The organism is Geopseudomonas aromaticivorans, assembly GCF_019097855.1.
Taxonomy (GTDB): Bacteria; Pseudomonadota; Gammaproteobacteria; order Pseudomonadales; family Pseudomonadaceae; genus Geopseudomonas; species Geopseudomonas aromaticivorans.
This window is the reverse complement of the sequence record NZ_JAHRGL010000057.1, coordinates 54,679-109,615: the sequence shown is the minus strand read 5'-3', so window position 1 is coordinate 109,615 and position 54,937 is coordinate 54,679. Positions and strand designations below refer to the sequence as shown.

The following is a 54,937-nucleotide window of genomic DNA, read 5'->3' as shown; positions in this document are numbered from 1 at the left end:
CACGGTGGTGACGGTGCACGTGGTCGAGAAGCGCTTGCTGTCCGCCGAGCTCGGCCGCGATCTCGACCGCCTGCTGCGGATGGAGAACATGGATGAGTGGCGCCTGCAGCCGCAGCCGGATCAGCTGTTCTATGTCAGCGACGGCCCCGTCGAGTTGGCCATGACCGAGGATGTGGCCGGGCTGGACGAGGGGTTTCACGAGGTGTTCCGCGGGCCGCAGTCCTTCCACGCCATGGTGCGCGAGGTGAGCGGACGCCACTATGTGCTGCTGCAGGATCAGAGCGATTTCGAGGCGCGCGAGGATCTGATGTATGTCGTGGTGGCGGTGGGCTTCATCTTCAGCCTGCTGCTGGCCGCCGCGCTCGGCTGGCTGCTGGCGCGCCAGGTGATGGCGCCGGTGACGCGCTTGGCGCACCAGGTTCGTCACCGCGACCAGCTGCTGGCCCTGGCGCCGCCGTTGGCCCCGGATTACGCCCCCGACGAGGTGGGCCAACTGGCCGGGGCCTTCGACGAGACCCTCAACCAGCTGCGCGAGGTGCTCAATCGCGAACAGATGTTCACCAGCGACGTCAGCCATGAGCTGCGCACGCCGCTGATGGTGCTGGCCAGCTCCTGCGAGCTGCTGCTGGAGAATCCGGCGCTGGACGAGCGCGCACGCCGCCAGGTGCAGCGTATTGCCCGCGCCAGCAGCGACATGCGCGAACTGGTGCAGACCTTTCTGTTGCTGGCGCGTGCCCAGTCCGGCCAGGCCAGTCTGGCGCAGCAGGCCACGCTGGCGCAGGTCGCCGACGAGCTGGTGGCGCAGTGGCGCGCGCCGATCGAGACCAAGGGGCTGCGTCTCGACTACCTGTCCGATCATTCGTTGTCGACGCTGTTCAACGCGCCGTTCCTGCGTGCGGTACTCGGCAACCTGTTGCGCAACGCCTGGCACTACACCGACAGCGGCCATATCCGTCTGAGCTTGGGCGCCGATGGCTTCGTCGTCGAGGACAGCGGCGAGGGTATTCCCGAAGCCCTGCGCGAGTCGGTATTCGAGCCATTCGTGCGCGTCAACCGCGAACGCGGCGACGGTCTGGGGCTCGGGCTGTCGCTGGTCAAGCGGATCTGCGAGCACGAGGGCTGGCAGATCCGCCTGCAGTCGGCACAGCCCCATGGCTGTCGTTTCGAGGTGCGCCTGACGTCCGTTTGACGAAATTTTCACATTTGGTTGACTCGAATATCACGTCCGCGCAGCTAGTCTGGCCAATCAACAACCGTTGGAAGTCCTTCAATGACCAAGCCTGTCGAGCTCGAGTTTTCCCGCAAATACGATGCCGAGCACGCCCAGCAGTATTTCGAGAAGCATCAGGATGGCCTGTCGCGGCGTGCGTCGCACTGGCGCGACGTGCAGCTGGCGCGTCGGGCCCTGCAGCGCGCCGGTGATCCGGGGCTGGTGCTCGACCTGCCCTGCGGTGCCGGGCGCTTCTGGCCGCTGCTGGCGGAAAAGGCCAACCGGGTGATCATCGGCGCCGACAACTCCGAGCACATGCTCAACATCGCCCTTGGCTCGCAGCCTGCCGATGTGGTCAAGCGGGTCAAGCCGCTGCAGACTTCCGCATTCGCCATCGATCTGCCGGACAATGCCGTCGACAGCATCTTCTCCATGCGCCTGCTGCACCACATCGGCGAAGCCAAGGACCGCGCGGTCCTGCTGCGCGAATTCCATCGGGTGACCCGCGATAGCGTGATCCTCTCGCTGTGGGTGGATGGCAACTTCAAGTCCTGGCGTCGCCGCCGTCTGGAGCAGCGTCGTCTGGCCCGTGGCAAGGTTGGCACCTACCAGAACCGCTTCGTTGCCGAGCGCGAGCAGATCGAGCGCGAGTTCAAGGCCGCCGGTTTCCGCATCGACACCCATTACGACTTCGTTCCGGGTTACGCCATGTGGCGGGTCTACGTGCTGCGCAAGGCCTGAGCCATGAGCAGTGCATTGGCTAGCCTGCTGGAACTGCCGTCGGCCGAGGCTTTCGACCGTTGGCTGGCGGAGCCGGGTGAGTGGGTCGAGGAGCCCAACGAGCGACGTGGCGGCATGAGCGGCGTGCAGCGCATGCGCACCAGCGATGGTCGCCTGCTGTACCGCAAGCAACAGATCGATCACTGCTACCGCGACTGGCAACACCCGCTCGGCGAGCCGACCGTGCTGCGCGAGCAGCGTGCCCTGGAGGCTTTTGCCGCGCTCGGCGTGGGGGTGCCGCAGGTGATGTTCTGCGCGACCCGGCGCCGGCAGGGGCGCTGGCAGGCGTTGCTGGTGACGGCGGCGCTGGACGGCTTCGACAGCCTGGAAGCGATCTATGCCCGCGGTGAACCGCTGGCTTGGAGCGAGTCGCTGCGCCAGCGCATCTTCCAGCAGCTGGGCAACCTCCTGGCGCGTCTGCACCAGGCTCGCTGGCAGCATGGCTGCCTGTATCCCAAGCACATCTTCCTGCGCATCGGTGCCGGGGAGCAGGTCGAACTGGCCCTGCTCGATCTGGAAAAGAGCCGCCGCCGGTTCAGCGTCCGCGGCGCGGCGCGCCATGACGTGCGCCAGCTGCGGCGCCACTCGTCATGGGGCGAGCAGGAGTGGAGTGCCCTCAACTACGGTTACCTCGAGGTCTCCGGCCACGGTATCGAGGAGTAATCGACATGGCACCGTATCTCATCCGCGGCCTGTTCCTGGCCGCGGCTTTCGGGGTGGCCGCGCAGGCCGCCGTCAGTTGGTGGCAGCCCGGGCTGACGGTCATCCGCAGCAGCGGCCTGACCGAGCAGCCGCTGGCCCAGAGCCCCATTGGGGCGACGGCGCAGTCGTCGGGCCAGTCCGACCCGCAGGGCTTGCTGATGCTGTTTGGCCTGGTGCAAGGCATGAGCAGCTGAGTCGACGCGGACCCTGAACAGCACAACGGCCGCCCCGCAGTCATTGCCGGGCGGCCGTTGTGTTTTCCGCTGACGGGGTTCGGCGCGATGCCGTGGGCGCGTCGGCCGTCAGGCCAGACGCAGGTGGTTGTCCCACAGCCCGGCCGGCAGCTGCAGCGCCTGCAGGCGGATCTCGCCCTGGCGGCAGTCGAACAGGCGGCAGCGGCCCTGCCCGGAGCTGACCACGAAGCCCTCGGCGCAGGCGGCGACGCCGGCGCAGTCGGGTAGCGGGGCATCGAGGCGCAGTGCGGCGCTGTCCAGGTCCCAGATGAATACCCGGTTGCCGCGCGGGGCGGTGATCGCCAGCAAGCGCAGCTCGCTGTGGATCGCCACGCTGGCAGTGTACTGGTGCATCGCCTGGCGCTGTGCCTCGCCCAGCGGGAAGGCTTGGAACGGCTGGCCGGGGCGCTTGATCGCCACCAGCGGCGCCGCGTCGGCGGGATCGCCCTCGTACTGCTGGCCGCTGACCACGGTGCCGTCGCGGGCTACCGCCAGATGACGCACGCTGTTCATCCGCTCCGGCAGCTGCTCCTTGCTGATCAGCGTGCCGTCGCGGCGCAGCAGCACCAGGCTCGGTTCCATGGCGTCGAGGTTCATCTTCTCGCGGCTATCGGCCTCGGTGCGGATGCCGCCGTTGGCTACCACCAAGGTCTCGCCATCGGGCAGCCACAGCAGTTGGTGCGGGCCGACGCCGTGGCTGGCCAGCTCGTCGCTGCGTAGCAGGCGGCTGCCGTCCAGACGCCAGACGCCGAGCACCCCGCGGCCGGGCTCGCGGGTGTCGTTCTCGGTGCTGTACAGCCATTCGCCGCCATGGTGGAAGACGGCGTGACCCTGGAAATGGCGTTCCGCGGGGCTGGCGAGAGTCTGCAGCAGGCGGCCGTCGCGGGTGTCGATCAGGTAGCTTTCGCGACTGGGGCGGCGGCCGACGAACAGCGCCAGCGGCCGCGTCGGGTGCGGCACCACGTCGTGGCAGCGTTCGGCGACGGCGGTGGCGAACCGCAGCCGGCCGTCGAGGCCATAGCCGACCGCGTAGTGACGGCCGTCGGCGTCGTTGCGGGCGGACAGCAGCAGCGGCGCCTGGCCGGCGCTGCGGCCGAGGGTCCAGCCGCCAAGGGCGGAGGCGGCGAGCAGGGCGCCGCCGAGGCCGAGGAAGAAGCGTCGTTGCATGGGGGCTCCGTCACGGGAAGGCGAGGCCGCAGCCGGTCGGGCTGCGGCGCTCGGCAGGAGGACTCAGTCGCCGTCGTGGGCGTTGAAGCCCAGCTGGATGCCCAGCGCCTTGGCCAGATCGTTGCCGTGCAGGCGATGCAGGGTGTCGAGGCTGTCGTACAACTGGTTCAGGCTGGTACGCCCGGCTTCGTCGGCGAGCAAGGCGGTCAGCGGCTGGCCTAGGGCGGCAATGCGCTGACGGCTTTCCGCATAGGCGGCATCGATGCGCGTGGCGAGGTCGGCCTGATCCTTGCCCAGCAGGCTGCGCACGCCGGCACCGTCGCCATTGGCCTGGCCGCGCCACAGCGTCTCGGCAGTGGCCAGGCTGGCGTCGAGACTGGCCAGCGAAGCGCCGCTGCGCCAGGCCTCGGCCTGGTAGGGTTGCGGGATCGCCTTGGTGCCACGGGCCAGCGGGGTGCCGAGCTTTTTCTTCAGCCCTTCGAGGGCATTGACCTGGGCGCGCAGCAGCTCGCCCAGCGCCTCGCGGCCTTCGGCGTAGCGCGAGTTGGGGATGTTCTTCAGCTGGTTGGCCAGGCCCTGCTCACCCAGCCACGCGCCCAGCACCTTGGCCGACAGGGCCTGCTGGTGGGTGCCGATGGCCAGCAGCAGCGGACAGTAGCGGCGTTTCTGTTTGAGATCGGCGAGATCGATGCCCTGGTCGAACAGCAGGTATTCGTAGGCGGTCAGGCCCTGCACCACCACGCTGGCGCTTTCCAGGTCGGCCTGCTTGAGCTGCGGCTTGCTGGCGAGTAGGGCGTCGACCTGGCGTGCCACCAGGTTCTTCTTGTCCGGCCAGAACTGCACCTGCCAGGACAGGTTGCCTTCACCCAGCGGGCCGATGGCCAGCGGCTGCAGCGCGGCCCAGGCGCCGAAGGCGTTCAGGTAGGCCTGGCGCGCCTGGGGCAGCGCCTGCTCGCCGCTGCAGAAGGCGCGGGCGCTGTCGGCCAGCTGGCGGTCGCTGTCGGTCCAGCGGGTATAGGCCGGCAGCAGCACGGCGTCGGTCAGTGCGGCGCTGGCGGCGGCGAAAGGCTCTTTCTTCGGCTGCGGCGGCTCGCTCTTCGAGCAGCCGGCGAGGGCGGTCAGCAGGGCCAGGGACAGCAGGGCGGGGCGCAGCATGAATAGCTCCTTTACAGGGAATCGAGGAAGGCCAGCAGGGCGGTGCGTTGGTCGGCGTCGAAGGCCATCACCGCCTGGCGCGCGGCTTCGGCCTCGCCGCCATGCCAGAGGATGGCCTCCAGCAGATTGCGCGCGCGGCCGTCGTGGAGAAAGCGAGTATGGCCGTTGACGGTCTCCGTCAGGCCGATGCCCCACAGCGGTGGCGTGCGCCATTCGCGGCCGCTGGCCTGGAATTCGGGGCGATTGTCCGCCAGTCCGGCGCCCATGTCATGCAGCAGCAGGTCGCTGTAGGGACGGATGGTCTGGCTGGCCAGTTCCGGCTCGGCGGCGTCGGCCGCCGTGCTGAAGCGCGGCGTGTGACAGCCCGCACAGCCGGCCTGGTGGAACAGGCCCTTGCCACGCAGCACCTGCGGCTCGTCCACCTGGCGGCGGGCCGGCACAGCGAGGTTGCGGGTGTAGAACAGCACCTGGGCGAGCAGGTGGTCGCTGACCTCCGGCACGCCGCCGTGCGCTGCCTGGCGGCAGTCGCCTTGCGCCGGGCTGCAGCTGCTGCCGGCGATCACTGGGGTGGACAGACCCATGTCATTGAAGAAGGCATCGGCGTTCTGCTGGTTCAGCGACGGCTGGCCGGCCTTCCAGCCGAAGCGGCCGAGACGGGTGCTCTGGCTGGCGCGATCCCAGACCTGGTTGGGCCGTCCGGAGATGCCGTCGCCATCGCGATCGTCCGGGTCGGCGTGGGCGAGGATGGCAGCCTCGGGAATCGCCTCGAGCAGGCCGAGGCCGATCATCGGCGGCGCCACGCGCAGGGAGAACAGGGTGTCCGGGTGCATTTCGCCGTAGCCGAGCTGGCTGATCTGCAGCTCGGGCTTCTGCAGCTCGACCCGTGTGCCGTCCCTGAGGGTGACCACTTCGCTGGTATAGGTGACCCGCACCTTGCCTTCCGGGGCTGCGCCGGGAATCGCCATGTCCTGCAGCTGGCCGCCGTAGGCCGGCTCGGGAATCAGGCCCTGGCTTTCGAGGATGGCTTCCTGGCCGGGCCGGGCGGGGATCGACAGGCGTACCAAGCTGGACACCGCGTTGTCCGCCGCGTTGCCCGGCGGATGGCCGCGGCCGTCCTTGATGTGGCAGTTCTGGCAGGCGTTGGTGTTGAACAGCGGGCCGAGGCCGTCGCGTGCGGTGGTGGTCGACGGAGCGATCACCCAGGGATTGCGGAAGAAGCTGTTGCCGACGCTGAAGTCCAGGCGGCGCGTGGGCGAGAGGTTGGCCGACGGCAGCGAGAAGGCATTGCGGTCGCTCTGGCTGACCGTGGTGGCCCCGCCGGAGAGCTGCTCGCCGGGTTCGGCGCCGGTGAAGCGCGGTGCCTGGTCGCAGGCTCCCAGCAGCAGGCCGAGGGTGAGCGGTGCAAGCAGGCGCAGCGCAGGCAGGACGGGCATCGCAATGGACTCCATGGCGGCCAGGGACGGCTGAGTGTCACGCGGGCGGGTTGGCACTGCTGCCCAGGGGCGTGAAGACTGGCCCGGCGGCAGCGCTGCGCTGCCGCCGGCCGGGTACTCAGAACTGGTGGTTGGCGGTATCCGGGTTGAGGTCGCCGAGGCCCAGCTTGCTGGCGGCCTGCTCGATGGCGCCGGTCTGCTTGACCAGCGCGGCGATGGCGTCGCGCACCAGTTGCTGGCCGGCAGGGTTGTCGGCAGCGATCAACTGGTCGAAGTGCACCCCATCCTTCTCGGCGCTGTCGACCAGCTTCTGCAGGGCCGCCTGGCTGGCGTCCAGGTCGGCGCGCAGGGTGCCGGCGGTCTGCGCGTCGGCCTTGGCCAGCAGGTCCGCCAGGCTCGGACCGCCCAGCACGCTGCCATCGGCGCGGCGGTATTCGCCGAGGAAGACGTTGCGGATGCCCAGTGCGTCGTAGAAGTGCGAGTGGTGGGTGTTGTCGCTGAAGCAGTCCTGCTCGTCCTCGGTGGAGTTGGCTTCCAGCGCCACCTTCATGCGCTCGCCGGCCAGCTCGCCGAGCGACAGGCTGCCCATGCCGAACAGCATCTTGCGCAGGCCGTTCTCGGCCGGCTCGGCTTCCAGGCTGGCGCGGTAGTTGCCGGCGACCCCGGCCTGCCACTGCCCGGCCATGTATTCGAGGTCGTGGACCAGCAGGGCGGTGACGGCCTTGAGGTATTCGCGGCGCCGCTCGTTGTGGCCGCCGGTGGCGCCGTCACCGATCAGGTAATCGCTGGCCGGGCGGTTGCCGGCACCGGGATTGCTGCCATTGAGGTCCTGGCCCCAGAGCAGGAATTCGATGGTGTGGTAGCCGGTGGCGACGTTGGCTTCCGAGCCGCCCAGCTCGTTCAGGCTGGCCAGCAGCTCGCCGGTAATCTGGCTGACGTCGACCTTGTCCTCGCCGATCTGGATCGATGGGTTGGCGATGATGTTGGCGGTGGCGCCGGGGTTGCCGAGGGCCGCCTGGTAGTCGGCGGCGACGTAGTCGATCAGCCCCTCGTCCAGCGGCCAGGCATTGAGCTGTCCTTCCCATTCGTCGACCACCGGGTTGCCGAAGCGGAACACCTCGCTCTGCATGTAGGGCACGCGTGCCGCCAGCCAGGCTTCGCGCGCCGCCTGGAGGGTGGTCGCGCTGGGTGCGGCGAGCAGGGCGTCGACCGCCTGCTGCAGATGCTGTCCGCTGCTCAGGGCGTCGGCGAACACCGCGCCAGCCAGCTCGGCGTAGTGGCCGACCACGGCCTTGGCGGCCGCCGGATCGAGGTGGGCCGCCGCAGCAACCGCCGGCGCGCTGGTCTGGGCCGCTGGCGTGGCGCTCTGCGCAGGGGCGGCGGGCTGCTTGTCCTCGCCGCATCCGGCGAGCGCGATGGAGAGAGCCAGAAGGCTGGCGGCAGCCAGGGGCAGACGGGGCATGAGGCAATCCTTGTGGAGTCGATGGAGGGTAGCTGGGAAGCGCTGTCAGAACATAATGCGAAATATTCGCATCAATGGGAAGGGCTGTCGCGCACTATCGGTCGGGCCGAGCGGCTTGTGCACGATGACCTGTGCAGCATGGCTCGGCGCTGCCGCCATGCCGTCGCTACAATGGTGGCCATTTCACAGGGAGTTCTGCGCATGAGTCTGAGTACTGTCGCCATTCTGGTGGTCATCGTCCTGCTGGCCGGCTATGCCGTGCTGATCTACAACGCCCTGGTGCGCCTCAAGCACGGGGTGGGCAAGGCGTGGTCGAACATCGACGTGCTGCTGCGCCAGCGCCATGAGGAGCTGCCCAAGCTGGTGGAAACCTGCAAGCAGTACATGCAGCACGAGCGCACCACCCTCGAGGCGGTGATCGCCGCGCGCAGTGCGGTGGCCAGCGCCCGCGAGCAGGGCGACGTCGGTGCCCTCGGTCGCGCCGAGAGTGGCTTGCGCGCCGGCCTCGGCCAGCTGTTCGCGGTGGCGGAGAACTACCCGCAGCTCAAGGCCAACGAGAGCTTCCAGCACCTGCAGCAGCGCATCACCGGGCTGGAGAACGGCATTGCCGACCGCCGCGAGCTGTACAACGAGTCGGTCAACCTCAACAACGTGCGCATCGAGCAGTTCCCCGATGTGCTGATTGCCCGGATGTTCGCCTTCCAGGCCGCCGACCTGCTGCAGTTCAGCGAGGCGGAGAAGGCCGACGTCGACCTCAAGCCGCTGTTCGGCTGATGGCCGCGCTGGAACCGGGCCTGCTGGTCGGCCTCGGCATGGCCGCGGCGGCCTGCCTCGGCGGCGGCTGGTGGTGCCTGCAGCGCCTGGCGCAGGCTCGCCTGCTGGAAGACATGCCGACCTCCAGGGTCCGCTCGGCGGCGCAGGGCTATGTCGAGTTGTACGGCGTGCTGCTGGCCGGGCCGGGCGAGCCGTTGACTGCGCCGCTGACCGGCAAGCCGTGCCTGTGGTGGCGCTACCGCATCGAGGAGTACCGCGAGAGCGGCAAGAGCAAGTCCTGGCGGGTGCTGGAGTCGGCCAGCAGCGAGGGCTGGCTGGGCTTCGAGGACGGTTCCGGGCAGTGCCTGATCAATCCGGTCGGCGCCGAGGTGCGTCCGGCCAGGCGCGAAGTCTGGCACGGCGAACGGCGTCATCCGCAGCGCGAGGACCATCACGGCCTGCTCGGGCAGCTGCTGGGCATGGGCAAGCGCTACCGCTACGTCGAGGAGCGCCTGCACGCCGGCGAGCCGTTGTATGCCTTGGGCGAGTTCCGCACCAGCGGCGGCGGCCGCCAGGGACTGGATCTGGCGGCGGCGCAGGCCGCGGTGGTCCGCGAGTGGAAGCAGGACTTCCGCGGCCTGCTGGCGCGCTTCGACCGCGACGGCAGCGGCGATCTCAATGACCAGGAGTGGCGCCTGGTCCGCCTGGCCGCGCAGCTGGAGGCCGAGGACCGGCACCGGGCGGCGAGCGGCGCGCCAGAGCTCAACCACCTGCGCCAGCCGCAGGAAGCGCTGCCGTTTCTGCTGTCCTGCAAGGGCGAGGACGAGCTGGCGCGGGCCTTCCGCTGGCAGGCGGCGGGCGGGGCGCTGCTCTGTCTGGGCGGGGCGCTGGCCGGGACCTGGCTGTTGACCCAGGGCTGGTAGGGCTTCAGTCGCCGCGTGCCGCGGCCGCTACGGCTGGCGGGCCGCCGCGCTACTGCGCCGCGTGGCGTTGAACAGGTACTGGGTCACTTCCAGGGCGGGCAGCGGACGGCAGTACAGGTAGCCCTGGCCTTCGCTGCAGCCGTGGGCGAGCAGGTAGGCCTCCTGCTCGGCGGTTTCCACGCCTTCGGCGATCACCTTCATGTTCAGGTTGTGGGCCAGCTGGATGATGCTGCGCACGAGGGTGGCGTCGTCCTCGTCACGAGTGAGGTCGCGCACGAAGCTCTTGTCGATCTTGATCTTGTCCAGCGGCAGGGTTTTCAGGTAGCTCAGCGACGAATAGCCGGTGCCGAAGTCGTCGATCGCCAGGAGCACCTTGGCCAGACGCAGGCTGAGCAGTCGTTGCGCGGCGCTGGCGACATCCGCCATCAGCCCGGTCTCGGTCACCTCCAGTTCGAGACTGTAGGGCGGCAGCCTGTAGCGTTGGGTCAGATTGGCGATCTGGCGCGGCAGCTTCTCGTTGCGCAGTTGCGCGGTGGACAGGTTGACCGCCATGCGCAGCCCGGCAAGACCCTGCGCGTGCCAGTCGTGCAGCTGGCGGCAGGCGCGCTCCAGCACCCAGTCGCCGATCTCCAGGATCAGGCCGTTCTGCTCGGCCAGCGGGATGAACTGGTCGGGTGGAATGAAGCCCTGTTGCGGATGACGCCAGCGCAGCAGGGCCTCGACCGCCACTGCCTGCTGGCCGGGATTGCTCACCTGCGGCTGGTAGTACAGCTCCAGCTGGCCGTTGTGCAGCGCCTGGCGCAGGTCGTGCTCCAGCGCGCGTTGGCGGCGAATTTCGCGGTCGAGGCTGGCGATGTAGAACTGGTAGTGGTTGCTTGCACCCTGCTTGGCCAGGGTCATGGTCTGCTCGGCACGCAGCAGCAGGCGCTCGGTGCTTTCGCCATCCTCGGGGTACAGGGTGATGCCGAGGGTGGCCTGCAGGCTGATCGCGTGCCGGTCGATGTGCAGCGGCCGGGCCAGATCGTCGAGTATCTGCTGGGCCAGTTCGGCGACCTCGTAGGTCTGCTCGAAGGCGATCTGGATCAGGGCGAACTGGTCGCCGCCCAGTCGCGCCAGACTGCCGAGGCGACGGTCGAGGGCGCGCAGGCGCTCGGCCACCGCCACCAGCAGACGGTCGCCGGTCTGATAGCCGTACTTCTCGTTGACCGTGTTGAAATCATCGAGGCCCAGGCAGAACACCGCTACCCGGCTCTGCGTGTGGCTGGCATCACGCAGGAGCTGCTCCAGCTGTTGCTGCAGCAGCTGCCGATTGGGCAGTCCGGTGAGCAGGTCGAACTGGGTCATGCGCAGCAGGTTGCTCTCCGTCTCGCGGCGCTGGCGGTTGTGACCGGCGATGGTGGCGAGCAGTCGATTGATGCTGTCGGCCCAGCGGCCCAGTTCGTCGTGCTCGTGGCCCTTGGGCGGTGCCAGTGGATTGTGGTCGGGGCGCTCCGGGTCGATGTGGGCGAGGTGCTCGAGCAGGCGAGCCAGCGGGCGGCTCAGCTGCCAGCGGTAAAGCAGGAGCAGCGCCAGGCCCAGCAGCAGCACGCGGGTCATCGCGGTGACGAGAATGAAGCGGCTGTTGGCGAAGAATTCGTCGCGCCGCTCGCTGCTGTCGAGGGTGAGCGCCAGCTCGCCGTAGTGCTCGTGGCGTGGCGCCGGGCCGATCAGGCGCAGGCCGAAGCGCTGCTCGCGGCCGAACAGCTGGTCGCTCAGCCAGGTCTGCGCCGCTGCGCCTGCCACGCGCTCGCGGAGCGCCAGCGGGGCGTCGTTGTCGTCGTCGATGCGCGCCTGGTGGACCCCAGGATGGTCGAGCAGGCCTTGCACCACCCGCAGGGCCAGGGACTGATCGCGACGGTAGGCCGCCTTGATCGAGGCGTCGCGGAACATGTCGAGCAGCTGCGCAGCGTCGCGATCGATGGCCTGGCGTGTTTGCCGCAGGTCGTAGGCGATCTGCGCGCCGCTGAACAGCAGGTCGAGCGCGATGGCGACCAGCAGAGCCAGGCCGAGTAGGCGGTGCGAAAGAGTTTGCCTGGCGTCAGACGACAAGTGGACATTTCCTTGTAGGGCGCTTTCTGCTCGGAGAAGCCGCGCGAAGTATTGGGGAATTGTTCAGGAGGCGTCAAAGGCGAATGGTCAGGGTGCGAAATGGCGCCGCGGGCGGGACGCGAGCTGGGGCAATGGCGTGCAAACGAAGAAGCCCGGCAAGGGCCGGGCTTCTTCAGGTCGTGCAGGCGACTCAGGCGGCGTAGTTGGCAGCCACGAAGTCCCAGTTGACCAGGTTCCAGAACGCCTCGACGTACTTCGGACGCAGGTTGCGGTAGTCGATGTAGTAGGCGTGTTCCCATACGTCGCAGGTCAGCAGCGGAGTGTCGCCGCTGGTCAGCGGGTTGCCGGCGCCGATGGTGCTGGCCAGGGCCAGGGAGCCGTCGGCCTTCTTCACCAGCCAGCCCCAGCCGGAGCCGAAGGTGCCGATGGAAACCTTGGTGAACTCTTCCTTGAACTTGTCGAAGGAACCGAAGGCGGCGTTGATGGCGTCAGCCAGGGCACCGGTCGGCTGGCCGCCGCCGTTGGGCTTCATGCAGTTCCAGTAGAAGGTGTGGTTCCACACCTGGGCGGCGTTGTTGAAGATGCCGCCGGAGGAGGCCAGAACGATCTCTTCCAGGGTCTTGCCTTCGAACTCGGTGCCCGGGACCAGGTTGTTCAGGTTGACCACGTAGGCGTTGTGGTGCTTGCCGTGGTGGTACTCCAGAGTCTCGGCGGAAATGTGCGGCTCGAGGGCGTTCTTCTCGTAAGGCAGCGGCGGCAGTTCGAAAGCCATGGTGATTCTCCGTATCGTCAACAGATGTGAGCATGCAAGGTGCGCGAAGCCGGTTCACGCGACCGGTGTGACGGGGTCGTTGCAACGGCCCTGTCCAGGCCCGTGGGGCGCTGTGAACTCCGGATCATAGCACTGGCCCCAGGGCTTATCCACGCGCCATCTGTGGGGGCAAGGCGGCTGTGCAGCACGGTCGCGGCGGCCGCTGCGCCTGCTCGCCAGATGTGTGCGGTGCCCGCGGCCAGGGGGCGGATCAGCGCTGGCCGCTGCACCGGCGGATCAGCTGTAGACGCGCTGGCCGCGGTAGATGCGCACCTGCCGCTCTTCGGGGGCGGCTGGCGGGGCGGCGGGCTCCGCGGCGGCGGGCAGTTGGCCGCGATACAGCGGCTGCGCCCGTTCCTCCGCGGCTGCCGGCGCGGGTTGCGGCGCGCACAGGCGCGCCAGTTCTTCGCCGAGTTCGCGGGTGCGCACCGAGTCGCTGCGCTCGCAGGCGCTGAGCAGGGCGCTGACGGCATCGCTCTGGTTGAGGTGGATGTCCGCGCCCAATTCATCGCGCAGGCGGCGGCGCAGTGTCTGCATGCAATCGAGCACGGCCTTGTTCAGTTCCATGGGGTCTCTCCCTTGAGCAGCCTCGCAGTAGTGAAGGAAGGGGAGCAATCTTCGTACCAGCTTTGCCGGCTGGCGCCGTGCGGTTTGTGCCCGGTCGGCGCTGCGCGGCGCCTCGCGCCGGCGTCGTTACGGTGCGTTGTTGCACCGCGGCGAGGCAGCCTGAAGTCGCGCTGGCCAGGCGGTATACTGACCGCCATTCCCGTTGCACTCACAGGTTGGGTTGGCATGCGTAACGATTCCCTGGACGAACTGGACGATCTGCCCAGCCTGAAGACCGATGACCGCGAGCCGGCGTTTTCGGCCGACGCACCGCCGCCGCGCAGCCGCGCCATGCCAGCTCCCGCCGCCGCGCGCACGGCTTCGGCCCGGCCGCTGTGGGCGCTGGTCGGCGTGCTGCTGCTGGCCCTGGCCGGTCTGGGCTGGTGGAGTCAGCAGCGCCTTGAACAGATGGCGCAGCAGTTGGTGGCGACCCAAGAAAGCTTCGCGCGCATCAGCGAGGATGCGGCGGGCCGGCTTAAGGACATTTCCGGCAAGGTGGTGGCCACCGAGTCCAGCGTCACCAGCGAGAGCGAGGCGCTCAAGTTGCGCATCAAGCAGCTGGAGACCAAGCTGGCCCAGCTCGGCAAGCAGCAGCAGGCCGCCGCCGCCCAGCAGGAAACCCAGGTCCAGCAGCTCGCGCAGCTGCGCGCCGAACTGAAGACCCAGCAGGCGGGCACCCTCCAGCTGGCGGCGGCGCTGAAGGAGCAGCAGGCCGGCGTCGCGGTCGTGGAGGGGCGCCTGAAGGACCTGGGCGACGAACAGGCAGCGCTGAAGACCGCGCAAGGCGCGCTGGGCAAGCTGGAAAGCCGGCTGGAGAGCCTGGGCAGCGAGGTCGTCGCGCTGAAGAAGCAGGGCAATCCGGCGCAGGCCATCGGCCGTCTCGAATCCGACATGCTGGTGCTGCGCAGCCAGCTGGACAACCGCCCGGCGGCCGCGGCCGGCAGTGCCGAGCTGGATGCCTTCCGCGCGCAGATGACCCGCAACATCACCACCCTGCAGGCGCAGGTGCAGAACCTGCAGCAGCAGCTCGACGCCCGCTGAGTTCCGGCGCGGCAAGGCAAAGCCCCGGCTGCCAATGGCAACCGGGGCTTTTTCATCGCTGCGAGTATTACCGGGTCGGGTAGTCCAGATAGCCGACCGGACCCGAGCCATAGAAGGTGCTGCTGTCCGGCTCGTTCAGCGGCGCATCGGCGGCCAGGCGAGCCGGCAGGTCGGGGTTGGCGATGAACGGGATGCCGAAGGCCACCGCGTCGGCCTTGCCATCGGCCAGCCAGCGGTTGGCCTGCTCCTTGGTGAAGCGCTCGTTGGCGATGTACACGCCGCCGAATAGCTGCTTGAGCTGCGGGCCGAGGCTGTCCTCGCCTTCCTTCTCGCGGGCGCAGATGAAGGCGATGCCGCGCTGGCCCAGTTCGCGGGCGACGTAGCCGAAGGTCGCGGCGCGGTCGGAGTCGCCCATGTCGTGGGTGTCGGCGCGCGGCGCCAGGTGCATGCCGACGCGGCCGGCGCCCCACACCGACACCACCGCGTCGGTGACTTCCAGCATCAGCCGCGCGCGGTTTTCCAGCGAGCCGCCGTACTGGTCGCTGCGCTGGTTGGTGCTGTCCTGGAGGAACTGGTCGAGCAGGTAGCCGTTGGCGCCGTGGATCTCCACGCCGTCGAAGCCGGCGGCCTTGGCGTTCTCGGCGCCCTGGCGGTAGGCCTCGACGATGCCGGCGATCTCCGCGGTGTCCAGGGCGCGCGGGGTGGCGAACTCGCGCTGCGGACGGATCAGGCTGACGTGGCCCTTGGGCTGGACCGCGCTGGGCGCCACCGGCAGCTGGCCGTCCAGGTAGCTCGGGTCGGAGATGCGGCCGACGTGCCACAGCTGCAGGACGATGCGCCCGCCGGCGGCGTGCACGGCCTGGGTGACGTTCTTCCAGCCCTGCACCTGCTCGGCGGACCAGATGCCGGGGGTGTCGGGATAGCCGACGCCCATCGGCGTGACCGAGGTGGCTTCGCTGATGATCAGGCCGGCGCTGGCGCGCTGCACGTAGTACTCGGCCATCAGCGCGCCGGGCACGCGGCCGGGCTCGGCGCGGCAGCGGGTCAGCGGGGCCATGATGATGCGGTTGGGCAGCTCGAGATCGCCTACCTGGATGGGGTCGAAAAGTGTCGGCATGTTCGGTTTCCTTGCTGAGAGAAGTCAGAGTTCGTCATCGAGCCGGCGCAGGAAGGCCTGGATGGTTTCCTCGTTGCGCTTGAAGAAGTTCCACTGGCCGACCTTGCGACTGCTCACCAGGCCGGCGCGCTGCAGGGTGGCCAGGTGCGCCGACACGGTGGACTGCGACAGGCCGGTGCGGCGGTCGATCATCCCGGCGCACACGCCGATCTCCAGCGAGTGCTCCTGATCGGCAAAGTACTGCTCCGGGGCCTTCAGCCAGTGGAGGATCTGGCGACGCACGGGGTGGGCGAGGGCCTTGATGATTTCGTCGGTATCGAATGACATGGCGGTTGCTGTAATGGTTTATCGCGATGGAACGAAATGTATATCGTAATTTCGCGATTAACAAATATTGATTCGTCCCCAGCGATGGGCGGCTCATTCCTTCTGCGGCTTTCGACGGGGATGGCCGCGGCGTTAAGCTGAGCCCATGAACTATCTAGCCCACCTGCACCTCGGCGGCCCGCAGCCGGGGCAACTGCTCGGCAGCCTGTACGGCGACTTCGTCAAGGGGCCACTGGCCGGGTGCTATCCGCCCGACGTCGAGGCGGCCATCCGCCTGCACCGGCGCATCGATGCCTACACCGACAGGCACCCGCTGGTGCGGACGGCCGTGGCGCGCTTTCCCGCCGCGCGGCGGCGCTATGCCGGTATCCTCCTCGACCTGTTCTTCGACCACTGTCTGGCCTGTTGCTGGGACGACTACGCCAGCGAGCCGCTGCCGCAGTTCACCGCCCGGGTGTACCAAGCGCTGGCAGCGGAGGCGCAGCTGCCCGGCCGCCTGGCGCTGATCGCGCCGCGCATGGCCGCGCAGGACTGGCTGGGCAGCTACCGCGAGTTCGCCGTGCTGGAGCGGGTGCTGTTGAACATGCAGCGACGCCTGTCGCGGCCCGAGGGGCTGGACGGCGCGCTGCCCGAGCTGGAGCGCCTGTACCCCGCGCTGCGGGAGGACTTCCGCGCCTTCTATCCGCAGCTAATGACCTTCGCCCGGGAGGGGCGGACGGACTGACGCCGTCCGCCTGGCTGGTGCTCAGGCGGCTTGCGCCTCGTCGGCGGCGACCTGCTCATCGGCGCAGACCACCCCGGCAATCGCGGCATGGGCGCGACGCGCCAGCTCGCTGCGCGACAGGCCGACGCTGGCAATCGGTTCCAGCAGGGTGATCTCCACCGTGGCGCGCTCGGCGGCGAACAGGCGCAGCAGGTGCGTCGGCAGCTCGTCATCGCCGATGAAGGGGGCCAGCGGATCGCGCTGGCCGGCGCGCCGGTAGCGAATCGCCACCGGCTGCAGTGCCGCGCCGCTGTCCACCGCCGCCGCCAGCAGGCGCGGATGGAAGCGCAGTACCGCACTGCCGTCGGAGCTGGTGCCCTCGGGGAAGATCGCCAGGTGGCGCTGCTCGGCCAACTGTTCGGCCAGCTGGCGGCCCAGCTGCAGGCTGTCGCCGGCACCGCGGCGGATGAACAGGGTGCCGGCCTGGCGGGCCAGCCAGCCAGCCAGCGGCCAGTCGCCGACCTCGGCCTTGGCGAGGAACGACAGCGGGCGCAGGGCGCCGAGCACGGCGATGTCGACCCAGGAAACGTGGTTGGCCAGCCACAGCACCGGGGTGTCCGGCAGCCGGCCGTGGATCCGCACCGCGAAGGGCAGGGCAGCGCGCAGGTGGCGCATGAAGCGCCAGGTCAGGCGCTGGCGCAGCGCCATCGGCACGCCGCCGAGGCGCTCGCGCAGCGCGACCCAGGCGGCGAACAGGGCGCCTTCGCCGAGCACCACGAACAGCCGCAGCAGGCGCGCATACAGGCGCAGTCGGCGCATCAGCCGACCGCCTTGAAGTGCCGGGCGTAGCGCGGGCAGAGCTCGTCGCGCTTGAGCAGGATGAATACGTCGGCGACCTGGAAGTCCGGATCCCAGCACGGCTCGCCGCAGATCTTCGCCCCCAGGCGCATGTAGGCCTTGAGCAGCGGTGGCAGTTCGGCGGTCAGGTTGTCCGGCACGTCGAGGAGCGGCAGCGGCTGGCGCGGTTCGGCGCGCAGGTGGTCGTGGCAGAGGTGGCGGGCGCGCAGGCGTTGCATCACCGCGCGAGCCTGGATGCCGCCGTCCTGCATGGGAATGCTGGCGCAGCCCATCAGGTAGCGATAGTTGCCCTCGTTGAGGGCTTCCGCCAGCGCGCCCCACAGCACGGCAATGGTGGCGCCGTTGCGGTACGCGGCAGCGACGCAGGTGCGGCCAATCTCCAGGATCGGCCCCTGCAGCTTGCTCAGGCCATGCAGGCGGAACTCGTCTTCGCTGTAGAAGCGGCCCAGCTGGCGGGCGGTGTGGTGGTCGAGCAGGCGGGTGGTGGCGACCAGTTCGCCGCTGGCCAGATCGCGCACGCCAAGATGGCTGCAGTGGGCGTCGAAACCGTCGCAGTCGAGGCCTTGCTCGGCGCCTTGCAGACGGGCGCCGAACTCCTCGCCGAACACGCGGTAGCGCAGGGCCTGGGCTTCGAGCAGGGCTTCGGTGCCCTGCAGGCGTTCGGCCTGCAGGCGGCGGCTGGGGCTGGACTCGCAGGATAGTGCAATGGCGGACATGCATAACCTCCGGGCAGCCACTGGGGCCGCTTCCTTGTTGTGTGCATGGCCATGCTGGCAAGCCGGGATGTCTGGCTGGTGACGTGGCGGTGATGCTTCTGTGACTGCGGGCGCAACGTCGAGGCGAGCGCTCGGCGTACAGTGCCGTACTGGCGATGAGGCCGGCGTGGCTCTGGCGCGCTTGATGCAGGTCAGTGAACTTGTAACCCGGCCTCGTTAAGCTGGTGCAAACGTAGAATATGAGGTAGCCATGCGTCGCGAGCCGATAGTCCTGTTTGATAACGGCACCCACCAGTGCCTGTGTTTCGATGATCTGGTCACCGGTGAAGGTGTGCAGACCAACCAGTTCCTGATTACCGACAACGAGCAATACATGCTGCTCGATCCGGGCGGCGACCTGACTTACACCCCCCTGTCGCTGGAGCTGTCCAAGCACATCCCGGTGCAGGACCTGACCTACATCTTCGCTTCGCACCAGGACCCGGACATCATCGCCGCACTGGACAAGTGGCTGCTGCACACCAAGGCCAAGGTCATCTGCTCGCGCCTGTGGGCCCGCTTCCTGCCGCACCTGACCGCCAACTACCTGGCCGTCAGCCACGGCATCTCCACCTACGACCGCATCATCGCGCTGCCTGACCGTGGCCAGAGCCTGCCGCTGGGCAACTGCCAGCTCAAGGCGGTGCCGGCGCACTTCCTGCACTCGGTCGGCAACTTCCAGCTCTACGATCCGATCAGCAAGATCCTGTTCTCCGGCGACATGGGCGCCTCGATGGTTGACGATGCCCAGCCGGTCAGCGATTTCGCCGCCCACCTGCAGAGCATGGAAGGCTTCCACCGCCGCTACATGGCCAGCAACAAGGTCTGCCGCCTGTGGGCCGACATGGTGCGCAAGATGGACGTCGAGATGATCGTGCCGCAGCATGGTCGTCCCTTCGTCGGCAAGGCGATGATCACCGCCTTCCTCGACTGGATCAGCCAGCTGGAATGCGGCATGGACCTGATGGGGCCGGCGGACTACACCCTGCCGCGCTAAGCCCACCGGCCTGCTGCGCAACGCCGGCGCCACCTTCGGGGGCGCCGGCGTTTTGCTTTGTGCCGGCTGCGTCCTTGAGCCCCGACCGACGGCCGGCTATGGTGCACGGAGTTCATTGCCGCACGAGGACTCGATGCCCAGCCCGGCCACTTCCCTCCCATGCATGGCGTCTGCGCCATGACCCAGGCGGTCTTTCCCTGGCGCGCAGGCAACCGTTTCCAGTTGCTGATCGATGGCGAACAGTTCTTTCCGCGGATGATCGCCGCCATCGACGCCGCACACCGGCAGGTCGAGCTGGAGCTGTATCTGGTCGAGGCTGGCAGCTGCGCCAACCGTCTGGTCGATTGCCTCTGTCGTGCCGCGCAGCGCGGGGTCGAGGTGCGCTGCCTGTTCGACGCCTTCGGCAGCCAGCGCTTCGGCGCGCGGCTGAGCGGGCAACTGCGCCGCGCCGGCGTGCAGTTGCGCCTGTACAACCTGATCGACTGGCGTCACGGGGTGCGCAACCTGTACCGCGACCATCGCAAGCTGCTGCTGGTCGATCAGGCGCTGGCCTGGGTCGGCGGCGCCGGCGCCACCGATGACTTCTGGTTGCCGGAGCAGGCCGCCAGTCGCTGGCACGAGCTGATGGTGGAACTGGCCGGCCCCGCGGTAGCCGACTGGCAGACCCTCTTCGAGCGCCAGTGGCAGGCCTGCGTCGAGGCGCATGACTGGCGCCCGTACATCCGCCCGCTGGAACACCTGCCGCCGCGGCCACTGCCGGGCGCAGGACTGGGCCGGGTGGCCTATGCCGATTCACGCCAGCACCGCGACATCCTGCGTTCGCTGCTGCGCACCCTGGGGCATGCCCGTGGCCGAATCTGGCTGGCCACGCCGTATTTCCTGCCCAGCTGGCGGGTGCGCAAGGCGCTGCGCAAGGCGGCCCGGCGTGGCGTGGATGTGCGCCTGCTGCTCAGCGGCCGGCTCACCGACCACGGCCCGGTGCGCTTCGCCGGCCAGCGCTATTATCCGCGGCTGCTCAAGAGCGGCGTGCGCATCTTCGAGTACCAGCCGCGCTTCCTGCATCTCAAGGCCGTGCTGGTGGATGACTGGGTCAGCATCGGCTCGTGCAACTTCGACCACTGGACCCTGCGCTTCAACCTGGAGGCCAATCTCGAGGCCCTCGACCCCGGCCTGACCGCGGCGCTGGCGAGCAGCTTCGAGAGCGATTTCGCCGCCAGCCGCGAGATCACCCACGACGACTGGCTGGCGAGGCCGCTGGGGATGCGCCTGTCGCAGCGCCTGTGGGGCTGGCTGGATCGGCTAGTGGTCAACCTGCTGGATCGCTGGCGCTAAAAAAGCAAACCCCGGAGCGGCGGGGCCGGTCCGGGGTTTTCCTGTGGCTTGGGAAGCTTACTTCACTTCCACTGCCAGGCTGTCGGCGATCTTCTGCTTCCAGATCGCCGGGCCGGTGATGTGCACCGACTCGCCCTTGGTGTCGACGGCCACGGTGACCGGCATGTCCTTGACCTCGAACTCGTAGATCGCTTCCATGCCCAGTTCGGGGAAGGCCAGCACCTTGGACTTTTTGATCGCCTGGGCGACCAGGTAGGCGGCGCCGCCGACGGCCATCAGGTAGACGGCCTTGTTGTCGCGGATCGCGTCGATGGCGATCGGGCCGCGCTCGGACTTGCCGATCATGCCCAGCAGACCGGTGCTTTCCAGGATCTGGCGGGTGAACTTGTCCATGCGGGTTGCGGTGGTCGGGCCGGCCGGGCCAACTACCTCGTCACGCACCGGATCGACCGGGCCGACGTAGTAGATGAAGCGGCCCTTGAGGTCCACCGGCAGCTCTTCGCCGGCGTTGAGCATGTCGACCATGCGCTTGTGCGCGGCGTCGCGGCCGGTGAGCATCTTGCCGTTGAGCAGGATGGTCTCGCCCGGCTGCCAGCTCTGCACTTCTTCCGCAGTGATGGTGTCCAGGTTCACGCGACGGGCGCTCGGGCCGGCTTCCCAGACGATTTCCGGGTAGGCGTCCAGGCTCGGCGCTTCCAGCTCGGCCGGGCCGGAGCCGTCGAGCACGAAGTGGGCGTGACGGGTGGCGGCGCAGTTGGGGATCATGCACACCGGCAGCGAGGCGGCGTGGGTCGGGTAGTCCATGATCTTGACGTCGAGCACGGTGGTCAGGCCACCGAGGCCCTGGGCGCCGATGCCCAGCTGGTTGACCTTGTCGAACAGCTCGAGACGCAGTTCCTCGATCTTGTTCTGCGGACCGCGGGCCTTCAGCTCATGGATGTCGATGGATTCCATCAACACTTCCTTGGCCATCAGCGCGGCCTTCTCGGCGGTACCGCCGATGCCGATGCCGAGCATGCCCGGCGGGCACCAGCCAGCGCCCATTTCCGGGACGGTCTTCAGCACCCAGTCGACGATCGAGTCGGACGGGTTGAGCATGGCCATCTTCGACTTGTTCTCGGAGCCGCCGCCCTTGGCCGCGACGTCCACTTCCACCTTGTCGCCGGGAACGATGGAGTAGTGGATGACCGCCGGGGTGTTGTCCTTGGTGTTCTTGCGGGCACCGGCCGGGTCGGCCAGGATCGAGGCGCGCAGGACGTTGTCCGGGTTGTTGTAGGCGCGGCGTACGCCCTCGTTGATCATGTCGTCGAGGCTCATGGTCGCGCCGGTCCACTGCACGTCCATGCCGACGCGGACGAACACGGTGACGATGCCGGTGTCCTGGCAGATCGGGCGGTGGCCGGTGGCGCACATGCGCGAGTTGATCAGGATCTGGGCGATGGAGTCGCGCGCGGCCGGCGATTCCTCGCGCAGGTAGGCCTCGTGCATCGCCTGGATGAAGTCGACGGGGTGGTAGTAGGAGATGAACTGCAGGGCGTCGGCGACGCTCTGGATCAGGTCGTCTTGCTTGATCACGGCCATGGAACGCGGTCCTCTAAACAGGCGGAACTTCACGGCGCGCCACCGCAGGCGGCGCAAAAAAACGGCGCCGCAGTATAGCGCGCGGGCGGCGGTGCGGACACCTGCCTGCCGTCGACCTTGGTCGATGGGCGAACAGCCGGACTCAATGCGCCAAGGGAGAAGAGCGCCGAAAAAGTCGTCATTCCCGCGCAGGCGGGAATCCAGAAGGCACGTGGCGCCTGGGCTCCCGCCTGCGCGGGAGCGACGGTGTGTGGTGGTTGCGCTTCTGCAGTCACAAGGCCGCCTGCGGGCGGCCACTCTGCTAGTGGGGTGGCGGTCAGGCCAGCGGTTCGCCGACGTGGAGGATCTTCAGGGTGTTGGTGCCGCCGATGGTGTCGAAGCTGTCGCCCTTGGTCATGATCACCCAGTCGCCCGGCTGCACCACGCCACGCTTGAGCAGTTCGTCGACCGCCGCCTGGCTGACCTTCTCCGGCGCCAGGGCGGCGGCATCGAAGGGGATGGTCTGCACGCCGCGGAACATCGCCACGCGCGCCTGGGTGGCGCGATGCGGCGAGTAGGCGAAGATTGGCACCGCGGAGCGGATGCGCGACATGATCAGCGGGGTGTAGCCGCTCTCAGTGAGGGCGATGATCGCCGTGACCTTGGGGAAGTGGTTGGCGGTGTACATGGCGGCGAGGGCGATGCTCTCGTCGCAGCGCTCGAAGGTCTCGCCCATGCGGTGGCGGGACTTCTGGCTGGTCGGATGCTTCTCGGCGCCGACGCAGACGCGCGCCATGGCCTTGACCGCTTCCACCGGGTAGTCGCCGGCGGCGCTTTCCGCCGACAGCATCACCGCATCGGTGTAGTCCAGCGCGGCGTTGGCCACGTCGGAGACTTCCGCGCGGGTCGGCATCGGGCTGTGGATCATCGACTCCATCATCTGGGTGGCGGTGATCACCACCTTGTTGAGGGTGCGCGCGTGGGCAATGATCTTCTTCTGGATGCCGACCAGCTCGGCATCGCCGATCTCCACGCCGAGGTCGCCGCGAGCGACCATCACGCCGTCGCTGGCGCGGATCAGGCCGTCCAGCGCCTCGTCGTTGGCCACCGCCTCGGCACGCTCGATCTTGGCGATCAGCCAGGCATCGCTGCCGGCCTCGTCGCGCAGGCGGCGGGCGTATTCCATGTCGGCGGCGTCGCGCGGGAAGGACACCGCGAGGTAGTCCAGGTCCATCTCGGCGGCCAGCTTGATGTCGGCCTTGTCCTTCTCGGTCAGCGCCGGGGCGGTGAGGCCGCCGCCGCGACGGTTGATGCCCTTGTGGTCGGACAGCGGGCCGCCGACGGTCACCGAGCAGAGCAGTTCGCTGGCGGTGACCTGGTCGACGACCATGATCACCCGGCCGTCGTCGAGCAGCAGCTCGTCGCCGACCTTGCAGTCCTTGACCAGATCCGGGTAGTCGATGCCGACCACTTCCTGGTTGCCGGCATCGCGCGGGTGGCTGATCGAGAAGCGGAAGGCATCGCCCTGTTGCAGCTCGATGCGCTTGTTGGCGAACTTGGCGATGCGGATTTTCGGGCCTTGCAGGTCGCCGAGCAGGGCGACGTGGCGATCGTGCTTGGCCGCCAGCTCGCGGACCAGCTTGGCGCGCGCCTTGTGCTCGTCCGGGCTGCCGTGGGAGAAGTTCAGGCGGGCGACGTTCATCCCGGCGAGGATCAGCTGCTCGAGCACCTGCGGCGAGCTGCTGGACGGGCCGAGGGTGGCGACGATCTTGGTACGGCGAAACGGCATCAGGGTACTCCTGGGTAAGGTGGTGAAGCGCTGGCGCTCCCGCTTGTGGCGGCGCACGCCAGGGGTAGTCGGCTTGCCTGGGCAGGCCGGGGTCGTTCGTGGCCGGAAGTCGGCTCAGTGGGCAGGTACGCCCTGCGGCTTGAGCACCAGCAGGTCGCAGTCCACGCCCTCGAGCACCCGCTCGGCGGTATGGCCGATCAGCGCGGTATCGAGGTGGCCGCGGGCGATGGCGCCCATCACCAGCAGGTCGACGGCATTGTCCTCGACGAAGCGCGGCAGGGTTTCCTCGGCGAAGCCCTGCAGCAGGTGGGTGCGAGGCTTGGCGATGGCGTGCTGGCCGAGCAACTGCTCGAAGGCCTCGCGATGGCGTTCGCCGGTGTGCTCCACATAGTACTCGTAATCGGCCACCAGCTCGGCATCGAACACCAAGGTGCGCGGCAGCGGCGCGTAGCTGTGCAGGTAATGGTCTTCCAGGCCGAGGGCCTGGCCCAGCGTCTGCGTGGCCTCGATCAGCAGGTGGTCGAGGGCGGCCGGCTTGTCGGCGCTGTGGGTCGGGTCGAGCGCCACGGCGATGCGCTTGCCCAGCCATTTGCCCTCGGGCTTGACCAGCCACAGCGGTGCCGGGCAGTAGCGGATCAGCTGCCAGCAGCTGTTGCTCAGCAGCAAGCGGCGCAGCAGGCCGTGGCTGTGGGCGGTCTTCAGCACCAGGTCGGGCTTGAGCTCCAGGACGCGGCTGATGATCATCTTGTGCAGCGGCTTGCCCCAGCGCGCCTCGCAGGTGACCGTCAGGCCCTCCTCGCGCAGCGGTGCGGCCAGCTGTTCCAGCCACTCGCGGCGGTGGGCGAGCAGGGACTGGCGCGCCTTGTCCACCTTGGCGCTGTCGAACAGCACGCCGGCATCCAGGGCGGTGTTGAATTCGCACAGCAGCAACTCCAGGGCCGCCCCGCTGTGGCGGGCGATCCAGGCCGCGCGCTCGAGCGACGGTTGCGAAGGTTGGGTGGGGTCGATGACCACCAGCAGCTGCTTGAGTTGCATGTCGGATTCCTTGGCCGGTCAGTTGGCTTCCCATTGGCGCGCAGGCGCGGGGAAGGGCGGCTTGAATTCACTCAGCCTAGCGCCTGTGCCACTACACATGCAAACCGGTGACAGTGGCGTGACAGGCGGTGTAGAGCGGCTGATCGTCTCTGCCGCAGCGCCCCCGGCAGAGCCGGCAGCGCAACGGTGCAAGGGGGTTGTCGGCCCCACTCAGAGGGTGCCGGCGGCCTTCCACTGCAGATAGCGGCTGATCAGCTGCGGGCCGAGTTCGCCGGGGCGCACGTCGAGCACCGGCAGGCCCTGGGCGGCCAGGCGCTCGTGCAGGGCGACGCGGGCGCCGGCGTAGTCGACGGTGCCGCAGTAGTTCAGGGCGTCGGCGTAGCTCTGCACCGGGTGCTGGCGCTGGCGGTCGAGCACCTCCTCGCGCAGGCTGGCGATCAGCAGGCGGTGACGCTGGGCGATACGCGCGGCAGCGGCGGGCAGCTGCTGGTCGTCCTCGTCGCGCAGGTTGCTGAGCAGCACCACCAGCGCGCGGCGCGGCTGGCGGGCGAGCAGCTCGCTGGCGGCGCTCTGGTAGTCGCCCGGCAGCTGGCCGGGTTGCAGGTCGTAGACGGTGTTGAGCAGGGCGTTGAGCTGCGGCTGGCCCTTGGCCGGCGGCAGATAGCGCGGCGTCGCGCCGGCAAAGCTCAACAGACCGACCGCATCGCCCTGGCGCAGGGCGACATGGGCAAGCAGCAGGCAGGCATTGAGGGCGTGGTCGAAGTGGCTGAGGTCACTGTCCTGGCTGCGCATGCGCCGGCCGCTGTCGAGCAGGAAGATGATCTGCTGGTCGCGCTCGTCCTGGTATTCGCGGGCGATCGGCTGGTGCTTGCGCGCGGTGGCCTTCCAGTCGATCTGGCGCAGGCTGTCGCCGCTGCGAAACTCGCGCAGCTGATGGAATTCCTGGCCGCTGCCGCGGCGCGGCTGCTGGCGTACGCCGAGGCGGCCGAGCCAGCTGTCCACTGCCATTAGCCGCGCCCCGTGCAGGCGGGCGAAGTCGGGGTAGATGCGCGCGCGGCCCGGCAGTTCCAGGTAGCGGCGCGCCTGCCACAGGCCGAAGCGGCTGGGCAGGCCGATCTCGCAGCGCGTGAACAGGCTGTCGCCGCGCACGCGCGGGCGGATGCGGTAGCGCAGCTCGACGCCCTGCCCGGCACTCAGCGCAACGCGCTGCGGCAGGCCGTGGAACTCCAGCTCGACCGGCACATGGTCGAACACCTCCAGCCAGCGCGGCGGCTGCGCGCCGGGGGTGATGCGCAGCAGCACCTCGCTGCCGTGGTCCAGCGCCAGGTGGCCGGGCAGCTGGCGCTCAAGTTGCGGCGAGGGCAGGCGGCGCAGCCACAGCGCATCGAACAGCGCCACGCCGGCCAGGGCCAGCAGCGCGCCCCACCACAGACCGTGGCTCCAGGCCGGCAGGGCGAGGCCGAGCAGCGGTAGGGCGCCGAGCAGGATGGCCGCCAGCAGCAGGGCAGCGCTCAGGCCGAGCAGGCGCGGCGAGGGCTTCATGCGCGCGGTGCGGCCACCTGGCCGAGCAACTGGGCGAGCACCTGGTCGACGTCGCGGCCTTCGATCTCCAGCTCGGGGGCCAGGCGCACGCGGTGGCGCAGCACCGCCGGGGCGCAGGCCTTGATGTCGTCGGGGGTGACGAACTCGCCGCCGCGCAGCAGGGCGCGCGCGCGGGCGCCGCGCACCAGGGCGATGGAGGCGCGCGGCCCGGCACCGAACAGCAGGCCCGGCCAGTCGCGGGTGCTGCGCACCAGGCGCACCGCGTAGTCGAGCACCTGGGCGTCGATCGGCAGCTCGGCGCAGATCTTCTGCAGCACCGGCACGTCGCGCTCGCGCAGCAGCGGGCGCAGGGCGGCGACTTCGAGCATGTCGCTGCGCGCCGAGCGGGTCACCTGGCGGACCAGCTCCAGCTCTTCGTCGTGCTGCGGATAGTCCATGCGCAGCTTGAGCATGAAGCGGTCCAGCTCGGCCTCCGGCAGCGGGTAGGTGCCTTCCTGCTCGATCGGGTTCTGCGTGGCCAGCACCATGAACGGCCGCGGCACCGCCAGGGCGTTGCCCTCGAGGGTGACCTGGCGTTCCTGCATCACCTCGAGCAGCGCCGCCTGGGTCTTGGCCGGGGCGCGGTTGATCTCGTCGGCCAGCAGCAGGTTGGTGAACACCGGGCCGCGGCGCAGCTTGAACTGCTCGCTGGCCAGATCGTAGACGGCATGCCCGGTGACGTCGCTGGGCATCAGGTCGGGGGTGAACTGGATGCGCGCGAACTGGCCGCCGAAGCAGCGCGCCAGGGCGCGCACCAGCAGGGTCTTGCCGAGGCCGGGCACGCCCTCGATCAGCACGTGGCCGCCGGCGAGCAGGGCGCAGAGCACGTCGTCGATCACCGCCTGCTGGCCGATCAGCGCGCGGCCCAGCTCCTCGCGCACGGCTTGCAGCAGCTGGGTGGCGCGTTGCAGCTGGCTGGCTGCCTGCTCGGTAGTGGCTGGGGTGCTTTCGGCGGGTTGTTCGCCTGCCAGGGGCAGGCTGGATTCTTCGCTCATCAAAGGGCATTCCTGAGTCGTTGCAGGTGGGCGACCTGGCGGGTGAACGGGGCTGGCCCGAGACGCTGCTCGGCGAGCGGGCGCATGGCCTGGCTGATATGCGAGGGCGACAGGCGGCTGAAGCGGCTGAGCAGCTGCCACTGTTCGGTGACCGGTAGGCGCTCGAAACCGGGATGGCGCTGGCGGGCGCGCTGGCGCACCTCGGCCTGCAGGCGGGTGAGCAGGGCGGCGTGGCCCTGCTGGCGGCAGAGGAACTCGGCGCAGGCGCGCAGGTGCTCGCCGAGCTGGCGGCGTGGCGGGGCGGCATCGTCCTGCCGCGGGCCGTGGCGCAGGCCGAAGTGCCAGAGCAGCAGGGCCAGCAGCACGCCGAGGGCCAGCAGCGCCTCGGGGAAGTGGCGCAGCAGCAGGCGGGGCAGCGCTTCGCCGTCGAGGCGCTGCAGCAGGGTGACCTGACTGTCCTGGGTCAGGTACCAGAGCAACCAGGCATGGTCATGTTCACCGATGCGCTCGTTACGCCACAGGCCGCCGTCGCTGAGCACGGTGACCAGGCCGTCGCCGTGGGCCAGCTGCAGCAGGTGGGTGGCCTTGGCGCTGTTGGCCCAGGCGTGGGCGCGGTCGCCGACGTCCTCGAGGTGGTAGCGGGTATCGAAGGCAAAGTAGGCCGGGGCTTCCTCGTTCTCCAGGTACAGCTTGGTCAGCTGCGGCCAGGGATCGGCGGGGAGGTCGGCGGGCTCCTCCTCGTCGGCCAGGCTGCTGCTGGGCAGGCGGCGGATCTGCAGCAGATCGAGCAGCAGGTCGTCGCTGCGCTGGCGCTGCTCGCTCCAGTTGGCCTGCGCCACCACCACCAGCTGGCCGCCGGCAGCGGCCCAGTCGAGCAGGCGCTGGCTCTGCGCGGCGCTGAGCTGCTTGCGCGAGCCGAGCAGCACCAGGCTGTGACCGACGGCCGGGGTGTCGTCGAGGAAGCGGCTCAGGCCGTCGGCGCGGTCGACCGCGATCTGCCGCTGGCGCAGGAAGTGTTCGGCGGCCAGCCAGGGGTTGGACCTGGCCTCCGGCGCCGGACCGAGATCGACGCTGCGCCGCTGCGGGTCGAGCCGGCCGAGCAGCAGGGCGGCCAGCGCCGCCAGCAGCGCCAGCGCGGCCAGGCTCAGCCACAGGCGTTGGCGGGCGTTCATGCGGCCACCTCGGTGTGCGTGCGGCTGTTCAGGCCCAGTTGGCGCCAGGCGGCGCACAACGCGGGGCCAAGCTCGGTCGGCGGCGGGCGACTGCCATAGGCCAGCGCCTGCCAGGCGTCGAGCAGCTGGCGGGCGAAGGCACTGAGCGCCGGATCATCCAGCTCCTGTAGCAGCACCAGCACCTCGCCCTCGGTGTGGGCCGCCTTGAGCGGCAGGCGGCGCTGGTGCAGCAGGTGGCTGAGCAGGCCGCGATAGAGCAGGGCGAGGGCAGCGCGCGGATCGGCCGGCCACAGCTGTTCGACGCTGGCGGGCAGGTCGTCCGGCAGGCTGCGCGGGTCGACGGCCAGGCCGAACAGGTGGCTCGGCGGCACGACGTCGCTGACGGCGGCGGTCTGGCCGCGCTGGGCGAACAAGCGCAGCCAGTCGCGGTAGCGCCAGGCGAGCAGGCCGACGGCGCCGAGCAGCAGGGTCCACAGCAGCGTCTCGAGCAGGCCGGCGAGGGTCTGCGTCCAGACCGGCGGTGCCTCCGGCTGCGCTGAGACGGGGCGCTCGGCCGCCGACCAGCCCCAGTCGAGGCGTTCTTCCACCCGGTGGAACGGCGGCGCCGCCAGCAGGCTGCGGATTTCCTGTTGCGCCCGTGTGCTGTCGAGCGGCTGGCGGGTCAGGCGCGCAGCCTCGGGGCCGGGGTTCTCCTCGCTGGGCAGCGGACAAACGCGGATGGCGGCGGCAGTCGGGGGGCTCGGCTCGGTATCAGCGGCCAGCGCCGCCGCGTTCGGCATCAGCAGGCCGACGCCCAGCAGCAGGACCAGGCTGGCTTGGCCGAGGCGCTCGAGCAGGCGGCGAAAGGCCAGTTCCAGATCCCAGGCTTCCAGCTCGCTGCGCCGGTTGAGATACAGACTGAAGCCGCAGGCGACATACACCGGCTCCCATAGCACCAACACCAGGGCGTAGCAGGCGTTGCTCAGGTGCTCCAGCCACAGCCAGTCCTCCGGCGGGCGCAGCAGAACGGCCAGCCAGTTGCGCGGCTCGCCGAAGTGGGTTGGTAGCAGCAGATAGATCAGCACCAGCAGGCCGGACCACAGGACCATTTCGATGTGCATGCCGAGCAGGGTCAGCCAGCGCGCGACCCCGCTGCGCCGGCCCAGCGCCTCGAGGCGCTGGCGGCGGGCCGGGCCGCGCAGGTTTTCCAGCTGCAGCAGCGGCAGGGTGAAGCTGCGGCTCAGGCTGAAGCGCCGCCAGGTCAGGCAGGCCAGCAGCTCGCCGCGCAGCAGCGCGGGCCAGGCGCGCAGGGCCTGGCTGAGGGTCGGCGTGGCGCCGAACAGGGCGCGCGAGAGGATGTGCAGCGGCAGGCGCTCGAAGGCCGGCTTCAGCCACCAGAACAGCAGCAGGACGACGCTCGGGTAGCGCCACAGCAGCAGGCTGAGTACGGCCAGCAGCGGCAGGGTGAGCAGCGCCCAGCTGCCCAGTAGCAGGCCGGCGTGGTGCTGCACCAGGCGCACGCCGAGGTCGACGGCCTCCCACGGGCTGCGCGGGCGCAGGGCCGCTTCGGCGGCGCTCAGCGGCATGCGCGGCTCCGGCGGCGGCCGGCAAACTGGCGGCGGAAAAAAACGGCGGTCACGACGACTCCCTGTGTTGTGTATCTGTCCTGCACGGCCCGCTTCCCGACCGCGACGGCCGGCACGTGGCGACTGTTCCTAGCCAGCCTGGTGCCGGCGTCCGCCGAGCAGGAAATAGAGGCCGAGCAGCAGCCAGAGCGCGGCGCCGACGGCGTACTTCACGCCGGTGGAAAACTGCGTGACCGACGACCAGTAGGCCTCGACGAAGGCGGCGATCAGCAGCAGGACGATCACGCCGCAGACCAGGCCGATGCAGCCCTGGGCCGCCGCGCGCAGGGCGGCCCGCCGGCTGCGCGCTCCGGGCATCAGCAGGGCGCCGCCGAGTTGCAGGCCGGCGGCGCCGGCGAAGGTTATGGCAGTCAGCTCGAAAGCGCCATGGCCGACGACGAAACTGAGGAAGGTTTCATCGTAACCGATGCGCAGCAGGTGGCCGGCGATGGCGCCGATGTTGAGGCCGTTGAACAGCAGGAAGAACAGCGAGCCGACGCCCAGCAGCAGGCCGCCGGCGAAGGTCTGAAAGGCGATGCCGATGTTGTTCATGATGTAGTAGCCGAACATCAGCCAGTCGCCGCTGCTGCCGCGTTCGCCGAGCGGGCCGAGGCGGCTGGCATCGGGGTCGTACATCAGTTCCATCTTCGCCACCTGCTGCGGCGACAGCAGGCTGTAGATCAGGTCGGGAAACAGGTAGACCAGCAGCCCCATGCCCAGTAGGCTGCCATAGAACAGCAAGCTGGCCAGCAGGATGCTGCGCCAGGCGCTGCGCACCTGCTGCGGGAAGCCGGCGAGCAGGAAACCGAGCAGGCGCGGCCCGAAACTCTGCCGCGGCCGGTACAGCTGCTGGTGGGCACGCAGATTGAGCAACTGCAGGCGCTCGACCAGGCTGGTGGCGTAGGCGCGGCTTTCCGCCAGGGCCAGCTGCTGGCACAGGCGCCGATAGGCGGCGGCGAATTCGCCGGCCTGGGTACCGAGCGACTTGCCCTGCTCCATGAGCTGGAGCTGGCCCTCCAGGGCCTGCCACTCGGCCCGGTGCAGGGCTTCGAACTGGGCCTGCTTCATGCGCTACCCCGCAGGCCGGCGGCGATCCGTTGCAGGCGCAGCGGCGCTTCGCTGGCCGGCACGCCGAGCAGCGGGGCGAGCAGCCCGGCGAGTTCCTCGCGGCGCGCTGGCGACAGCTTGTGCTGGCGCTCGTCGAAGGCGAGCAGGGCGCGCTGCTCGTCGGCGGTGAGGGCGAAGGGCGCCGCCAGCGCGGCCAGCGGGGTGGCCGGCGGCACCGCCGGCTGACGCTGCTGATGGATCACCAGGGTGCCGGCGGCGAGGTCGCCGAGGCGCTGAAAGCGCGGGCTGGCCAGGCTAGCGAGCAGGCCGCAGCCGTAGCCCAGCGGCAGCATGTCGACGGCGCGCAGCAGGTTGCGCAGCAGCGAGGCGCCCCAGCCCACCGGCGTGCCGTCCTCGTGCACCACGCGCAGGCCGAGCAGCTGCTTGCCGGGCGTGCAGCCCTGGTTGAGCACCTCGAACAGCACCATGTACCACCAGTTGAGCAGGAACAGCAGGATCAGGCCGAGTCCCAGGCCCAGTCCGCCCAGGCGGCCGAGCAGGCCGAGCGCCGCCAGGGCCAGCGCGCCGCGCAGGGCGAGGTCCACGGCAAAGGCCCGCGAGCGCACCAGCGGACCGGCCGGGGACAGCAGCAGGTCGACCCCTTCCGGGGTTTCCTCGCGCAGGCGGGTGTCCAGCGGCGGGCTGGCGAGTGAGGTTGGCGACATGGCGATGGCTGCTTGGCGGAAAAGCCCGATGCTAGCGAGGGCGGGGCGGGCGCGGCAACCATCGGCGGCCTGTTAGACTGCCGCGGTCCCGACCCTGGAGCCTTTTCCGTGACCGCGAGCATCTTCTGGTACGACTACGAAACCACTGGCATCGATCCGCGCCGCGACCGGCCGCTGCAGGTGGCGGGCATCCGTACCGACGAGGCGCTCAACGAGATCGGCGAGCCGCTCAACCTGTATTGCCGGCCGAGCGACGACATCCTGCCGCACCCGATGTCCTGCCTGATCACCGGCATCGCGCCGCAGCGTCTGGAGCAGCAGGGGCTGGGCGAGGCCGAGTTCATGACCCGCCTGCATGCCGAGCTGGTGCGTCCCGGCACCTGCACGGCCGGCTACAACAGTCTGCGCTTCGACGACGAGGTGACCCGCTACAGCCTGTACCGCAACTTCTTCGACCCCTACGCCCGCGAGTGGCAGGGCGGCAACAGCCGCTGGGACCTGATCGATTTGCTGCGCACCGCCTACGCCCTGCGCCCGCAAGGCATCGAGTGGCCGCAGGAAGACGGGCGGGTGACGCTCAAGCTGGAACGCCTGACCGCCGCCAACGGCATCGACCACGGCCAGGCCCACGATGCGCTGGCCGACGTGCGCGCCACCATCGCGCTGGCGCGGCTGGTCCGCGAGCGCCAGCCGCGGTTGTACGACTGGTGTTATCAATTGCGCAGCAAACAGCGGGTGCAGGAACAGATCCGCTTGTTGCAGCCGCTGGTGCATATATCCGGGCGCTTTTCCGCGCAGCGGCACTTTCTCGCCGTGGTATTGCCGCTGGCCTGGCATCCGCGCAATCGCAATGCCCTGATTGTCTGCGATCTGCAGGCCGATATTGCACCGCTGCTGGAGTTGCCGGCGGAAACGCTGGCGCAGCGCCTGTATACCCGTCGCGAAGAGCTGGGTGAAGGCGAACTGCCGGTGCCGCTGAAACTGGTGCAGATCAATCGCTGTCCGGTGCTGGCGCCGCTCTCGGTATTGCGCGAGGAGGATCGCCAGCGTCTCGGCGTGGATATGGCGGCCTGCCAGCAGCAGGCGCTGTTGCTGGAACAGCAGCAGGCGTTGTGGAAGGACAAGCTGTCGCGAGTTTATGCGGACAACGGTTTTGCCGTCAGCGAAGATCCGGAACAGCGCCTTTATGACGGTTTTATTGGCGACCGCGACCGCGGCCTGTGTGTGCAGGTGCGTGAGACTGATCCGCTGCAACTGGCCGGGCGGCACGGACTGTTTGGCGACGAGCGCCTCGAGGAGTTGCTGTTCCGTTATCGGGCGCGCAACTTTCCGCAGACTTTGGCGCCTGCCGAACAGCAGCGCTGGCAGGAGTTCTGCCGCCTGCGCCTGAGCGATAGTCGTGCCGGTGCGCCGAATACCCTGGCCGAGTTCGATAGCGCACTGGCCGAACTGTTGCCGGGCTGCGACAGCCGCCAGCAGGCGCTGCTCGGCCAGTGGCAAGCCCATGCGCAGCGCCTGCGCCAGCACTACGGGCTGGGCTGACGGGGCCATGAGCTCGCGGGCTTGCGCGCAGGGCGCCGGCTGCGGGTAATTGGTTTTTTGCGCTGCGGTATGGGGCTTCGCCGGTACTTGCCGGACACTTGACCCGTAGGCAAATAAAAAACGCCAGCAGGGCTGGCGTTTTTTATTGCGGCGCAAAAATGATTGCGACGAACTTAGCCGAGCAGGGTGACCCAGCTTTCGACGGTATCGCCACCCCAAGTGGCTTTCCACTCTTTCAGGGTCTTGTGATTGCCGCCCTTGGTTTCGATCACTTCACCGGTGTGCGGGTTCTTGTACTGCTTGACCTTGCGGGTGCGCTTGGCCGGAGCTTCAACTTTGGCGGCGCGTGCCGGACGGCCAGCCTTGGATACTTTGCCTTCGGCATCCAGCAGGGCGAGGATGTCCGGCAGGGACTTGCCGTACTCGGCCATCAGTTCGCGGAGTTTGGCTTCGAAGTCCAGTTCCTTCTGGAGGTTGCCGTCCTGCTTAAGGGCCTGCAGGCGTTCCTGCAGTTGCTTGATGGCGGCTTCGGTCGAGCGGAATTCGTTGATCAGAGACATTTTCTTTACCTTGGTAAAACGGTCTGCAGGAAATACTGGCGTGAACGAATAATAGGCACACGATAATGCCGAGTAAATAGCTGGAAACGCTTTATGGAATATTTGGCAAAATAATTCGGCATTGTCGGTCGGTGTTTTTCCCGGCCTGCTGCGCAGTATGTTGGCGGTTTACCGGCTGTTTCCTGTGACGGCGCTGCTGTAGTTTTTCGTCCGGCTGGCTAGAATGGCGCTTTCGATGTTTGCGGAGTTACCCCATGCGCACTTTCCGCCTGGTCATCGCCTGCCCCGACCGCGTCGGTATCGTGGCCAAGGTCAGCAACCTGCTGGCGACCTACAACGGCTGGATCACCGAGGCGAATCACCATTCGGATCTGGATAACGGCTGGTTCTTCATGCGCCACGAGGTCCGCGCCGACTCGCTGCCCTTCGATCTCGAAGGTTTCCGTCATGCCTTCGCGCCGATTGCCCGCGAGTTCGGCATGCACTGGCAGGTCTACGACTCGGCGGTGAAGAAGCGCGTGGTGCTGATGGCCAGCCGCGAATCGCACTGCCTGGCCGACCTGCTGCACCGCTGGCACAGTGGCGAGCTGCACTGCGAGATTCCCTGTGTGATCTCCAATCACGACGACCTGCGCAGCATGGTCGAGTGGCATGGCATTCCCTTCCACCACGTACCGGTCGACCCGCAGGACAAGACTCCCGCCTTCGCCGAGGTCAGCCGCCTGATCGCCGAGTACCGGGCCGACTGCGTGGTGCTGGCGCGCTACATGCAGATCCTGCCGCCGACCCTGTGCCAGGACTACGCCGGCCGGGTGATCAACATCCACCACAGCTTCCTGCCGTCGTTCGCCGGGGCCAAGCCCTACCACCAGGCGGCCAAGCGCGGGGTCAAGCTGATCGGCGCCACCTGCCACTACGTCACCGAGGAGCTGGACGCCGGTCCGATCATCGAGCAGGACGTGGCGCGCGTCACCCACCGCCAGCAGGCCGAGGACATGGTGCGCATCGGCAAGGACGTGGAGCGGAGGGTGCTGGCCCGTGGGCTACGCTACCATCTGGAAGACCGGGTGCTGGTGCACGACAACAAGACGGTGGTATTCGAGTGATTCGCCGCGGGCGGGCCGCAATCGCGTGATTGCGACGCTTGCCCCGCGGACCAGGACAGACGACAGATGACAGAGGAGAGCGGCCATGCTCAAGTCAATCAAGGTACGTAGCTACATGACCCGCCGGCTGCTGACCTTCAAGCCGGAGATGGACCTGTTCACCGCCATCAACCGCCTGCTCGAGCATGGCCTGGCCGCCGCGCCAGTGGTCGACTCGGAGGGCCACCTGATTGGCGTGCTGTCCGAGGGCGACTGCCTGCGCGCGATCCTCTCCGGCGCCTACTTCGAGGAGGCCCACGGCACGGTCGGCAACTACATGGCCAGCACACCGGATACCATCGACGCCGATGCTGACATCATCGAGGCCGCCGAATGCTTCCTGCGCGGCCAGCGCCGGCGCCTGCCGGTACTCGAGGACGGCCGGCTGGTCGGTCTGCTCAGCCGGGCCGACGTCCTGCGCGCCGTCAAGGAGTTCGCCCAGCACGATCAGGGCCGTCCGGTCTGACGCCAGGTCCGTGACCGCAGCGCTGGTTTGCACGGTCGTGGTCGTGTTATCACCCATGCTGCCGAGCACCGCGCTACAGCGGCGGGGTGCTTCCCTCTCCGTATCGAGCTGCCAGGGGAATGCTCCATGCCCGAATCCAGTCAACTTCTGCTTGGCGCCGATCCCGCGGGCCAGCCGGTCGCCAGCCTGCTGCGCCTGGCCAACCGCCACGGCCTGATTGCCGGCGCCACCGGTACCGGCAAGACCGTTACCCTGCAGCGCCTCGCCGAGGCATTCAGCGACGCCGGCGTGGCGGTGTTCGCCGCCGACATCAAGGGTGACCTGTGCGGCCTCGGCGCGGCCGGCGAGCCGACCGGCAAGATCGCCGAGCGCATCGCCAGCATGCCCTGGCTCGGCCATCGGTCGCAGGCCTACCCGGTGACCCTGTGGGACGTGGCCGGGCAGAGCGGCCATCCGCTGCGCACCACCCTCAGCGAAATGGGGCCGCTGCTGCTCGGCGCGCTGCTGGAACTCACCGACAGCCAGCAGGCCGCGCTGTACGCCGCCTTCCAGGTGGCCGACCGCGAAGGCCTGCTGCTGCTCGACCTCAAGGACCTCAAGGCCCTGCTCAACCACCTGCAGGCCCACCCCGAGGTGCTCGGCGAGGACCGCGCGCTGTTTACCCCGCAATCTTCACAGGCGCTGCTGCGCAAGCTGGCGACCCTCGAGCAGCAGGGCGCCGAGGCGCTGTTCGGCGAGCCGGCGCTGCAGCTGGAGGACATCCTGCAGCCGGCGGCGGACGGCCGCGGGCGCATCCACCTGCTCGACGCCAGCCGCCTGGTCCACGAGGCGCCCAAGGTCTACGCCACCTTCCTGCTCTGGCTGCTGGCCGAGCTGTTCGAGCAACTGCCCGAGCGCGGCGACGCCGACAAGCCATTGCTGGCGCTGTTCTTCGACGAGGCGCACCTGCTGTTCGCCGACACGCCGAAGGCCCTGCAGGAACGCCTGGAGCAGGTGGTGCGGCTGATCCGCTCCAAGGGCGTCGGCGTCTACTTCGTGACCCAGTCGCCCAGCGACCTGCCGGATGACATCCTCGCCCAGCTCGGCCTGCGCATCCAGCACGGCCTGCGCGCCTTCACCGCCAAGGAACAGAAGTCCCTGCGCGCGGTGGCCGACGGCTTCCGGCCCAATCCGCAGTTCAACACGCTGGACGTGCTCACCGAGCTGGGAATCGGTGAGGCACTGGTCGGCACCCTGGAGGACAAGGGCACACCGGCGATGGTGCGGCGGGTGGCCATCGCCCCGCCGCAGTCGCGCCTCGGTCCGCTGAGCGAGGGCGAGCGTGCCGCGCTGATCCGCCAGTCGCCGCTGGCCGGACGCTACGACCGCCCGGTCGATCACGAGTCGGCCTACGAGCGACTCACCGCCCGCGCGGCGCAGGACGAAGCGCCGCCGCCGCTCGCCAAGGGCAAGGCAGCGGGGCAGGAGCAGTCGCTTGGCGACATGGCCGGCGAACTGCTCGGTGGCGCGGTCGGTCAGGCGATGAAGAGCGCCATGCGCCAGGCGGCCAACCAGATCGGTCGCGAACTGGTCCGCGGCTTGATGGGCTCACTGCTCGGCAAGCGCCGCTGAACCCGGCGGCGCACCCTTTTCACGCAAGTCCCCGTCTCGTCATTCATGGAAGGAAGCCCGGCATGCGTCTGCCCGCGACACTCGTCCTGTTGTTCCCCGCCACCTTGAGCACCGGCGTTCTGGCCGATGTCGCCACGCCGATTGCCGCCGTCGTGCTGTATCCCGGCAGCGCCAAGGTGGTGCGCACGGCCCAGGTGGCACCCGGCATGAGCCAGGTGGTGTTCTCCGGATTGCCGGCGCGTTTCGATGCGCGAACCCTGCGCGCCGAGGCCGGGCCGCACGTGCGCATCGGGCAGATCGTGACCCAGGACGCCGCCGGAGCTAGCGCGCTCAATCCCGCCGAGGCAGCGCTGGAGGCGAAGATCCTCGCCCTGCAGGACCAGCAGGCGGCGCTGGATGCCGAGGTGGCCGCGGCGGAGATGGTCAAGCGCTACCTTGAGCGCTTCAGCAGCGAAGGCGCTGCGCCGGCCGACCAGCAGGCCCTGCCCACCGATGCCAAGGCGCTGTCCGGCATGCTCGACGCTATCGGCAAGGGCGCCAGCGATGCCCTGGCCAAGATCCAGGGGCTGACGGTACAGAAGCGCGAGATCGCCAGGCAGATCGACGTGCTGCAGCGCGATCTGGGCCAGTTGCGCAGCGGCATCAAGGATTCGCGCAGCGTCACCGTGATGCTGAGCGCGGCCCAGGCCGGCGAGCTGAAGCTCAGCTATCAGGTGCCCAATGCCGGCTGGAAGCCCGCCTATCGCGCGGCGCTGGATACCCAGGCCGCGCAGTTGGACCTGGAGCGCCTGGCCAGCGTGGCGCAAAGGACCGGCGAAGACTGGAACAACGTCAAGCTGACGCTCTCCACCACCCAGCCGCGGCTGTCGCCCGCCGGCCCCGAGCCGCAGCCCTGGGTACTCACCTGGCAGCCGCCGATGCCGGCGCCGCTGGCGGCGATGGAGTCCAAGGCCCGCGCGAACGGCGCGTTGGCGGGCGCGGCGCCGGCCTCGATTGCACCCTTGGAACGCGTCGCCAGTGACGAAGCGAACTACCAGCCGCCGACCTTTGCCAACCATGGCGCGTTTGCCAGCGAGTTCGTCGTGCCGACGCCGGTCAGCCTGCCGGCCGATGGCCGCGAAGTGTCGGTCAGCCTGGCGCAGCAGACGTTGCCGGCCAAGCACCATCTGCGCATCGCGCCCCGCCTGGAGCGGGCCGCGGTGGTGACCGCCGAGGCCGAGCGTCCCGAGGGCGTCTGGCTGCCCGGCGATACGCAGCTGTTCCGCGATGGCAGCTACGTGGGCTCCGCCTACTGGAATCCGGCCAGTGCCGAGCGCTTCGTGTTTTCATTCGGCCGCGACGAGCAGCTGCGCGTGGCGGTCGATCAGGTCGAGGGCCAGTCGGGCACCACCGGTGTGTTCGAAAAGCGCCAGGAACGCCGGGTCGCCGAGGTGTTCACCCTCAGCAACAGCCACAAGCAGCCGGTGGATGTGCTGCTGCTCGAGTCGTCGCCGGTCAGCGGCTCCGAGGAGATCACCGTGCGCGCTGCCTTCGACCCGGCGCCGACGCTGCAGGCCTGGCAGCAGCGCCGCGGCGTGGTCGCCTGGGAGAAGACGCTGGCCGCCGGGGAAAGCGCCAGGTTCGCCGTCGACTACACCATCGCGTATCCCAAGGATGGCCAGGTCGGCGGGCTGGACTAGAGCGTCCCCGCGGGCTCTCGCCAGCGGGGGCGCCGGCAGTCACCAGGTCGGTGGCCGCGCGTGGCGATGGGCAGCGGCCTGCCATACTGTCCGTCATGGTCAGCGCCACTTTCCGCTTCTACGCGGAGCTCAACGACTTCCTGCCGGCCGCGCGGCGGCGGCAGTCGTTCACCTGCGCCTGCGCGCGGGCGGCCACGGTCAAGCACATGATCGAGGCGCTCGGCGTGCCGCACACCGAGGTCGAGCTGATTCTGGTCAATGGCGAGTCGGTGGGCTTCGAGCGGAGCATCCTCGACGGCGACCGCGTGGCGGTCTACCCGCGGTTCGAGACGCTGGACATCGGCCCGCTGCTCAAGGTCCGCGCCCAGCCGATGCGCGTCCTGCGCTTCGTTGCCGACGCCCACCTCGGCGGTCTGGCCCGGTTGCTGCGCATGAGCGGCTTCGACACCCTCTACGACAACGACTTCGAGGACGGCCAGATCGCCGCACTGGCCGCCGCGCAGCAGCGCATCGTGCTGACCCGCGACCGCGAGCTGCTCAAGCGGCGCATCGTCAGCCGGGGTTGCTACGTACATGCGCTCAAGCCGGCGCTGCAGTTGCGCGAGCTGTTCGAGCGCCTCGAACTGGCGCGTAGCGCGCGGCCGTTCACCTTGTGCGTGCACTGCAACCTGCCGCTGCACGAGCTCGACACCGCGCTGGCCAGGGAACGGGTGCCACCGCGCGCCGCCTGGCTCTACTCGCGCTTTCTGGTCTGCGACGATTGCCAGCGCATCTACTGGGAGGGTTCGCACTGGCGCAACATGTGCGCGCTGCTGGGGCCGCTGCTGAAGGTGGATTAGAGGCTGCCCGCGCCAGCGGCGCGGGCAATCCTCTCTCCGATCAGTGGATTTCGCCGCAGAAGATATCCCGATTGCCGTCGGCAGGGCTGGTACGCAAGACGATGCTGTGTTCGCTCGTGCGCAATTGCGCCAAGGCCACCGGCACTGACTTCGACGTGTTCCAGGCGCCATGTTCGCCGCCGATCTGCTCGGATATCACGGTCTGGTTCATGGCGTAGGCCGGCTCGCTGGCGAGTTGGCCGCAGGTGCCGGGGTAGATGTAGCTGTAGACATGCACCGGAAGGCTTACCCAGTCCGGTACGCCGCTGACGAAGAAGTTGATTCCTGTTGAACGGTCTACTGCCGCCAAGGTGGCGTGGGCAATCGCGCCCCCGTTGATTGGTGCAGCATTCAGACGCACGCCGACGATCTGCGGTTGATCACTCTCGGTCGGCATTGCGAATCCCTGGCTCGCAGCCGCCGCGAAGATCACAGCCAGCCAAGCCTTCGTTTTCATTGCTCGTTTCCTCCTCGGAAAACGTCGTGGTGCCCGCGCCCTGACCTGCGGGGACGGGCGTCGGCCGCGAAGCAGAGTGGGATGTGCTCTGCGGCGGCACAGTGCAGATTAGACCCGTTGCGACGAGGCGCTCCGTAGGGGGGCAAATTCCCGACAGAGGGACTGGGTCTTGATGTGGATTTCTTTTGAATCAACGAGTTGTGATTCGGCCGGCTGCCCGGCGCTGTTCGCGGCGCGCCTGGCGCCGGCGTTGGTTTACGGGATTTTGCCGCAGAAGATGTCCTGGTTGCCGTCGGCCGGGCTGGTCCGCACGACGATGCTGTAGCCGCCGCTGCGCAGGTGCTCCAGGCCAGCCGGGACCGACTTCGCCAGCCGCCAGCCGGCATAGCGGCCGATGCGATCGGCCAGCACGATGCGATTCAGCTCATAGGCCGGCTCGGTGCCGAGCCGGCTGCAGGTGCCGGGGTAGATGAAGGTGTAGAGGTGCACCGGGCGGCTCACGTTGTCCGGCACGCCGCCAATGACCAGGGTGAGCCCCGTCGCCTTGCCTTCGTCCACCAGGGTGGCCTCGGCGATCTTGCCCGCGTTGACGTGTGTCGCCGTCAGGGGAACGCTGACGATCTGGCGATCCTGCGGGCTCCCCGTCGACAGTCCGCATCCCTGGCTTGCCGCCGCCGCGACCATCAATGCCAGCCAAGCCGTTCTGTTCATCGCTGCGTGTCTCCAGCTCACCTCGTGGGGCCCGGCCCGCAAGCGCTGGGGACGAGCGTCGGCTGCGGCGCGGCAGGTCACGGGCTGCCCCGGCGCCCTTGTCAGCCTAGCCGACGATCAGAGAACCCGACGCAGAGGGCGCATCGCCGAGTGGGTGAAGCCCTGCCGACCATAGAAGCGCTGCGCGGCGAGATTGTCGGCATCGGTGAGTAGGGTGAGGCGTCGGCAGCCGATCTCCCGCGCATGGGCGATGGCCCGCTCGAGCAGCGCCGAACCCACGCCTGCGCCGCGGGTGGCGGCGTCCACCACCATGTCCTCGAGCAGCGCCACCCGAGCGCCCAGCGCGGTGGAGATGGTGTAGAGCAGGTTGACCATGGCGACGATGCGCGCGTCTTCGACCGCGACGAGGATTTCGCCGACCGCGGGGTCGGCGATGATCGCCGCCAGTCCACGCTGCTGCGCGGCGCGGTCTGGAGTGAATTCGGCTTCCTGGGCGAGCAGCTGGTCGAGCAGTTGGCAGAGGGCCGGGATGTCGGCGGGGATGTCGGCGGGGATGGCGGGGCGGATGTGCATGGGACCTCCGGTCGGGTGGGGATGTCCCACGTTTGCAAGTAGCGCGCCAGCTTAGGCGCGCCTTGCACGGCGGGCACCCCGGGACTTTACTGTTCTTTCCATTGCTCTTGAAAAGGTCCTGCCTGCGCGCGGCGAACCCAGCGCCGCGCTCGCCGGCAAGCAGCGCGGTCGCTGCCAGCGAGCGGCTGGCGGCGATGGGAGGCCGTCATGAACACCACTAAAGACAGTCTCGGCAACCCGCTCAGCGGTGCGCAGCCGAGCAGCGTGCAGCACTACGAACGGGCGCTGCACCAGTTCCAGTGCTATTGCGGCGATCCGCTGGCGACCATCGAGGTGGCCTGTGCCGAGCGTCCCGATTTCGTCATGGCCAGGGTGCTGCATGCCTGGCTGCATCTGCTCGGTACCGAACCGAGCGGCTGGCCGGTCGCGCGTGCCGACCTCGAACTGGCGCGCCAATGGCCGGCCAACGACCGCGAGCAGGCACATCTGGCCGCCATCGCCCAGCTGGTCGACGGGCACTGGCATGCGGCGCGGCGGGTGCTGGAGGACCTGACCCTGGCCTATCCGCTCGACGGCCTCGGCCTGCTGGCCGGCCACGTGCTCGACTTCTATGTCGGTGATGCGCGCATGCTGCGCGACCGCATCGCGCGTGCCTTTCCCGCCTGGTCGCCGGCGATGCCGGGCTTCCATGCCCTGCTCGGCATGCACGCCTTCGGCCTGGAGGAAACCGGTGCCTATGCCCGCGCGGCCGCCAGTGGTCATGCCGCCCTGCTGCTGGAGCCGCGCGATGCCTGGGCACACCACGCGGTGACCCATGTGCTGGAAATGCAGGGCCGCCAGCACGAAGGCATCGCCTGGATGCGCGACCGCCAGGCGCAGTGGGCCGAGGACAACTTCTTCGCCATCCACAACTGGTGGCACTTGACGCTGTTCCATCTGGACCTGGGCGAGCTCGACGCGGTACTCGAGCTGTTCGACAGCGCCATCGTCGGCAGCCAGTCGCCGCTGGCGCTCGACCTGGTGGATGCCTCGGCGCTGCTCTGGCGCCTGTACCTGCGCGGCGTCGATGTCGGCGAGCGCTGGAGTGCGGTGGCGGAGCGCTGGCTGCCGTTCGCCGCCACCGGCCACTACGCCTTCAACGACGCCCACGCGATGATGGCCTTCGCCTGCGCCCAGCGCGGGGAGGCGATCCAGGTCGTGCTGGACGCCCAGGCTCGTGTGATGCAGGAGGGCGGCGACAACGCCATGTTCACCCGCGATGTCGGCGCGCCGCTGTGCAAGGCGATCCTCGCCCTGGTGGAAGGCGACCCGGGGCGCACTGTGGAACTGCTGCGCCCGCTGCGCGGCATTGCCCACCGTTTCGGCGGCAGCCACGCGCAGCGCGACCTCATCGACCTGACCCTGCTCGAGGCGGCCCTGCGCGACGGCCAGAAAGCCCTGGCCCGCGGCCTCGCTGCCGAGCGCGTCGACGCCAAGCCGGGCAGTCCTGCGGCCCGCGAACTGCTGCGCCGGGCGGCGGGCTGAGCGCCGGGGTGCGGGTATATCGCTAACGGCTACGGCGGATGATGAAGCCGTTGTCGATCCTGTCGAAGCCCAGTCGGGGGTAGTAGTCCATCGCCTCCGGCGCCGACAGCAGGATCAGCGCCACCTCCTCGCCAAGCGCCGCGCGCACCCGCTCGACCAGCTCGCGGCCGATGCCGTGGCGCTGGTAGGCGCGGTCCACCGCCAGGTCGGACAGGTAGCAGCAATAGCTGAAATCCGTCAGCGCCCGGCACACCCCGACCAGCCGCTCGCCATCCCAGGCCGACAGCACCAGGTCGGCATTGGCGAACATCCGCTCGATCCGCGCCAGGTCGTGGCTGGGGCGGCGGATGCCGGAGGCGTCGAACACCGCGGCCACGGCGCTGGCGGGGAGGGGCGTGTTGAGCTGGTAGGTGAGCATGGGGCTTCCTTGCACGGATGGGGATCGGAGTCTTCAGGGTATTACCGCAAAACACTCCGGATCGCCAAACGGCGGCAGCATTTAGCGCTCGGTTAGCGCCGACCGCAGGCGCCTGGTCTCGGAACCATGGCCCGCCAAGCTTGAGTCAAGCAACTGAGTGCACAGGTCACTAGAATGGGCGGCTCCGGCAGCGAGCGCTGCCGTCGTTGCCCCCCTTCGCGAGACTGCCCATGAAACGTTTTGTCCTGCTCGACACCGCCGTGATTCCCGACAACGGCGGCGCGCTGTGCCTGTTCGAGTACGGTGACGACTTCGTGATCAAGATCCAGGGCGGCCACGGCGGCCAGCTGATGAACACGCGCATGCACGGCTCGGAAGACGCGCTGGCCGAGATCCCCTGCAAGAAGGTCGCCGCCCGGCCCAACCCGCGGGTGCTGATCGGCGGCCTGGGCATGGGCTTCACCCTTGCATCCGCGCTGAAGCATCTGGGCGACAACGGCACAGTGGTGGTGGCCGAGCTGGTGCCCGGGGTGATCGAGTGGAACCGCGGCCCGCTGGGCGAGAAGTCCGGCAACCCGCTGCGCGATCCGCGCGCCGAGGTGGTCAACGCCGACGTCGCCAAGGTGCTGCAGGCCGAGCCGCACGGCTTCGATGCGATCATGCTGGACGTCGACAACGGCCCCGAAGGGCTGACCCAGGAAGCCAACAACTGGCTGTATTCGCTGGACGGCCTGAATGCCTGCGCCCAAGCGTTGCGCCCCCGCGGCATCCTCGCCGTGTGGTCGGCCAGTGCCGACCGCGCGTTTTCCGCCCGGCTGAACCAGGCCGGGTTCAGGGCCGAAGAGGTCAAGGTGTTCGCCCACGGCAACAAGGGCACCCGCCACACCATCTGGATTGCGGAAAAGCGCCAGGGCTGAGGTTAGCGCTCGCCCAGCCGCCGGGCGAAGGAGGTCGCATACGCCTGGGAGCGAAAGCGCAGCACCGGATCGTCGCTCGGTGCGATACCGTCGCTCATCACTAGCGGGTCGAAGTTGATCGGTTCGCAGGCCGCGCCCTTCTGCGGCATCGCCGCGCTGAGGGTCAGGGTGCCGACGGTCACCTGCTGGCGATTCTCCGGCCAGGCCAGGGTCGGGTTGTCCTCCGGATCGCCGGGCTCGCCGATGCTCAGCACCATGTCCCAGCGCACCGGCCCCTGCCGAGTCCGTTCGATCAGGCGTTGTTCGAGGAAGTCCGCCGGCAGGCTGGCGAGCTCCTCGGCGGACAGGCGTCGCTCGCCGTCCTGCGGCACGAAGCGCCAGCGCACCAGCGTGGTCCGGTTGTTGTTGTCGATGAACTTGAACGTGTGGATGCCGAAATAGCTGCTGTTGGCGTAGCTGGGCGGCGGGTTGTTCTCTTCGAGGAATTTGGCGTGCGCCAGATGGTCCGGGTGGCTCGCTTTGAACGCCTTGAGCCTCTCGGGATCGGGCTTGCCGGTGGCGGGGTCGGGCTTCATCGCCAGCATCTGGTCGACAAAGGTCTGGGGCTGCGCGGCACCGAATACCGGCGTGTTGAGCATGGTCATGTGCTGCAGCTGGCCGTCGCCGAGCTTGAACTCCAGGGCCATGCCGCGCGGGGATTTCGCCGTGTCGGGGGCCTTCGGGTTGCCGCCGGCCAGCGAGAAGCGCGCGACCACCGGCACGGGCGCCCCGGAAAACAGCGCCGAGCGCGAATAGGCGGCAGCCGCGGGCCGGCCGACGAACTCGCCGGTCGCGCAGGTGCCCTTGGTGTGATTGCGCCGCTCGCCCGGGGTGACACCGAACACGCCCTCGATGGCGGCCACGGCCTGCTCGGCGGTCACCTCTGGCGCGGCCATGCCCAGCGACGCGACCAGCGGCAGCGCGCTGGCCAGCAGCAATGACGGCAAACGATTGTTCTGCATATCCGCTCCTTATGTGGCACCGGGCCGGGACACAGCCATGCTGGCGTCGAGTGCGGTACGCGCCATGATCCCGTCTGCCTTTCATAGCAGCAGCGGATCGCGGATCTGGCAAGGCGAGCGGTCCTGGTTCAGTCCGCGATGCGGTAGGCACTGCACTGCCAGTAGCCGCTGACCGGCCTCTTAGGGCCGCGCCAGCCAAGGGCCAGCAGCTCGCGGGCAATCAGCAGGATCATCAGGCCGTGGCCGACGAGAAACACCGAGTCGTGCTCGCGGGCCAGCTGGATCAGCCGCTGCGCTGCCTCGTGGGCGCGCAGCTCGGTGGCCAGGCGCGGTCTGGCGAAGGCGGTGAGGCCGTAGAACCAGGCCAGGCGGAACAGCGTTTCCCAGGCCAGTGGCGGCAGCTTGGGGTACAGCCAGTGCGGGTAGGGCAGCTCGGCCTCGCAGAACACCGCCTCGCGGAGAAACTCCCGGCCCTTTGCCAGCCGCTGCGCCGACTGTACGCAGCGCGGCAGGGTGCTGCTCGCCAGCACCCCGGCGGCGGCCGCCTGCGCGAGGGTCGTGGCCGGAACCTCGCCTGCGACTATCCCCGCCTGGTCGTAATGGTGCAGCCAGTCCGGCATCGCCATCGGCACGACCCAGGAGTCGAGCTGCAGGTCCGGCTTGCCGTGGCGGGCGAGGGTGATTTGCATGGGGCGTTCCGCGCGAGGTTGCCTTAGCCACTATAGGCGCGGCACGCGAATCGGGTGGGCGACATCAGCCCGCGCGTGGGGCGAACATGATGATGGCCATGCCGCTCAGCGCCACCGTGGCGCCCAGCAGATCCCAGCCGGTCGGCCGGATGCCGTCGACACCCCACAGCCAGAGAATGGCGACGAAGATGTACACGCCGCCATAGGCGGCATACACGCGCCCCGACGCAGCGGGATGCAGCGACAGCAGCCAGGCGAACAGCGCCAGGCTCGCCGCGGCCGGCACCAGCAGCCAGGCGCTCTTGTCCTGCTTGAGCCAGAGGTAGGGCAGGTAGCAGCCGAGAATCTCGGCGACGGCGGTGACCAGGTACAGCGCCAGGGTCTTGAGTTCGAACATGCGCTCGCTCGACAGTAGAGGGGCGCCCAGCCTAAATGGCGGAGGCGCGGCCGACCAGCCGTGGGCCAGGCCATTGGGCGTCGCCCGGTCGATCCCCGCAGTTTCAGCCACCCAACTCCGCCGAAATCCGCTCTGCCGTCAGCAGCAGCGCCTCGCGAAAGCGCGCCTGCGATTCCTCGCTGTCCATGACTGCTTCCGGGCCGGACAGGTTGATCGCGGCGACCACTTCGCCGAGGTGGTTGCGGATGCCGGTGGCGATGGCGGTGGAGTAGTCGGAGCGGTGCAGAACCCAGCCGCGCTGGCGGTCTTCGCCGATCAACTGCTGCAGTTCGGGCAGGGTCTTGGGCGCCGGCGGCGGGTAGTCGTCGAGGCGCACGTGCTGGTACAGGGCGTCGAGTACCGGCGGGGTCAGGCCGGTCAGCAGGATGCGGCCCATGGCGGTGCAGTGGCAGGGGATGCGCGTGCCGATGGGGATGTTGACCGACAGGCGCTGGGCGGCGAAGGCGCGGTACAGGTACAGGCTGTCGGTGTGTTCGCGGATGGTCAGGTGGCAGGACAGCGAGGTGCGGTCGCGCAGGGCGTTGAGGTGCGGCAGGGCGATATCGACCAGGTCGCGGCTGGCCAGGTAGCTGAAGCCGGCGGAGACCACCTGCGGGCCGAGCTCCCAGGTGTTCTTGGCGATCTTGCGCAGGTAGCCCATCTCGTCGAGGGTGTGCAGGATGCGGTAGATCGCCGAGACGCTGACGCCGAGGCACTCGGCGATCTCGCTGCTGGCGAGGGTGCGCTGGTGAGCATTGAACATCTGCAGGATGGAGAGGCCGCGCTGCAGGGCGGGGACCATGTAGTCGGTGTCGCGGCCACTGTCGAGGTCTTCGGCGATGGTCATGGAAGGCTCCGGGGAAGGTGGATCGTAGGGTGGGTTAGCCGCGTAGCGGCGTAACCCACCATCGATGCTGAAGGCATCGCCATGGCCGGCCTGGCAGCCGCTCGGTGGGTTACGGCCTGCGGCCTAACCCACCCTACGGTTGGCGCGCCGGCTCACAGCAACGCATCGATCCCCGCCGGCTGGCCGCCGAACTCGGCCATGGCGTCCAGCAGCGCGTCCCAGAAGTAGCTCACCGAGGCGCGGTCGCAGAGGATGTGCAGGCACGGCAGCTCGCCTTCCGGCAGGTTGACCACGATGACGTTGATCCGCGCCGCCGAGGTCTGCGCCACCGAACCGACCGGGAAGGCCTCGGCGCGCAGGTCGACACCGCACAGCTTGGCCATCACCTCGGCGATGCACTCGCCGGTCAGCAGCAGCCAGGCGTGGCTGTCCTGGCGCGGCAGCAGGTAGTTGGCCGTCTCGGCGAAGTGCCAGCTCTGCTCCTCCTGGGATATGCGCGCGCCGGCGTCGCGCAGGCTGCCGAGCAGCAGGTACTCGGTCTGCGACAGGCGCGCCACGTGGCTGCCGTCGGCCTGGGTCAGCGCCCGGTTGGGCGCCTCCGGCAACTGGTAGCCGCGAGCGGTCAGATACTCGGCGGCCGCGGCGCCGCGAAAGCCGACGCGCGCCAGGTTGGTCAGGTCGAGCAGCGCGCAGCGTTGCAGTTGCGGGCTTTCGTCGTGCTCGCCGTAGTGGGCGACGATCACGCTGTCGCCCAAGCGGCCGAGGGTGGCGCCGGCCTGCTGGCGGTACAGCGGGCTGCGTTCGATGAATTGCTGGGCTTGCAGTGCGGCCATGATCACAGCTCCTGACGTTGGGTTTCGGGATCGAAGAACGGCAGCTTGACCACCGTGGCCTGCACCACCTCGCCGCCTTCGACGCGGATCGGGATCTGGCTGCCCGGCGCGCTCTGCTCGGCCGCGCAGTAGGCCAGGCCGATGATCTGGCCGAGGGTCTGCGAGTATTCGCAGGAGGTCACGTTGCCGCTGATATCCGGCCCGTTGAGCACCAGATGGCCTTCCAGCGGCTTGGCCGAGGTGGCCGGCAGGACGAAGCCGACCAGCTTGCGCTTGAGCGGCTGCGCCTCGAGGATTTCCACCGAGCGCTTGCCGACGAAGAACGGCTTGCTGCGCGCGATCGCCCAGCCCATGTCGATCTCCGCCGGATGGGTCATGCCGTCGGTGTCCTGGCTGATGATCACGTGGCCCTTTTCCAGGCGCAGCAGGCGCTGGGTCTCGACGCCGAACGGGCGGATCTCGTCCTTCTCGCCGGCCTGCATCAGCGCATCCCACAGGTATTCGCCGTAGCGCGCCGGCACGTGGATCTCGTAGCCCAGCTCGCCGACGAAGCCGACCCGCAGCAGGCGTGCCGGGATACCGGCGACCGTGCCCTGGCGCACGGCCAGGTAGGGGAAGGCTTCGGCGCTGAGATCGACATCGGTGCACAGCTTGCGCAGCACGTTGCGCGCCCGCGGCCCGGCCAGGTTGACCGCGGCCATCGCCGCGGTGACGTTGGTGATGTCGACGTCGAGGCGCCACTGCGCATTCCACTTGAGCATCTGCTGGTAGATGCGGTCGACGCCGCTGGTGGTGGCGCTGACGTAGAAGTGCTGGTCGGCGAAGCGCGCGCACACGCCGTCGTCGATCACCACGCCGTGCTCGTTGGTCATCAGCGCGTAGCGCGAGCGACCGACCGGCTGCTTGGCGAAGGCGAAGGTGTAGATGCGGTTGAGCAGCTCGGCGGCATCCGGACCGCGCACGTCGAGGCCGCCGAGGGTGGAGACGTCGATGATGCCGACCTTCTCGCGCACGTGGCGGGCCTCGGCCTGCATGCACGCCTCGCGCTCCTCCGGCTTGCCGTAGTAGGCCGGGCGCTGCCAGACGCCGGCCGGCATCATCTTGGCGCCCAGCTCGACATGGCGCTGGTGCATGGCGGTGTGCCGGTACGGATCGAAACCGCGGCCGGCGACGTGGGCCAGCTTCTCGGCGACGAAGGGCGGACGGGCGGTGGTCACCCCGGTCTCGCTGACGCTGCGGTTGGTCGAGGCGGCCACCAGGCGCGCGGTCGGCAGCGCCGAGTGACGGCCCTGCGAGGGCCCCATGCCGACGGTGGAGAAGCGCTTGACCAGCTGCACGTCGCGGTAGCCGTGGCGGGTGGCGTTGACGATGTCGCGCACCTGCAGGTCCTCGTCGAAGTCGACGAAGTCCTTGCCGTCCGGGTGCGGGAAGATCGGCCAGTCGAAGTTGACCCGCGGCTCGGCGACAAAGCTGGCCTGCGCCGCTGGAGCCTGCAGGCCGAGGGCGGCGCAGGCGGCATTGGCGACCTGGCTGGCTTCGCGCAGCACGTTGTCGAGGGCGTGGCGGCCGTTGACCGAGCCGGCCACGCTGAGGTTCTGCGGCAGGCCGCTGAGGGTGAAGGCGGCCTGGGCGTCGTCGTAGGCGAGCTTGCCGCCGGCCTGGCAGAGCAGCTGATAGACCGGCATGTAGCCGGCGGACATGCACAGCAGGTCGCAGTCGAGCTGCATGCCCTTGCCGGCCACCTGGCCCTTGCCGACGATGCGCCGCACGTCGACACCGCTGATGTGGCGCATGCCCTTGCCGTGCAGCGCTTCGTACACGGTGCTGCCGCTGTGCAGCGGGATACCGGCCTTCTTCAGCGCCGCGGCGAGGTCGGCATCGGCCGGCTGGGGACGCATGTCGACCACCGCGGCCACGTCCACGCCCGCCTCCCGCAGGTCGAGGGCGGCGAGATAACCGTCGTCGTTGCCGGTCAGCACCACGGCGCGCTGGCCGGGCTTGACCGCGTACAGCTTGATCAGGCGCTGCGCGGCGCTGGCCAGCATCACGCCCGGCAGGTCGTTGTTGCGGAACACCACCGGCTGGTCGAAGGCGCCGGCAGCGACGATGCACTGCTTGGCGCGCACCTTGTACAGGCGGTTGCCCTGGATCACCGGCAGGTAGTTGTCGGTGAACCAGGCGTTGCAGGTGGCCTCGGTGAGGATCTGGATGTTCGGGTGGCCTTGCACCGCGCCGACCAGTTCGCGGCGCAGCGCGTCGGCGCGCTGGCCCTCGATGTCGAAACGCGCCCAGGCCAGGGCGCCGCCCAGGTAGCTCTGCTGTTCGACCAGCAGCACCTTGGCGCCGGCATTGGCGGCCTGCAGCGCGGCGGTGAGGCCGGCAGGTCCCGCGCCGACCACGGCGAGGTCGACGAACAGGAAGGCCTTGTCGTGGTACTCGGGCTGGAACTCGAGATCCAGCACGCCGAGGCCGGCCTTCTTGCGGATGATCGGCTCCCACACCTTCCAGATGCCCTTGGGCTTGTAGAAGGAGCGGTAGTAGAAACCGACCGGCATGAACTTGGAGAACTTGCCGAGCAGGGCGTCGCGGTCGTTGTCCAGCGAGCCGGCGAAGTTCTGCCCGGTGACGCGCAGGCCCTCGGCCAGCGGCTGCAGGTCGGCCAGCACGTTGGGCTCGCTGGGCAGCTGCACCAGGGTGTTGGCGTCCTGGCCGGCCATGGTCAGCGGGCCGCGCGGGCGGTGGTACTTGAACGAGCGCGACAGCAGCCAGCGGCCGTTGGCGGCCAGGGCGCTGGCGATGCTGTCGCCCTTGAAGCCCTGGTAGGCGGTGCCGTCGAAGTCGAAGCGAAGCGGCTGATCGCGGTCGATCAGCAGGCCCATGGGTGCGGGCAGGCGGCTGTAAGCGGTCATGCGACGACCTCCTGAGGCTTGGCGGGCGCGGCGAAGTCGACGCGCTGGGTGAAGATTTCCTTGGGATCGAAGGTGCGCACGATCTCGTCGGTGACGGTGTGGCGTTCGGCGAGGAACCAGTAGCTGCTGGCGTTGTGCATCCACCATTCGGTGACCACGCCGGCGCGGTTGTCGCTGTTGAATACGTAGTCGGCCCATTCGGCGTCGCTGCAGGTGGCCGGGTCGGGCATCTGCTTGAATTCGCCGCCGTAGGTGAATTCGCTGATGTTGCGCGGACCGTTCAGGGGGCAGGGCATGATCTTCATCGCGGGTTCCTCAGTGGCTGGCGGCGGTGGCGCCCATTTCGTTGACCTGCTGGAAGGTCGAGAAACGCTCCAGAGCGAAGGGTGCGATCAGCTCCGGCGTCCTGCCGCCGCTGGCCACCAGTTCCGCCATGGTCTTGCCGCAGATCGGCGTCGACTTGAAGCCCCAGGTGCCCCAGCCGGCGTCGAGGTAGTAGTTGTCGATCGGCGAGCGGCCCATGATCGGGCTGTAGTCCGGGGTCATGTCGGTGGTCCCCGCCCACTGGCGCATCAGCTTGGCGTTGGCCAGGAAGGGGAACATCTCGATGGCGTGGGCCAGCAGGCTCTCCTTGAGGTCGAGGGTCGAGCGGGTGTTGTACAGCGGGTAGGGGTCGGAGCCGCCGCCGAACACCACCTCGCCGCGGCCGGTCTGCTGCACGTAGCAGTGCAGCGCCGAGGAGCTGACCAGCGGGTCGAGGAACGGCTTGAACGGCTGGGTGACCATCGCCTGCAGCGGGTAGCTGTGGATAGGCGCGCGGATGCCCAGTTTGTTGAGCAGCAGCGAGCTGTGCCCGGCGATGGCCTGCACCGCGCAGCCGCACTTCACGGTGCCGCGGTTGGTCTTCACGGCCGTGATCTTGCCGTGCTCGACCACGAAGTCCTGCACCTCGGTGAGCTGGTGGATCTCCACGCCGCGCTTGGCCGCCTGCTTGGCGTAGCCCCAGGCCACCGCGTCGTGGCGCGCGGTGGCGCCGTCGATGTGCCACAGGCCGGCGAGCACCGGCAGGTGGCCGGGGTCGAGGTTGAGGGTCGGCACCAGCTCGCGGATCTGCTGGCGGTCGATCATCTCGGTACGGCCGCCGAAGTGCTTGTTCACCTCGGCGCGCTGGCGGAAGGCGCGCACCGTGGCGTCGGTGTGCGCCAGGGTCAGCTGGCCGCGCTCGGAGTACATGATGTTGAAGTCGAACTCGTTGGACAGGCCCTGGAACATCCGCACCGACTCGGCGTAGAACTTCACGCCCTCGCTGGTCAGGTAGTTGGAGCGGATCACCGCGGTATTGCGCGCGGTGTTGCCGCCGCCCAGATACGCCTTCTCCAGCACCGCCACGTTGGTGATGCCGTGGTACTTGGCCAGGTAGTAGGCGGTGGCCAGGCCGTGGCCGCCACCGCCGATGATCACCACGTCGTAGGACGACTTCAGTTCCTTCGGTGCCGGCAGATCGACATCCACCGGGTAGTCCGAAGACAGGCCGTATTTCAGCAGGCTGAACGGCATGTGGCCTCCTCACTGGCCGCGGGGGCCGAGTTGATGTGTTGCTGGCACGCGGCGGTCACGGTGTTCTGCATCAGCAGGGCGATGGTCATCGGGCCGACGCCGCCGGGCACCGGGGTGATCGCCGCGGTCAGCGGCTGCACGCTGGCGAAGTCGACGTCGCCGACCAGGCGGTTCTTGCCGTCTTCCTCGATGCGGTTGATGCCGACGTCGATCACCACCGCGCCGGGCTTGATCCACTCGGCGTTGATCATCCGCGGTCGACCGACCGCGGCGACCACGATGTCGGCCTTGCGGCACAGCGCCTGCGGGTTCTTGCTGCGCGAGTGCAGCACCGTCACCGTGCAGTCGGCGGCGAGCAGCAGGGCGGCCATCGGCTTGCCGACGATGTTGGAGCGGCCGATCACCACCGCGTGCTTGCCGGACAGATCGCCCAGGGTGTCGCGCAGCAGGCGCATGCAGCCGGCCGGTGTGCACGGGGTGAGCACCGGACGGCCCTGGCTGAGGCCGCCGACGTTCTCGCTGTGGAAGCCGTCGACGTCCTTGGCCGGGTCGATGGCCTGCAGCACCGAGGTCTCGTCGATGTGCTTGGGCAGCGGCAGCTGCACCAGGATGCCGTGCACGCCGGCATCGGCATTCAGCTCGGCTACCAGCGCCAGCACCTCGGCGGCGCTGGCCTCGGCCGGCAGGCGGTACTCGAGGGAGCGGATGCCCACCTCGCCGGCGCGCAGCACCTTGTTGCGCACGTAGACGTGGCTGGCCGGGTCGTCGCCGACCAGCACCACCGCCAGCGCCGGCTCGACGCCTTGCGCCTTCAGCGCGGCGACATCGGCGGTCACTTCGGCGAGGACCTGGGCGGAGACGGCCTTGCCGTCGATCAGTTGGCCGGGCGTGCTCATCGGAAGATCACCGTCTTGTCATGGTTGAGGAACACGCGGTGCTGCAGGTGGTACTTGACCGCCTTGGACAGGGCCACGGTTTCGGTATCGCGGCCGACCGCGACCAGCGCGTCCGGTGCGTAGTTGTGGTCCACGCGCTGCACTTCCTGCTCGATGATCGGGCCCTCGTCGAGGTCGGCGGTGACGTAGTGGGCGGTGGCGCCGATCAGCTTCACGCCGCGTTCGAAGGCCTGGTGGTAGGGCTTGGCGCCCTTGAAGCCGGGCAGGAACGAGTGGTGGATGTTGATGGCACGGCCCGAAAGTTGCTTGCACAGATCGTCCGAGAGGATCTGCATGTAGCGCGCCAGCACCACCAGGTCGGTCTTGGTCTCGTCGACGATCTTCATCAGTTCGGCTTCCTGCTGGGCCTTGGTGTCCTTGGTCACCGGCAGGTAGATGAAGCGGATGCCCTCGCGCTCGGCCATCGGCCGCAGGTCGAGGTGGTTGGAGACGATGGCGCTGATCTGCATCTCCATCTCGCCTTTCTGGTGGCGGTACAGCAGGTCGGCCAGGCAGTGGTCGAACTTGCTGACCATCAGCAGCACGCGCATCGGCTTGCTGGCGTCGTGCAGCTCCCAGGTCATGTCGAACTTGCCGGCGACATCGACGAAGCCCTGCTCGATCACCGCGATATCGCCGGCGAAGCCGGCATTGAAACGGAACACCGCGCGCATGAAGAAGGTGCCGCTGATCTCGTCGTCGAACTGCGCCATCTCGCTGATGTAGCAACCGTTGTCGGCGAGGAAGGAGGTCACGCTGGCGACGATGCCGGAAGTGGCGGGGCAGCTGATCTTGATGACGTACTGGTTCTGAGCGTGTTGCATGTCGAGTCCTCTGGAGGTGGAGGCAGCGGTTGCAAGGCGAAAAATTCGTCGGTGAAAGCCGATTTCATTCCTGAATATTTTTGACTGCTGGGAATAAAATTTTCGTGCTGGTGTTTTTATAAGCGAAGGAAAGCGGTGTGTCCATGCCTGTTGTGAAATTTTTTATCCTGTGGGGAAATTTTATGAGAGTGCGATGCTGGCGGCTTAGGTGGTCGGAGGCGTGCGCCTAGGCTGGATGGCGGGCGACGGAACCGCGGACGAAGGTGCGGGGCGCGGCGCGAGGGGCGGCTCGCCGGCACGGTGCAGTCGGCGACAGTTGGTGGAGAGGAGGGGCGAAGGCGCCGGCCCCGCCCGGGGCGAGGCGAGGGAGCGCGTTTAGGAGGGAGATGGCAGGGCGCGCGGCCAAGAAGCGATCATGATTAGTCAACTTCTTCGGGGCTGCATACTCAAGCTCGGAAAAGCTT

General features: G+C 68.7%; 53 protein-coding genes (1 of these 53 cut by a window edge). 18 read left to right on the top strand and 35 right to left on the bottom strand.

Annotated features, from left to right (window positions below):
• From KRX52_RS16465 to KRX52_RS16450, 4 genes are all read left to right on the top strand, one after another.
• Window positions 1-1,189, top strand: partial view of a sensor histidine kinase gene (locus KRX52_RS16465; protein ID WP_217682817.1) — the 3' portion only. Its footprint begins 86 nt before the window's first position; only the last 1,189 of its 1,275 coding nucleotides appear in the window; its start codon lies off the left edge, out of view; the stop codon is at window positions 1,187-1,189.
• 81 nt (window positions 1,190-1,270) lie between these two features.
• Window positions 1,271-1,951: a class I SAM-dependent methyltransferase gene (locus KRX52_RS16460; RefSeq protein WP_217682816.1), complete on the top strand. Its 681-nt coding sequence runs from the start codon at window positions 1,271-1,273 to the stop codon at window positions 1,949-1,951.
• A 3-nt stretch (window positions 1,952-1,954) separates the two neighbouring features.
• Window positions 1,955-2,653, top strand: coding sequence for a lipopolysaccharide kinase InaA family protein (locus KRX52_RS16455; protein ID WP_217682815.1), 699 nt, complete (start codon window positions 1,955-1,957; stop codon window positions 2,651-2,653).
• 5 nt (window positions 2,654-2,658) lie between these two features.
• A complete protein-coding gene (locus KRX52_RS16450; protein WP_217682814.1) occupies window positions 2,659-2,886 on the top strand; it encodes a hypothetical protein in 228 nt (75 codons plus the stop codon).
• Between the two features lie 108 nt (window positions 2,887-2,994).
• Here KRX52_RS16450 and KRX52_RS16445 read toward each other — a convergent pair whose 3' ends face one another.
• The 4 genes from KRX52_RS16445 to KRX52_RS16430 form a co-directional block, all read right to left on the bottom strand.
• Window positions 2,995-4,092: a DUF1513 domain-containing protein gene (locus KRX52_RS16445; RefSeq protein ID WP_217682813.1), complete on the bottom strand. Its 1,098-nt coding sequence runs from the start codon at window positions 4,090-4,092 to the stop codon at window positions 2,995-2,997.
• Window positions 4,093-4,155: 63 nt separating this feature from the next.
• The gene (locus KRX52_RS16440) at window positions 4,156-5,247 is read right to left on the bottom strand and encodes an imelysin family protein (protein WP_217682812.1); all 1,092 of its coding nucleotides are present in this window, start codon (window positions 5,245-5,247) and stop codon (window positions 4,156-4,158) included.
• Window positions 5,248-5,258: 11 nt separating this feature from the next.
• On the bottom strand, window positions 5,259-6,680 hold the full coding sequence (locus KRX52_RS16435; protein WP_217682811.1) for a di-heme oxidoreductase family protein: 1,422 nt from the start codon (window positions 6,678-6,680) through the stop codon (window positions 5,259-5,261).
• 118 nt (window positions 6,681-6,798) lie between these two features.
• The gene (locus KRX52_RS16430) at window positions 6,799-8,142 is read right to left on the bottom strand and encodes an imelysin family protein (RefSeq protein WP_217682810.1); all 1,344 of its coding nucleotides are present in this window, start codon (window positions 8,140-8,142) and stop codon (window positions 6,799-6,801) included.
• Between the two features lie 201 nt (window positions 8,143-8,343).
• Between KRX52_RS16430 and KRX52_RS16425 the strand changes: the two genes are divergently transcribed.
• Together KRX52_RS16425 and KRX52_RS16420 are read left to right on the top strand one after the other, a co-directional pair.
• Entirely contained in the window at window positions 8,344-8,916 is a 573-nt protein-coding gene (locus tag KRX52_RS16425) for a LemA family protein (RefSeq protein ID WP_217682809.1), read from the top strand.
• Window positions 8,916-9,818, top strand: a complete 903-nt coding sequence (locus tag KRX52_RS16420; protein ID WP_217682808.1) for an E3 ubiquitin ligase family protein — start codon at window positions 8,916-8,918, stop codon at window positions 9,816-9,818. The genes KRX52_RS16425 and KRX52_RS16420 overlap by 1 nt, the downstream gene beginning before the upstream one ends.
• A 27-nt stretch (window positions 9,819-9,845) precedes the next feature.
• Here the strand turns inward: KRX52_RS16420 and KRX52_RS16415 are convergent, their stop codons facing one another.
• The 3 genes from KRX52_RS16415 to KRX52_RS16405 form a co-directional block, all read right to left on the bottom strand.
• The gene (locus tag KRX52_RS16415) at window positions 9,846-11,906 is read right to left on the bottom strand and encodes a putative bifunctional diguanylate cyclase/phosphodiesterase (RefSeq protein WP_217682807.1); all 2,061 of its coding nucleotides are present in this window, start codon (window positions 11,904-11,906) and stop codon (window positions 9,846-9,848) included.
• 190 nt (window positions 11,907-12,096) lie between these two features.
• Window positions 12,097-12,678: a superoxide dismutase gene (locus KRX52_RS16410; protein WP_217682806.1), complete on the bottom strand. Its 582-nt coding sequence runs from the start codon at window positions 12,676-12,678 to the stop codon at window positions 12,097-12,099.
• Window positions 12,679-12,954: 276 nt separating this feature from the next.
• Window positions 12,955-13,284, bottom strand: coding sequence for a hypothetical protein (locus KRX52_RS16405; RefSeq protein ID WP_217682805.1), 330 nt, complete (start codon window positions 13,282-13,284; stop codon window positions 12,955-12,957).
• A gap of 225 nt (window positions 13,285-13,509) precedes the next feature.
• On the opposite strand from KRX52_RS16405, the gene KRX52_RS16400 reads away from it, so the two are divergent.
• Window positions 13,510-14,364, top strand: coding sequence for an ATPase (locus KRX52_RS16400; RefSeq protein ID WP_217682804.1), 855 nt, complete (start codon window positions 13,510-13,512; stop codon window positions 14,362-14,364).
• Window positions 14,365-14,431: 67 nt separating this feature from the next.
• Here the strand turns inward: KRX52_RS16400 and KRX52_RS16395 are convergent, their stop codons facing one another.
• Complete coding sequence (locus tag KRX52_RS16395) at window positions 14,432-15,481, bottom strand: alkene reductase (RefSeq protein ID WP_217682803.1); 1,050 nt, start codon at window positions 15,479-15,481, stop codon at window positions 14,432-14,434.
• A 24-nt stretch (window positions 15,482-15,505) separates the two neighbouring features.
• A complete protein-coding gene (locus KRX52_RS16390) occupies window positions 15,506-15,808 on the bottom strand; it encodes an ArsR/SmtB family transcription factor (RefSeq protein ID WP_217682802.1) in 303 nt (100 codons plus the stop codon).
• A gap of 145 nt (window positions 15,809-15,953) precedes the next feature.
• Between KRX52_RS16390 and KRX52_RS16385 the strand changes: the two genes are divergently transcribed.
• Window positions 15,954-16,532: an acyl carrier protein phosphodiesterase gene (locus KRX52_RS16385; protein ID WP_217682801.1), complete on the top strand. Its 579-nt coding sequence runs from the start codon at window positions 15,954-15,956 to the stop codon at window positions 16,530-16,532.
• A 21-nt stretch (window positions 16,533-16,553) separates the two neighbouring features.
• Here the strand turns inward: KRX52_RS16385 and KRX52_RS16380 are convergent, their stop codons facing one another.
• Together KRX52_RS16380 and olsB are read right to left on the bottom strand one after the other, a co-directional pair.
• Window positions 16,554-17,330, bottom strand: coding sequence for a lysophospholipid acyltransferase family protein (locus KRX52_RS16380; RefSeq protein WP_217682800.1), 777 nt, complete (start codon window positions 17,328-17,330; stop codon window positions 16,554-16,556).
• On the bottom strand, window positions 17,330-18,085 hold the full coding sequence (olsB, locus tag KRX52_RS16375) for an L-ornithine N(alpha)-acyltransferase (protein ID WP_217682799.1): 756 nt from the start codon (window positions 18,083-18,085) through the stop codon (window positions 17,330-17,332). Before olsB ends, KRX52_RS16380 begins: the two co-directional genes overlap by 1 nt.
• 250 nt (window positions 18,086-18,335) lie before the next feature.
• Between olsB and KRX52_RS16370 the strand changes: the two genes are divergently transcribed.
• A complete protein-coding gene (locus tag KRX52_RS16370; RefSeq protein WP_217682798.1) occupies window positions 18,336-19,121 on the top strand; it encodes an oxygen-binding di-iron domain-containing protein in 786 nt (261 codons plus the stop codon).
• Window positions 19,122-19,298: 177 nt separating this feature from the next.
• Window positions 19,299-20,453: a phospholipase D-like domain-containing protein gene (locus tag KRX52_RS16365; protein WP_217682797.1), complete on the top strand. Its 1,155-nt coding sequence runs from the start codon at window positions 19,299-19,301 to the stop codon at window positions 20,451-20,453.
• A gap of 57 nt (window positions 20,454-20,510) precedes the next feature.
• Here KRX52_RS16365 and KRX52_RS16360 read toward each other — a convergent pair whose 3' ends face one another.
• From KRX52_RS16360 to KRX52_RS16320, 9 genes are all read right to left on the bottom strand, one after another.
• Window positions 20,511-22,034, bottom strand: coding sequence for a fumarate hydratase (locus tag KRX52_RS16360; protein ID WP_217682796.1), 1,524 nt, complete (start codon window positions 22,032-22,034; stop codon window positions 20,511-20,513).
• 316 nt (window positions 22,035-22,350) lie between these two features.
• Entirely contained in the window at window positions 22,351-23,802 is a 1,452-nt protein-coding gene (gene pyk, locus KRX52_RS16355; RefSeq protein WP_217682795.1) for a pyruvate kinase, read from the bottom strand.
• Window positions 23,803-23,916: 114 nt separating this feature from the next.
• Window positions 23,917-24,837, bottom strand: a complete 921-nt coding sequence (locus KRX52_RS16350) for a universal stress protein (RefSeq protein ID WP_217682794.1) — start codon at window positions 24,835-24,837, stop codon at window positions 23,917-23,919.
• Between the two features lie 210 nt (window positions 24,838-25,047).
• Complete coding sequence (locus KRX52_RS16345; protein ID WP_217682793.1) at window positions 25,048-26,379, bottom strand: DUF58 domain-containing protein; 1,332 nt, start codon at window positions 26,377-26,379, stop codon at window positions 25,048-25,050.
• Window positions 26,376-27,413, bottom strand: a complete 1,038-nt coding sequence (locus KRX52_RS16340; RefSeq protein WP_217682792.1) for an AAA family ATPase — start codon at window positions 27,411-27,413, stop codon at window positions 26,376-26,378. Before KRX52_RS16340 ends, KRX52_RS16345 begins: the two co-directional genes overlap by 4 nt.
• Complete coding sequence (locus KRX52_RS16335; RefSeq protein WP_217682791.1) at window positions 27,413-28,585, bottom strand: DUF4350 domain-containing protein; 1,173 nt, start codon at window positions 28,583-28,585, stop codon at window positions 27,413-27,415. Before KRX52_RS16335 ends, KRX52_RS16340 begins: the two co-directional genes overlap by 1 nt.
• Window positions 28,582-30,150, bottom strand: a complete 1,569-nt coding sequence (locus tag KRX52_RS16330; RefSeq protein WP_217682790.1) for a DUF4129 domain-containing protein — start codon at window positions 30,148-30,150, stop codon at window positions 28,582-28,584. The genes KRX52_RS16335 and KRX52_RS16330 overlap by 4 nt, the downstream gene beginning before the upstream one ends.
• A gap of 129 nt (window positions 30,151-30,279) precedes the next feature.
• Window positions 30,280-31,257, bottom strand: a complete 978-nt coding sequence (locus KRX52_RS16325) for a stage II sporulation protein M (protein WP_217682789.1) — start codon at window positions 31,255-31,257, stop codon at window positions 30,280-30,282.
• Entirely contained in the window at window positions 31,254-31,961 is a 708-nt protein-coding gene (locus KRX52_RS16320; protein ID WP_217682788.1) for an RDD family protein, read from the bottom strand. The genes KRX52_RS16325 and KRX52_RS16320 overlap by 4 nt, the downstream gene beginning before the upstream one ends.
• A gap of 69 nt (window positions 31,962-32,030) precedes the next feature.
• On the opposite strand from KRX52_RS16320, the gene sbcB reads away from it, so the two are divergent.
• The gene (gene sbcB, locus KRX52_RS16315) at window positions 32,031-33,503 is read left to right on the top strand and encodes an exodeoxyribonuclease I (RefSeq protein WP_254797641.1); all 1,473 of its coding nucleotides are present in this window, start codon (window positions 32,031-32,033) and stop codon (window positions 33,501-33,503) included.
• 173 nt (window positions 33,504-33,676) lie between these two features.
• Here sbcB and mvaT read toward each other — a convergent pair whose 3' ends face one another.
• On the bottom strand, window positions 33,677-34,063 hold the full coding sequence (gene mvaT, locus KRX52_RS16310) for a histone-like nucleoid-structuring protein MvaT (RefSeq protein WP_217682786.1): 387 nt from the start codon (window positions 34,061-34,063) through the stop codon (window positions 33,677-33,679).
• Window positions 34,064-34,317: 254 nt separating this feature from the next.
• Between mvaT and purU (KRX52_RS16305) the strand changes: the two genes are divergently transcribed.
• From purU (KRX52_RS16305) to KRX52_RS16285, 5 genes are all read left to right on the top strand, one after another.
• Window positions 34,318-35,169 carry a formyltetrahydrofolate deformylase gene (gene purU / locus KRX52_RS16305; RefSeq protein WP_217682785.1) on the top strand — a complete coding sequence of 284 codons (852 nt, stop codon included), beginning with the start codon at window positions 34,318-34,320 and terminating at the stop codon, window positions 35,167-35,169.
• An 85-nt stretch (window positions 35,170-35,254) separates the two neighbouring features.
• Window positions 35,255-35,674 (top strand): CBS domain-containing protein, encoded by a 420-nt coding sequence (locus KRX52_RS16300; RefSeq protein WP_217682784.1) that lies wholly within the window; start codon window positions 35,255-35,257, stop codon window positions 35,672-35,674.
• A gap of 126 nt (window positions 35,675-35,800) precedes the next feature.
• Complete coding sequence (locus KRX52_RS16295) at window positions 35,801-37,285, top strand: helicase HerA-like domain-containing protein (protein WP_217682783.1); 1,485 nt, start codon at window positions 35,801-35,803, stop codon at window positions 37,283-37,285.
• Window positions 37,286-37,347: 62 nt separating this feature from the next.
• Window positions 37,348-38,964, top strand: a complete 1,617-nt coding sequence (locus KRX52_RS16290) for a DUF4139 domain-containing protein (protein WP_217682782.1) — start codon at window positions 37,348-37,350, stop codon at window positions 38,962-38,964.
• A 95-nt stretch (window positions 38,965-39,059) separates the two neighbouring features.
• Entirely contained in the window at window positions 39,060-39,803 is a 744-nt protein-coding gene (locus KRX52_RS16285) for a Mut7-C RNAse domain-containing protein (protein ID WP_217682781.1), read from the top strand.
• 40 nt (window positions 39,804-39,843) lie between these two features.
• Here the strand turns inward: KRX52_RS16285 and KRX52_RS16280 are convergent, their stop codons facing one another.
• The 3 genes from KRX52_RS16280 to KRX52_RS16270 all read right to left on the bottom strand — a co-directional run bounded on the left by KRX52_RS16280 (window position 39,844) and on the right by KRX52_RS16270 (window position 41,583).
• Window positions 39,844-40,299 (bottom strand): hypothetical protein, encoded by a 456-nt coding sequence (locus KRX52_RS16280; protein ID WP_217682780.1) that lies wholly within the window; start codon window positions 40,297-40,299, stop codon window positions 39,844-39,846.
• A gap of 255 nt (window positions 40,300-40,554) precedes the next feature.
• Complete coding sequence (locus tag KRX52_RS16275; RefSeq protein WP_217682779.1) at window positions 40,555-41,010, bottom strand: hypothetical protein; 456 nt, start codon at window positions 41,008-41,010, stop codon at window positions 40,555-40,557.
• A gap of 117 nt (window positions 41,011-41,127) precedes the next feature.
• Entirely contained in the window at window positions 41,128-41,583 is a 456-nt protein-coding gene (locus KRX52_RS16270; RefSeq protein WP_217682778.1) for a GNAT family N-acetyltransferase, read from the bottom strand.
• A gap of 207 nt (window positions 41,584-41,790) precedes the next feature.
• Between KRX52_RS16270 and KRX52_RS16265 the strand changes: the two genes are divergently transcribed.
• Window positions 41,791-43,107 carry a tetratricopeptide repeat protein gene (locus tag KRX52_RS16265; protein WP_254797635.1) on the top strand — a complete coding sequence of 439 codons (1,317 nt, stop codon included), beginning with the start codon at window positions 41,791-41,793 and terminating at the stop codon, window positions 43,105-43,107.
• Between the two features lie 22 nt (window positions 43,108-43,129).
• On the opposite strand, the gene KRX52_RS16260 is transcribed toward KRX52_RS16265, so the two are convergent.
• The gene (locus KRX52_RS16260; RefSeq protein ID WP_217682777.1) at window positions 43,130-43,525 is read right to left on the bottom strand and encodes a GNAT family N-acetyltransferase; all 396 of its coding nucleotides are present in this window, start codon (window positions 43,523-43,525) and stop codon (window positions 43,130-43,132) included.
• 230 nt (window positions 43,526-43,755) lie between these two features.
• Here KRX52_RS16260 and KRX52_RS16255 point away from each other — a divergent pair, with 230 nt between their 5' ends.
• Complete coding sequence (locus tag KRX52_RS16255; protein ID WP_217682776.1) at window positions 43,756-44,442, top strand: spermidine synthase; 687 nt, start codon at window positions 43,756-43,758, stop codon at window positions 44,440-44,442.
• A gap of 2 nt (window positions 44,443-44,444) precedes the next feature.
• Here the strand turns inward: KRX52_RS16255 and KRX52_RS16250 are convergent, their stop codons facing one another.
• From KRX52_RS16250 to purU (KRX52_RS16205), 10 genes are all read right to left on the bottom strand, one after another.
• Entirely contained in the window at window positions 44,445-45,443 is a 999-nt protein-coding gene (locus KRX52_RS16250) for a catalase family peroxidase (RefSeq protein ID WP_217682775.1), read from the bottom strand.
• A 128-nt stretch (window positions 45,444-45,571) separates the two neighbouring features.
• Window positions 45,572-46,132: a histidine phosphatase family protein gene (locus tag KRX52_RS16245; protein WP_217682774.1), complete on the bottom strand. Its 561-nt coding sequence runs from the start codon at window positions 46,130-46,132 to the stop codon at window positions 45,572-45,574.
• Between the two features lie 64 nt (window positions 46,133-46,196).
• Complete coding sequence (locus KRX52_RS16240) at window positions 46,197-46,529, bottom strand: YnfA family protein (RefSeq protein ID WP_217682773.1); 333 nt, start codon at window positions 46,527-46,529, stop codon at window positions 46,197-46,199.
• A 103-nt stretch (window positions 46,530-46,632) separates the two neighbouring features.
• Window positions 46,633-47,415 (bottom strand): IclR family transcriptional regulator, encoded by a 783-nt coding sequence (locus KRX52_RS16235; protein ID WP_217682772.1) that lies wholly within the window; start codon window positions 47,413-47,415, stop codon window positions 46,633-46,635.
• A 152-nt stretch (window positions 47,416-47,567) separates the two neighbouring features.
• Window positions 47,568-48,248: a sarcosine oxidase subunit gamma gene (locus tag KRX52_RS16230; protein WP_217682771.1), complete on the bottom strand. Its 681-nt coding sequence runs from the start codon at window positions 48,246-48,248 to the stop codon at window positions 47,568-47,570.
• A gap of 2 nt (window positions 48,249-48,250) precedes the next feature.
• Entirely contained in the window at window positions 48,251-51,157 is a 2,907-nt protein-coding gene (locus KRX52_RS16225; protein WP_217682770.1) for a 2Fe-2S iron-sulfur cluster-binding protein, read from the bottom strand.
• Window positions 51,154-51,462, bottom strand: coding sequence for a sarcosine oxidase subunit delta (locus KRX52_RS16220; RefSeq protein ID WP_217682769.1), 309 nt, complete (start codon window positions 51,460-51,462; stop codon window positions 51,154-51,156). The genes KRX52_RS16225 and KRX52_RS16220 overlap by 4 nt, the downstream gene beginning before the upstream one ends.
• A gap of 10 nt (window positions 51,463-51,472) precedes the next feature.
• Window positions 51,473-52,714, bottom strand: coding sequence for an FAD-dependent oxidoreductase (locus KRX52_RS16215; RefSeq protein WP_217682768.1), 1,242 nt, complete (start codon window positions 52,712-52,714; stop codon window positions 51,473-51,475).
• On the bottom strand, window positions 52,696-53,610 hold the full coding sequence (gene folD / locus KRX52_RS16210) for a bifunctional methylenetetrahydrofolate dehydrogenase/methenyltetrahydrofolate cyclohydrolase FolD (protein ID WP_217682767.1): 915 nt from the start codon (window positions 53,608-53,610) through the stop codon (window positions 52,696-52,698). Before folD ends, KRX52_RS16215 begins: the two co-directional genes overlap by 19 nt.
• Complete coding sequence (purU, locus tag KRX52_RS16205) at window positions 53,607-54,473, bottom strand: formyltetrahydrofolate deformylase (protein WP_217682766.1); 867 nt, start codon at window positions 54,471-54,473, stop codon at window positions 53,607-53,609. Before purU (KRX52_RS16205) ends, folD begins: the two co-directional genes overlap by 4 nt.
• Between the last annotated feature and the right edge of the window lie 464 nt (window positions 54,474-54,937).

Coding starts and splice junctions, on each gene's coding strand:
- KRX52_RS16385 (WP_217682801.1), top strand. CDS start 15,954: ATGAACTATCTAGCCCACCTGCACCTCGGCGGCCCGCAGCCGGGGCAA.
- KRX52_RS16250 (WP_217682775.1), bottom strand. CDS start 45,443: ATGCAGAACAATCGTTTGCCGTCATTGCTGCTGGCCAGCGCGCTGCCG.
- KRX52_RS16455 (WP_217682815.1), top strand. CDS start 1,955: ATGAGCAGTGCATTGGCTAGCCTGCTGGAACTGCCGTCGGCCGAGGCT.
- KRX52_RS16260 (WP_217682777.1), bottom strand. CDS start 43,525: ATGCTCACCTACCAGCTCAACACGCCCCTCCCCGCCAGCGCCGTGGCC.
- KRX52_RS16275 (WP_217682779.1), bottom strand. CDS start 41,010: ATGAACAGAACGGCTTGGCTGGCATTGATGGTCGCGGCGGCGGCAAGC.
- KRX52_RS16440 (WP_217682812.1), bottom strand. CDS start 5,247: ATGCTGCGCCCCGCCCTGCTGTCCCTGGCCCTGCTGACCGCCCTCGCC.
- KRX52_RS16270 (WP_217682778.1), bottom strand. CDS start 41,583: ATGCACATCCGCCCCGCCATCCCCGCCGACATCCCCGCCGACATCCCG.
- KRX52_RS16255 (WP_217682776.1), top strand. CDS start 43,756: ATGAAACGTTTTGTCCTGCTCGACACCGCCGTGATTCCCGACAACGGC.
- KRX52_RS16340 (WP_217682792.1), bottom strand. CDS start 27,413: ATGAGCGAAGAATCCAGCCTGCCCCTGGCAGGCGAACAACCCGCCGAA.
- KRX52_RS16365 (WP_217682797.1), top strand. CDS start 19,299: ATGACCCAGGCGGTCTTTCCCTGGCGCGCAGGCAACCGTTTCCAGTTG.
- KRX52_RS16360 (WP_217682796.1), bottom strand. CDS start 22,034: ATGGCCGTGATCAAGCAAGACGACCTGATCCAGAGCGTCGCCGACGCC.
- mvaT (WP_217682786.1), bottom strand. CDS start 34,063: ATGTCTCTGATCAACGAATTCCGCTCGACCGAAGCCGCCATCAAGCAA.
- KRX52_RS16390 (WP_217682802.1), bottom strand. CDS start 15,808: ATGTCATTCGATACCGACGAAATCATCAAGGCCCTCGCCCACCCCGTG.
- KRX52_RS16395 (WP_217682803.1), bottom strand. CDS start 15,481: ATGCCGACACTTTTCGACCCCATCCAGGTAGGCGATCTCGAGCTGCCC.
- KRX52_RS16435 (WP_217682811.1), bottom strand. CDS start 6,680: ATGCCCGTCCTGCCTGCGCTGCGCCTGCTTGCACCGCTCACCCTCGGC.
- olsB (WP_217682799.1), bottom strand. CDS start 18,085: ATGTCCGCCATTGCACTATCCTGCGAGTCCAGCCCCAGCCGCCGCCTG.
- KRX52_RS16445 (WP_217682813.1), bottom strand. CDS start 4,092: ATGCAACGACGCTTCTTCCTCGGCCTCGGCGGCGCCCTGCTCGCCGCC.
- KRX52_RS16295 (WP_217682783.1), top strand. CDS start 35,801: ATGCCCGAATCCAGTCAACTTCTGCTTGGCGCCGATCCCGCGGGCCAG.
- purU (WP_217682785.1), top strand. CDS start 34,318: ATGCGCACTTTCCGCCTGGTCATCGCCTGCCCCGACCGCGTCGGTATC.
- KRX52_RS16460 (WP_217682816.1), top strand. CDS start 1,271: ATGACCAAGCCTGTCGAGCTCGAGTTTTCCCGCAAATACGATGCCGAG.
- KRX52_RS16325 (WP_217682789.1), bottom strand. CDS start 31,257: ATGAAGCAGGCCCAGTTCGAAGCCCTGCACCGGGCCGAGTGGCAGGCC.
- KRX52_RS16290 (WP_217682782.1), top strand. CDS start 37,348: ATGCGTCTGCCCGCGACACTCGTCCTGTTGTTCCCCGCCACCTTGAGC.
- KRX52_RS16425 (WP_217682809.1), top strand. CDS start 8,344: ATGAGTCTGAGTACTGTCGCCATTCTGGTGGTCATCGTCCTGCTGGCC.
- KRX52_RS16350 (WP_217682794.1), bottom strand. CDS start 24,837: ATGCAACTCAAGCAGCTGCTGGTGGTCATCGACCCCACCCAACCTTCG.
- KRX52_RS16450 (WP_217682814.1), top strand. CDS start 2,659: ATGGCACCGTATCTCATCCGCGGCCTGTTCCTGGCCGCGGCTTTCGGG.
- KRX52_RS16225 (WP_217682770.1), bottom strand. CDS start 51,157: ATGACCGCTTACAGCCGCCTGCCCGCACCCATGGGCCTGCTGATCGAC.
- KRX52_RS16285 (WP_217682781.1), top strand. CDS start 39,060: ATGGTCAGCGCCACTTTCCGCTTCTACGCGGAGCTCAACGACTTCCTG.
- KRX52_RS16410 (WP_217682806.1), bottom strand. CDS start 12,678: ATGGCTTTCGAACTGCCGCCGCTGCCTTACGAGAAGAACGCCCTCGAG.
- KRX52_RS16345 (WP_217682793.1), bottom strand. CDS start 26,379: ATGAAGCCCTCGCCGCGCCTGCTCGGCCTGAGCGCTGCCCTGCTGCTG.
- KRX52_RS16420 (WP_217682808.1), top strand. CDS start 8,916: ATGGCCGCGCTGGAACCGGGCCTGCTGGTCGGCCTCGGCATGGCCGCG.
- KRX52_RS16430 (WP_217682810.1), bottom strand. CDS start 8,142: ATGCCCCGTCTGCCCCTGGCTGCCGCCAGCCTTCTGGCTCTCTCCATC.
- pyk (WP_217682795.1), bottom strand. CDS start 23,802: ATGCCGTTTCGCCGTACCAAGATCGTCGCCACCCTCGGCCCGTCCAGC.
- KRX52_RS16400 (WP_217682804.1), top strand. CDS start 13,510: ATGCGTAACGATTCCCTGGACGAACTGGACGATCTGCCCAGCCTGAAG.
- KRX52_RS16380 (WP_217682800.1), bottom strand. CDS start 17,330: ATGCGCCGACTGCGCCTGTATGCGCGCCTGCTGCGGCTGTTCGTGGTG.
- KRX52_RS16235 (WP_217682772.1), bottom strand. CDS start 47,415: ATGACCATCGCCGAAGACCTCGACAGTGGCCGCGACACCGACTACATG.
- KRX52_RS16370 (WP_217682798.1), top strand. CDS start 18,336: ATGCGTCGCGAGCCGATAGTCCTGTTTGATAACGGCACCCACCAGTGC.
- KRX52_RS16330 (WP_217682790.1), bottom strand. CDS start 30,150: ATGCCGCTGAGCGCCGCCGAAGCGGCCCTGCGCCCGCGCAGCCCGTGG.
- KRX52_RS16240 (WP_217682773.1), bottom strand. CDS start 46,529: ATGTTCGAACTCAAGACCCTGGCGCTGTACCTGGTCACCGCCGTCGCC.
- KRX52_RS16300 (WP_217682784.1), top strand. CDS start 35,255: ATGCTCAAGTCAATCAAGGTACGTAGCTACATGACCCGCCGGCTGCTG.
- KRX52_RS16335 (WP_217682791.1), bottom strand. CDS start 28,585: ATGAACGCCCGCCAACGCCTGTGGCTGAGCCTGGCCGCGCTGGCGCTG.
- KRX52_RS16245 (WP_217682774.1), bottom strand. CDS start 46,132: ATGCAAATCACCCTCGCCCGCCACGGCAAGCCGGACCTGCAGCTCGAC.
- KRX52_RS16320 (WP_217682788.1), bottom strand. CDS start 31,961: ATGTCGCCAACCTCACTCGCCAGCCCGCCGCTGGACACCCGCCTGCGC.
- KRX52_RS16220 (WP_217682769.1), bottom strand. CDS start 51,462: ATGAAGATCATGCCCTGCCCCCTGAACGGTCCGCGCAACATCAGCGAA.
- purU (WP_217682766.1), bottom strand. CDS start 54,473: ATGCAACACGCTCAGAACCAGTACGTCATCAAGATCAGCTGCCCCGCC.
- KRX52_RS16215 (WP_217682768.1), bottom strand. CDS start 52,714: ATGCCGTTCAGCCTGCTGAAATACGGCCTGTCTTCGGACTACCCGGTG.
- KRX52_RS16230 (WP_217682771.1), bottom strand. CDS start 48,248: ATGGCCGCACTGCAAGCCCAGCAATTCATCGAACGCAGCCCGCTGTAC.
- KRX52_RS16280 (WP_217682780.1), bottom strand. CDS start 40,299: ATGAAAACGAAGGCTTGGCTGGCTGTGATCTTCGCGGCGGCTGCGAGC.
- KRX52_RS16265 (WP_254797635.1), top strand. CDS start 41,791: ATGAACACCACTAAAGACAGTCTCGGCAACCCGCTCAGCGGTGCGCAG.
- folD (WP_217682767.1), bottom strand. CDS start 53,610: ATGAGCACGCCCGGCCAACTGATCGACGGCAAGGCCGTCTCCGCCCAG.
- KRX52_RS16405 (WP_217682805.1), bottom strand. CDS start 13,284: ATGGAACTGAACAAGGCCGTGCTCGATTGCATGCAGACACTGCGCCGC.